The 54729-nt window shown below is 62.4% G+C and carries 45 protein-coding genes and 1 pseudogene (1 of these 46 only partly in view); 28 read left to right on the forward strand and 18 right to left on the reverse strand.

Features of this window, described 5'->3' with window-relative positions:
- From ACOJB8_RS29880 to ACOJB8_RS29895, 4 genes are all read right to left on the reverse strand, one after another.
- Positions 1 to 42, reverse strand: partial view of a type 1 glutamine amidotransferase domain-containing protein gene (locus tag ACOJB8_RS29880; RefSeq protein WP_475015846.1) — the start only. The gene continues 645 nt to the left of window position 1, outside the view; 42 of the gene's 687 nt are visible here — the first part of the coding sequence; its start codon is at positions 40 to 42; the stop codon falls past the left edge of the window.
- A gap of 72 nt (positions 43 to 114) precedes the next feature.
- On the reverse strand, positions 115 to 348 hold the full coding sequence (locus tag ACOJB8_RS29885; protein ID WP_018442101.1) for a tautomerase family protein: 234 nt from the start codon (positions 346 to 348) through the stop codon (positions 115 to 117).
- Positions 349 to 462: 114 nt separating this feature from the next.
- Positions 463 to 1173, reverse strand: a complete 711-nt coding sequence (locus tag ACOJB8_RS29890) for an SDR family NAD(P)-dependent oxidoreductase (protein WP_475015848.1) — start codon at positions 1171 to 1173, stop codon at positions 463 to 465.
- Positions 1174 to 1432: 259 nt separating this feature from the next.
- Positions 1433 to 1855: a VOC family protein gene (locus ACOJB8_RS29895; protein ID WP_368700562.1), complete on the reverse strand. Its 423-nt coding sequence runs from the start codon at positions 1853 to 1855 to the stop codon at positions 1433 to 1435.
- 268 nt (positions 1856 to 2123) lie between these two features.
- Here ACOJB8_RS29895 and ACOJB8_RS29900 point away from each other — a divergent pair, with 268 nt between their 5' ends.
- The 5 genes from ACOJB8_RS29900 to ACOJB8_RS29920 all read left to right on the forward strand — a co-directional run bounded on the left by ACOJB8_RS29900 (position 2124) and on the right by ACOJB8_RS29920 (position 7665).
- Positions 2124 to 2561 carry a MarR family winged helix-turn-helix transcriptional regulator gene (locus ACOJB8_RS29900; protein ID WP_342922052.1) on the forward strand — a complete coding sequence of 146 codons (438 nt, stop codon included), beginning with the start codon at positions 2124 to 2126 and terminating at the stop codon, positions 2559 to 2561.
- 87 nt (positions 2562 to 2648) lie between these two features.
- Positions 2649 to 4211, forward strand: coding sequence for a DHA2 family efflux MFS transporter permease subunit (locus ACOJB8_RS29905; protein ID WP_475015850.1), 1563 nt, complete (start codon positions 2649 to 2651; stop codon positions 4209 to 4211).
- Between the two features lie 106 nt (positions 4212 to 4317).
- A complete protein-coding gene (locus tag ACOJB8_RS29910) occupies positions 4318 to 4755 on the forward strand; it encodes a MarR family winged helix-turn-helix transcriptional regulator (protein ID WP_321923892.1) in 438 nt (145 codons plus the stop codon).
- Between the two features lie 56 nt (positions 4756 to 4811).
- Positions 4812 to 6335, forward strand: a complete 1524-nt coding sequence (locus tag ACOJB8_RS29915; protein ID WP_321923894.1) for an efflux transporter outer membrane subunit — start codon at positions 4812 to 4814, stop codon at positions 6333 to 6335.
- A 34-nt stretch (positions 6336 to 6369) separates the two neighbouring features.
- Positions 6370 to 7665 (forward strand): EmrA/EmrK family multidrug efflux transporter periplasmic adaptor subunit, encoded by a 1296-nt coding sequence (locus tag ACOJB8_RS29920; protein WP_475015852.1) that lies wholly within the window; start codon positions 6370 to 6372, stop codon positions 7663 to 7665.
- On the opposite strand, the gene ACOJB8_RS29925 is transcribed toward ACOJB8_RS29920, so the two are convergent.
- The 4 genes from ACOJB8_RS29925 to ACOJB8_RS29940 form a co-directional block, all read right to left on the reverse strand.
- Positions 7662 to 8606: a LysR family transcriptional regulator gene (locus ACOJB8_RS29925; RefSeq protein WP_475015854.1), complete on the reverse strand. Its 945-nt coding sequence runs from the start codon at positions 8604 to 8606 to the stop codon at positions 7662 to 7664. The two genes, ACOJB8_RS29920 and ACOJB8_RS29925, sit on opposite strands and share 4 nt — an antisense overlap.
- A gap of 70 nt (positions 8607 to 8676) precedes the next feature.
- Positions 8677 to 8976, reverse strand: a complete 300-nt coding sequence (locus ACOJB8_RS29930) for an ArsR/SmtB family transcription factor (RefSeq protein ID WP_342922047.1) — start codon at positions 8974 to 8976, stop codon at positions 8677 to 8679.
- A 28-nt stretch (positions 8977 to 9004) separates the two neighbouring features.
- On the reverse strand, positions 9005 to 9583 hold the full coding sequence (locus tag ACOJB8_RS29935) for a DJ-1/PfpI family protein (RefSeq protein ID WP_475015856.1): 579 nt from the start codon (positions 9581 to 9583) through the stop codon (positions 9005 to 9007).
- A 6-nt stretch (positions 9584 to 9589) separates the two neighbouring features.
- A complete protein-coding gene (locus tag ACOJB8_RS29940) occupies positions 9590 to 12415 on the reverse strand; it encodes a 2-oxoglutarate dehydrogenase E1 component (RefSeq protein WP_475015857.1) in 2826 nt (941 codons plus the stop codon).
- Positions 12416 to 12725: 310 nt separating this feature from the next.
- Here ACOJB8_RS29940 and ACOJB8_RS29945 point away from each other — a divergent pair, with 310 nt between their 5' ends.
- Both ACOJB8_RS29945 and mug read left to right on the forward strand, forming a co-directional pair.
- The gene (locus ACOJB8_RS29945; protein WP_368707352.1) at positions 12726 to 13691 is read left to right on the forward strand and encodes a GlxA family transcriptional regulator; all 966 of its coding nucleotides are present in this window, start codon (positions 12726 to 12728) and stop codon (positions 13689 to 13691) included.
- Positions 13684 to 14244, forward strand: a complete 561-nt coding sequence (gene mug / locus ACOJB8_RS29950; RefSeq protein ID WP_475015859.1) for a G/U mismatch-specific DNA glycosylase — start codon at positions 13684 to 13686, stop codon at positions 14242 to 14244. Before ACOJB8_RS29945 ends, mug begins: the two co-directional genes overlap by 8 nt.
- Here the strand turns inward: mug and ACOJB8_RS29955 are convergent.
- Positions 14202 to 14975 (reverse strand): LysR substrate-binding domain-containing protein, encoded by a 774-nt coding sequence (locus tag ACOJB8_RS29955; RefSeq protein ID WP_475015895.1) that lies wholly within the window; start codon positions 14973 to 14975, stop codon positions 14202 to 14204. The genes mug and ACOJB8_RS29955 overlap by 43 nt on opposite strands.
- A gap of 96 nt (positions 14976 to 15071) precedes the next feature.
- Positions 15072 to 15245: pseudogene (locus ACOJB8_RS29960) on the reverse strand (helix-turn-helix domain-containing protein); the annotation flags it as partial.
- Between the two features lie 504 nt (positions 15246 to 15749).
- Here ACOJB8_RS29960 and ACOJB8_RS29965 point away from each other — a divergent pair.
- The 5 genes from ACOJB8_RS29965 to ACOJB8_RS29985 all read left to right on the forward strand — a co-directional run bounded on the left by ACOJB8_RS29965 (position 15750) and on the right by ACOJB8_RS29985 (position 27613).
- Positions 15750 to 17375, forward strand: coding sequence for an MFS transporter (locus ACOJB8_RS29965; RefSeq protein ID WP_342922042.1), 1626 nt, complete (start codon positions 15750 to 15752; stop codon positions 17373 to 17375).
- Between the two features lie 12 nt (positions 17376 to 17387).
- Positions 17388 to 18476 carry an HlyD family secretion protein gene (locus ACOJB8_RS29970; protein ID WP_342922041.1) on the forward strand — a complete coding sequence of 363 codons (1089 nt, stop codon included), beginning with the start codon at positions 17388 to 17390 and terminating at the stop codon, positions 18474 to 18476.
- Positions 18473 to 19996, forward strand: a complete 1524-nt coding sequence (locus tag ACOJB8_RS29975) for an efflux transporter outer membrane subunit (RefSeq protein WP_342922040.1) — start codon at positions 18473 to 18475, stop codon at positions 19994 to 19996. The genes ACOJB8_RS29970 and ACOJB8_RS29975 overlap by 4 nt, the downstream gene beginning before the upstream one ends.
- A gap of 321 nt (positions 19997 to 20317) precedes the next feature.
- Positions 20318 to 25828, forward strand: coding sequence for a trifunctional serine/threonine-protein kinase/ATP-binding protein/sensor histidine kinase (locus ACOJB8_RS29980; RefSeq protein WP_475015861.1), 5511 nt, complete (start codon positions 20318 to 20320; stop codon positions 25826 to 25828).
- 267 nt (positions 25829 to 26095) lie between these two features.
- Positions 26096 to 27613 carry a CoA-acylating methylmalonate-semialdehyde dehydrogenase gene (locus ACOJB8_RS29985; RefSeq protein ID WP_475015862.1) on the forward strand — a complete coding sequence of 506 codons (1518 nt, stop codon included), beginning with the start codon at positions 26096 to 26098 and terminating at the stop codon, positions 27611 to 27613.
- Positions 27614 to 27671: 58 nt separating this feature from the next.
- Here ACOJB8_RS29985 and ACOJB8_RS29990 read toward each other — a convergent pair whose 3' ends face one another.
- The 5 genes from ACOJB8_RS29990 to ACOJB8_RS30010 form a co-directional block, all read right to left on the reverse strand.
- Complete coding sequence (locus ACOJB8_RS29990) at positions 27672 to 29033, reverse strand: hypothetical protein (RefSeq protein WP_475015864.1); 1362 nt, start codon at positions 29031 to 29033, stop codon at positions 27672 to 27674.
- A 133-nt stretch (positions 29034 to 29166) separates the two neighbouring features.
- A complete protein-coding gene (locus ACOJB8_RS29995) occupies positions 29167 to 29556 on the reverse strand; it encodes a nuclear transport factor 2 family protein (RefSeq protein WP_475015866.1) in 390 nt (129 codons plus the stop codon).
- On the reverse strand, positions 29534 to 30568 hold the full coding sequence (locus ACOJB8_RS30000; protein ID WP_425469709.1) for an LLM class oxidoreductase: 1035 nt from the start codon (positions 30566 to 30568) through the stop codon (positions 29534 to 29536). Before ACOJB8_RS30000 ends, ACOJB8_RS29995 begins: the two co-directional genes overlap by 23 nt.
- Before the next feature lie 114 nt (positions 30569 to 30682).
- Complete coding sequence (locus ACOJB8_RS30005; RefSeq protein WP_475015868.1) at positions 30683 to 31582, reverse strand: LysR family transcriptional regulator; 900 nt, start codon at positions 31580 to 31582, stop codon at positions 30683 to 30685.
- A gap of 93 nt (positions 31583 to 31675) precedes the next feature.
- Positions 31676 to 32596 (reverse strand): LysR family transcriptional regulator, encoded by a 921-nt coding sequence (locus tag ACOJB8_RS30010; protein WP_342922032.1) that lies wholly within the window; start codon positions 32594 to 32596, stop codon positions 31676 to 31678.
- 142 nt (positions 32597 to 32738) lie between these two features.
- On the opposite strand from ACOJB8_RS30010, the gene ACOJB8_RS30015 reads away from it, so the two are divergent.
- From ACOJB8_RS30015 to ACOJB8_RS30055, 9 genes are all read left to right on the forward strand, one after another.
- Positions 32739 to 33968: an MFS transporter gene (locus ACOJB8_RS30015; RefSeq protein ID WP_475015870.1), complete on the forward strand. Its 1230-nt coding sequence runs from the start codon at positions 32739 to 32741 to the stop codon at positions 33966 to 33968.
- Positions 33969 to 34043: 75 nt separating this feature from the next.
- Positions 34044 to 37232, forward strand: coding sequence for an efflux RND transporter permease subunit (locus ACOJB8_RS30020; protein ID WP_475015872.1), 3189 nt, complete (start codon positions 34044 to 34046; stop codon positions 37230 to 37232).
- On the forward strand, positions 37222 to 38400 hold the full coding sequence (locus ACOJB8_RS30025) for an efflux RND transporter periplasmic adaptor subunit (RefSeq protein ID WP_475015874.1): 1179 nt from the start codon (positions 37222 to 37224) through the stop codon (positions 38398 to 38400). The genes ACOJB8_RS30020 and ACOJB8_RS30025 overlap by 11 nt, the downstream gene beginning before the upstream one ends.
- Complete coding sequence (locus ACOJB8_RS30030; RefSeq protein ID WP_475015875.1) at positions 38393 to 39817, forward strand: efflux transporter outer membrane subunit; 1425 nt, start codon at positions 38393 to 38395, stop codon at positions 39815 to 39817. The genes ACOJB8_RS30025 and ACOJB8_RS30030 overlap by 8 nt, the downstream gene beginning before the upstream one ends.
- A 27-nt stretch (positions 39818 to 39844) precedes the next feature.
- Complete coding sequence (dxs, locus tag ACOJB8_RS30035; RefSeq protein ID WP_475015877.1) at positions 39845 to 41638, forward strand: 1-deoxy-D-xylulose-5-phosphate synthase; 1794 nt, start codon at positions 39845 to 39847, stop codon at positions 41636 to 41638.
- Positions 41639 to 41761: 123 nt separating this feature from the next.
- Complete coding sequence (locus ACOJB8_RS30040) at positions 41762 to 41962, forward strand: copper chaperone (RefSeq protein WP_342922026.1); 201 nt, start codon at positions 41762 to 41764, stop codon at positions 41960 to 41962.
- Positions 41963 to 42255: 293 nt separating this feature from the next.
- Positions 42256 to 44121, forward strand: coding sequence for a biosynthetic-type acetolactate synthase large subunit (gene ilvB / locus ACOJB8_RS30045; protein ID WP_475015879.1), 1866 nt, complete (start codon positions 42256 to 42258; stop codon positions 44119 to 44121).
- 185 nt (positions 44122 to 44306) lie between these two features.
- A complete protein-coding gene (locus tag ACOJB8_RS30050; RefSeq protein WP_475015880.1) occupies positions 44307 to 44948 on the forward strand; it encodes a DsbA family protein in 642 nt (213 codons plus the stop codon).
- A gap of 101 nt (positions 44949 to 45049) precedes the next feature.
- The gene (locus ACOJB8_RS30055; RefSeq protein ID WP_475015882.1) at positions 45050 to 45412 is read left to right on the forward strand and encodes a nuclear transport factor 2 family protein; all 363 of its coding nucleotides are present in this window, start codon (positions 45050 to 45052) and stop codon (positions 45410 to 45412) included.
- Positions 45413 to 45470: 58 nt separating this feature from the next.
- Here ACOJB8_RS30055 and ACOJB8_RS30060 read toward each other — a convergent pair whose 3' ends face one another.
- Together ACOJB8_RS30060 and ACOJB8_RS30065 are read right to left on the reverse strand one after the other, a co-directional pair.
- The gene (locus tag ACOJB8_RS30060) at positions 45471 to 46178 is read right to left on the reverse strand and encodes an SDR family NAD(P)-dependent oxidoreductase (RefSeq protein ID WP_342922022.1); all 708 of its coding nucleotides are present in this window, start codon (positions 46176 to 46178) and stop codon (positions 45471 to 45473) included.
- A gap of 174 nt (positions 46179 to 46352) precedes the next feature.
- Positions 46353 to 47315, reverse strand: a complete 963-nt coding sequence (locus ACOJB8_RS30065; protein WP_475015884.1) for a GlxA family transcriptional regulator — start codon at positions 47313 to 47315, stop codon at positions 46353 to 46355.
- Positions 47316 to 47642: 327 nt separating this feature from the next.
- Between ACOJB8_RS30065 and ACOJB8_RS30070 the strand changes: the two genes are divergently transcribed.
- The 3 genes from ACOJB8_RS30070 (at position 47643) to ACOJB8_RS30080 (ending at position 50029) form a co-directional block, all read left to right on the forward strand.
- Complete coding sequence (locus tag ACOJB8_RS30070) at positions 47643 to 48302, forward strand: response regulator transcription factor (protein ID WP_475015886.1); 660 nt, start codon at positions 47643 to 47645, stop codon at positions 48300 to 48302.
- Positions 48303 to 48509: 207 nt separating this feature from the next.
- Complete coding sequence (locus ACOJB8_RS30075) at positions 48510 to 48854, forward strand: response regulator (RefSeq protein ID WP_342922019.1); 345 nt, start codon at positions 48510 to 48512, stop codon at positions 48852 to 48854.
- Between the two features lie 200 nt (positions 48855 to 49054).
- Positions 49055 to 50029: a LysR family transcriptional regulator gene (locus ACOJB8_RS30080; RefSeq protein WP_475015888.1), complete on the forward strand. Its 975-nt coding sequence runs from the start codon at positions 49055 to 49057 to the stop codon at positions 50027 to 50029.
- Between the two features lie 572 nt (positions 50030 to 50601).
- Here the strand turns inward: ACOJB8_RS30080 and ACOJB8_RS30085 are convergent.
- On the reverse strand, positions 50602 to 52053 hold the full coding sequence (locus tag ACOJB8_RS30085) for an aminotransferase-like domain-containing protein (RefSeq protein WP_475015890.1): 1452 nt from the start codon (positions 52051 to 52053) through the stop codon (positions 50602 to 50604).
- A 432-nt stretch (positions 52054 to 52485) separates the two neighbouring features.
- On the opposite strand from ACOJB8_RS30085, the gene ACOJB8_RS30090 reads away from it, so the two are divergent.
- From ACOJB8_RS30090 to ACOJB8_RS30105, 4 genes are all read left to right on the forward strand, one after another.
- Complete coding sequence (locus tag ACOJB8_RS30090) at positions 52486 to 52689, forward strand: DUF2970 domain-containing protein (RefSeq protein WP_475015892.1); 204 nt, start codon at positions 52486 to 52488, stop codon at positions 52687 to 52689.
- 194 nt (positions 52690 to 52883) lie between these two features.
- A complete protein-coding gene (locus ACOJB8_RS30095) occupies positions 52884 to 53048 on the forward strand; it encodes a hypothetical protein (protein ID WP_368700553.1) in 165 nt (54 codons plus the stop codon).
- A 184-nt stretch (positions 53049 to 53232) separates the two neighbouring features.
- A complete protein-coding gene (locus tag ACOJB8_RS30100) occupies positions 53233 to 53544 on the forward strand; it encodes a DUF485 domain-containing protein (RefSeq protein ID WP_368691037.1) in 312 nt (103 codons plus the stop codon).
- On the forward strand, positions 53541 to 54729 hold a 1189-nt coding region (locus tag ACOJB8_RS30105), incomplete at its 3' end, for a sodium:solute symporter family transporter (RefSeq protein ID WP_475015894.1). The genes ACOJB8_RS30100 and ACOJB8_RS30105, both read left to right, overlap by 4 nt.

Here is a 54729-nt window from a genome sequence, read left to right on the forward strand (position 1 = left end):
GCCCAGCTCGTCGTGCGAAGTCAAAACCATCAGAAGCTTCATGACGCTCTCCTTGAATACGTACGTTTTCACAACGAATTGCGCGCGGCCCGCTCTCGAGCGGGCCGCGCGCGCTTACTTGATGAGTCCCTTCTGTCGTCGATAGACGTCGGTAGGCAGGCCGCCCCATCCCCAGTTTTCCGTTGGCACTTCCTCGATGACGACGAAGGTCGCCTCCAGCGGTTTGTTCAGCACGTCGAGCAGGAGCTGACTCACGCCCTTGATGAGCTGGGCCTTTTCTTCCGCCGTGACGGAGTCCGTGCCGGGCCGTGTGCCCTCGCGTGTAACCTGAATTGTGACGATCGGCATTTCGCTTTCCTCGATGGTGATCGTTGCAGGGAGCGCCGGCGAGCGGCGCTCCCTCGTCGGCCCGGTGGGGCCCCGTGGAGCGCAGTGCGCCCGCAGTGCGCCCGCAGTGCGCCTTTAGTGGCCGGCGACCTGGCCGCCGTCGACGTGGAGGATTTCGCCCGTCACGAAGGGCGCCGAGTCGAGATAGAGGATGGCGTCGACGATGTCGCTCATCTCGCCCATATGTCCCATCGGGTGCAGCGCGCCGAGTGCGGCGTGGGTTTCGGGCGCGTGCATCGGCGACTTGATGATGCCGGGCGATACCGCGTTGGCGCGAATGCCGCGCTTCGCATATTCGATCGCCAGCGAGCGCGTGGCGGCGGCGAGACCGCCCTTGCTCAGCGAGGCCAGCACTGACGGCACGCCGTCGATCGCGTGATCGACGAGCGTCGTCGTGATGGTGAGGACGTGGCCGCTCTCGTGCTTTTCCATCTCGGCAATCGCGAGTTGCGTGATATGGAAGAAACCGTCGAGGTTGGTGCCCTTGATTGCCGCGTAGTCTTCCGCCGTGTATTGCGTGAACGGCTTCGCGATGAAAATGCCCGCGTTGTTGATGAGCGTGTCGACGCGGCCAAAGCGTGAGACGGCGGTTTCGATGACACGGCGCGCCGTGGCGGGGTCGGCGATATCGCCGGCCACTGCGACGAGATCGCTATCGTCAGTCTGTTTGATGTTGCGCGAGGTCGCGACCACCTTGTGGCCGAGTGCGCGGAATGCCCTGGCCGCTTCGGCGCCGATGCCTTGCGATGCGCCAGTGATCACGATGACTTTGGGGGATTGACTCATATGAACCTCGAAGTAAGTTGGACTCTCTTTCTGATCGGGCTTGCTGCTCCGATGACGATCAATTTACGCATCTGCGCTCACGGTTTGAATACAGGGTGCGGACAAACAGTTGTGAGTCGCAGGAACAAATGAGAGCAGGTTGGGCGCGACGGCGTGCGGCGGAAAATGACACGCGAAAGACGTCTATTTAACTTTGGATAACTGACTAAAAAGGGCGGACCCAGTTGCGTGGCTGCTCACACGCGGCTTGCTGCGTGGTTCAGGAGGTCTGCGCGCGCGGATCGTGGTCGAATTCGAGCCTGATCCCGCCCGGTTCGTACACCATGGTATGGCGTTTCGGCCCCGGACCGAGTTTTTCGGGCGCAAATTCAACTTGCACGCCCGGCCAGGCGGACACGCGCGAGAAGATATCGTTGAGCGCTTCTTCGCTGCCTACGCGCAAGGCAAGATGGTGCAGGCCCACATGGGTCTTGCGGTCGAACTCGACGAGGCGGCCCGGATCGGTCACTTGCCAGAGGGTCAACATGACGTGCCCGTCCGAAACGAACGCCGCAGGGTAACTGGGTCTCTCTCCGACCTGCTTCCAACCGAGGCAGTTCACGAAGAAGTCACGGGTGAGGTTCAGATCGCGCACGGTGAGTCCGACGTGATCAATGCCCAACGTAAGCGGTTTGTCAGTCATGCTTCGATTCTCCTGAATAAAGTGCGCGTCGATCCGGAGTTCCTCGCCTCACGGCTCAAACCTTCGCCGAAACAATATAGCTGCCAGCAACGACGCCGATCATTGCTTGCCGTTCACATCACTTTTTACATGGTGTATCGCGTTGGGCGCAGACGGCGGTTCGGCGGCGTATCTGGGCGCTGCTGCGTCTCTCGCGGCTTCGGAAACTCGCTTGCACACATCTGCAATGTCAGATATATTCCGCATCAGATATCGAGGAGGGAAATCGATGAACGATCCCGTGAATGAAGATTTCGAGCGCACGCAGAAGCTAGTGTTCGCGCTGGGTCAGGCGCATCACCTGATGGCCACCGAACTCAGGGCAGGCCTCAAGGACGCAGGGCTGAACCTGCAGGAGCGCGGCATTGTGCTGACGCTGGCCAGCGGTAGCGCGAAAACGCCGGCAGCACTGGCGAAGCTGCTTGGCGTCCACCCGGCCCGGATGACCCGCGTGCTGGACAAGCTCGAAGCCAGCGGGCTCGTGGAGCGTGCTCGCAATGGCACGGACCGGCGGCTCGTGGACGTTTCGTTGACGCGGGAGGGCCACCTGGTCGCGGCGCGAAATACAGATGTCGCGCCTGGCGCCTGGAGCGAGCGGCTCTCGCACCTCTCGAAGTCCGACTTCGACGCCTTGAGCACGCTGCTGTTCAGATTGCTTCATGGCTAGGACGGCATTTTTTTGCCCAATTATCAGACATGTCAGATAACTGCCCGTGGTTGACGGGACATTCGCATCCAGACGAGAGAACCTAAGATGAATTCATCGACTAACCCAGGCGGGCCGCCCCAGTTGACTGGCGCGAAATTCGCACTTGGCACCTTCGCCGTGGCGCTCGCCACCTTCATGAACGTGCTGGATTCGTCGATCGCAAACGTTGCGATTCCCACGCTCTCCGGCAACCTCGGCGTGTCGATCGACGAAGGCACGTGGGTCATCACGCTCTTCGCCGCGGCCAATGCGGTGTCGATTCCGTTGACCGGATGGCTTACGCAGCGCGTGGGCCAGGTCAAGCTGTTCGTCTGGGCGATCCTGCTGTTCGTGCTTTCATCGGCAGCGTGCGGCATGGCCCCGAACCTGCTGACACTGCTGGTCGCCCGTGTCATTCAGGGCGCCGTGGCGGGGCCGCTGGTGCCGTTGTCGCAAGCCTTGCTGCTCGCTTCCTTCCCCAAGGAAAAGAGTTCGAACGCGCTGGCGCTGTGGGCGATGACCGCAACCGTCGGACCGATCGCGGGCCCGGCGCTCGGCGGCTGGATCACCGACAGCTACAGCTGGTCGTGGATCTTCTATATCAACGTGCCGGTCGGCCTCTTTGCAGCCGGCGTGGTATGGGCGATCTACCGCGACCGCGAGACGCCGGCACGCAAACTGCCGATCGACAAGGTCGGGCTGATCTCGCTCATCGCCTGGGTCGCGCCGCTGCAGATCATGCTCGACAAGGGCAGGGATCTCGACTGGTTCAGCTCGCCCGTCATCTGGGCGCTCACCATCGTCGCTGCGGTCAGCTTCGTGTTTTTCCTGATCTGGGAATTGACTGAGGAAAAACCGATCGTCAATTTGCGGCTGTTCACCAGGCGTAACTTCCTCGGCGGCACGATTGCGATTTCCGTCGCGTATGCGATCTTCTTTGCAAACCTCGTGATCCTGCCGCAGTGGATCCAGGGCTTTCTCGGCTACCGCGCGGTGGATGCGGGGCTCGTTACCGCGCCTCTGGGGATTTTCGCGGTGATCCTGGCCCCCATGATGGGCAAGGTCATGCCGCGCTCCGATCTGCGGGTGCTCGCCACCCTGGCGTTCGTTGGCTTCGCCGCCGTGTTCTTCATGCGCTCGAACTACACGACTGGCGTGGATGCCTGGACGCTGATTCTGCCGACGCTGCTGCAAGGCATTCCCACGGCGCTGTTCTTCACGCCGCTCACCGGCATCATCCTCTCGGGTCTGCGGCCCGACGAGATTCCGGCGGCTGCGGGTCTGTCCAACTTCGCGCGCATTTTTGCCGGCGCCGTAGGCACGTCGCTCATGAGCAACGCATGGAACGACCGCACGATCCTCCATCACGCCCGGCTCGCCGAGCAGACGAGCGTGGAGAATCCAGCTTTCACCGGCGCCATTGCGCACCTGCAGGCGGCGCTGGGTGGCGGCATTCCAAAGGCCACGGCCTTTTACGAGGCCTCGCTCAACGCGCAGGCCACCATGCTGGGGTTGAACGACATCTTCTGGATTTCGGCGGTGATCTTCATCGTCATCATCCCGCTGATCTGGGTGACGAGGCCGGTCAAGGGTGGTGGCGCGGGCGCGGCAGCCGCTGGCGGTCACTGAATTCTGCAGTTGAACCCGGTTCAGAGCGCAAAAAAGTCTCACGTGTTTTTTCTTGACAGTATCTGATAATGCAGATATTGTGTTGTTTAACACGGAGGATGTCGCGATGGACCACTACACGACGAGAAATTTCATGCTTACGGAAAGTGTCGGTTTCAGGATCGTCAAGGCGCGCAATCTGGTCGTTGCGGAGATGGACGCAGCGCTCAAGGACCTCGATATCACGGGTCAGCAAATGGGCATTCTGCTTTCGCTGAAGCAGGGAGTGGCGACCACGCCGTTCGAACTGTCGAAGCTGCTCGGCATCGATACGGGTCTCATGACGCGAATGCTGGACAAGCTGGAAACCAAGGGTCTGCTGGAGCGTTCGCGCGACGCAGACGACCGTCGTGTGGTCAATCTGAACCTCACCGCAAAGGGGCTGGAAACGGCGGCCCAGATTCCGGAAGTTGCGCCGCACGTGTTGAATGCACGCCTGCGCAAATTCACCAAGGCGGAGTTTGCCGAATTGAACCGCCTGCTTCGCAAGTTCACAGACGACTGAACGGTGCGGCCGTGGTGCCGCGCTTTTTTTCGACCATTAATCTGATCTGTCAGAAAATGAAATCGCAGACTTCTAAGGCAAGTATCGGTGCCCGTACGCTGAAGCTGGGTGTATCGGCGATCGCAATGGCCACGCTGGCGGCTTGCGCCAACTACGCGGGCATCCACAGCGACAAGCAGATGGCCCAGCCGCAACAGTTCGAGACGGCGCAGAGCCTGCCGCAGGAACAGGGGCACTGGCCGTCCGCCGATTGGGTCGACCAGTTCGGCGACGCGCAGCTGAAGGCACTGATTGCCGAAGCGCTGCAGGGCAGCCCGAGCGTCGAGCAGGCCAAGGCGCGGGTGGCCCAGGCGCAGGCCTATAGCGAAACCGCGAAGGCGGGCACGCTGCCGCGCGTGGACGCCAGCTACACGCTGACACGCCAGCAGTTCAGCAGCACGGCGCTGATTCCGCCGCCGTATGCCGGCTCGTGGCAGACCGAGAACAAGGGGCTGCTCACCGCTTCCTACGATCTCGACCTCTGGGGCAAGAATCGCGAGGCGCTGCGGGCAGCCGTTTCGGAGACGGCCGCGAGCGAGGCAGACGAGGAAGTGGTCAAGCTCACACTGGATACTTCGATCGCACGCACCTACAACCAGCTGGCACGGCTCTATGCGCTGCGCGACATCGCGCAGGAAGAAGTCACGCGTCGCGAGCAGATCGACCGCATCACAGCCGGCCGCATTGCCACGGGCCTCGACACGCAGGTGGAACGCAAGACCGCGCAGGCGAACCTGGCGACGAGCCGCTCGCGGGTGAGCGCGCTCGACGGCAGCATTCTCACGACGCGCTACCAGTTGGCCGCGCTGATGGGCAAGGGCCCCGACCGCGGACTCGCGATCACGCGGCCGACGCTCGGCGTGGGCGACGAGGTGCGTTTGCCGGACAACTTGCCCGCCGACCTCGTGAGCCGGCGCCCGGACATCGTCGCGGCGCGCTGGCGCGTGGACGCGATCACGCACGAGGTCAAGGAAGCCAAGGCCGAGTTCTATCCGGACATCAACCTGAGCGCCGCGCTCGGTCTCGACGCGTTCGGCTTCGGCCGCTTCCTGACCGCCGCGAGCCGCACGGCGTCGGTGGGCCCCGCGGTTCACCTGCCGATCTTCGACGGCGGCGAACTGCGTGCGCAGTTGAAGGGCCGCTACGCAGAGTTCGACTACGCCGTGGCCGCCTACGACCAGACGCTCATTGGTGCGCTCAGCGGCGTGGCCACGCAGCTCGCGCAGATCCATTCGAGCGATGCGCAGCTCGTCGATGCCGAAACCGCGCAGCAGGCAGCGCGCGACGCCGACCAGCTCGCGATCACGCAATACAAGGGTGGCTTGACCAATCAGCTCACGGTGCTCAACGCCGACGTCACGGCACTGAACGCCGACGAAGCCATCGCCAACCTGAAGATGGATCGCCGCGACGAGCAGATCGCGCTGGCTTCGGATCTCGGTGGCGGCTATGTCGATACTTCAGCCGATACCGGCCACCACGCCGACGTTGCCGCGCAATCCAACCCTCAAACCCATTCCGTTATTGCTGCCGCGCGTTGAACGGCACGTTTGCAAACCCGTCAGGAGAACTGAAATGAGCGAAACGATCACGACCGACCGCGAGCAGGTAGATCAACCCGGCGAGAAGAAAGGCGGCGCGCAAGCGGCCCCGGCCAACAACGACCAGCAGGGCACGCCCCCGGGCCGCCGCAAACGCCTGATCGCGCTGCTCGGCGCCGTGACGTTGATTGCGGGCGCGGCGTATGGCGCGTACTACTTCACGGAAGGCCGTTTTCACGAATCGACCGACGACGCCTATGTGAGCGGCAATCTCGTACAGCTCACGCCGCAGGTCACGGGCACGGTGGTGGCCGTCAACACCGACGACACGCAGATCGTGAAGCAGGGCGACCCGGTCGTGACGCTCGATCCGGCCGACGCAAGAATCGCGCTGGCCGATGCCGAAGCGTCGCTCGGCCAGACCGTGCGCCGCGTGAGCGGTCTCTATGTCAACAACGACTTCTATGCGGCGAACGTGGCGCAACGCGAATCGGACCTGGCCCGCGCCAACGACGATCTGCGCCGTCGCACGGCCGTCGCGGACTCGGGCGCCGTTTCCGCCGAAGACATCGCCCACGCGCGCGACGCCGTACAGGCCGCCCAGGCCGCGCTCGACGCCGCACGCCAGCAAGGGGCGGCGAATCACGCGCTGACCGATCGCACGTCGGTCGAACAGCATCCGGATGTGCAGGCGGCCGCCTCGAAAGTGCGTGCAGCGTGGCTTGCGTATGCACGCGATACCTTGCCCGCGCCCGTGACGGGTTATGTGGCGCAGCGCCAGGTGCAGGTGGGCGAGCGCGTGTCGCCCGGCACGCCGCTCCTGGCGATCGTGCCGCTCAACGGGGTGTGGGTCGACGCGAACTTCAAGGAAGTGCAGCTCAAGCACATGCGCATTGGTCAGCCGGTCACGCTCACTGCCGATGTGTACGGCTCGAGCGTGAAGTATCACGGTCGTATCGAAGGCTTTTCGGCGGGTACGGGCAGCGCCTTCGCGACGCTGCCGGCGCAGAACGCCACGGGCAACTGGATCAAGATCGTGCAGCGCCTGCCGGTGCGTATCGCGCTCGATCCACGCGAACTCGCGGCGCGTCCGTTGCGCATCGGCCTTTCGATGACGGTGGATGCCGATACGCGCGACGAGTCGGGCTCGCAGCTCGGTGCGGCGCAAAACACGCGCTATCGCACCGACGTCTTCGCACAGTACGACGCGCAAGGCGACGGCGAGATCGAAAAGATCATCAAGCAAAACGAAATGACTGCGGCTGCAACTGCATCACAACCGTCGCCGCAACGCGTGGCGGCGCGCGACCACAAGGCAATCGCGGGCTAAGGTTGTTTGGCAGCCCGACTCAACGCTTGCGCATCGGCGGCAAGCGCTTTGGGCACCGCCTCGCGCAGGTAATCCATGAACGTCCTGATCTTGGCGTCGAGGTACTTTCGCGAGGCGTGCACCGCATAGGCGGTCAGCCTCTGCAGACGATATTCCGGCAATACCCGCACCAGCGCGCCGCTATCGAGCATGGCGAGTGCCGTCGACATCGGCAGCGCCCCGATGCCTACGCCTTCGCGCAGGGCGACACTGAGCGCATCGGGAAGATTGATTTCGACGGGCGCATTCGGGAACGCCACGGCTTCCCGGCCGTTGGGCCCATGCAGATGCCAGCGATCGCGTGGAAAAAACGACGTGACGAACTGCAGGCATGTGTGAGCTTCGAGGTCCTGTACCGTACGCGGCACGCCGTGCGTATTCAGATAAGCGGGTGCCGCACACAGCACGTTGTGGACATCGCCTAGCCGGTGCGACACGAGCCGCGAGTCCGGCAGCTCCGTCGTACTCAGCTGGAGCATCACGTCGTAGCCGGCCTCGATGATATCGGGCGCGTGCTGCGACAACGTCAATTCGATCGACACCGCGGGATACCGTTCGCGATAGCGCACGAGCGCCGGCACCACATAGGCTTGCCCGAAGCTCGGCGACGCATGAATGCGCAGCCGCCCCGAAGGGTCCACCTGTGCGTTGGCAGCCTCTGCCTCTGCCTCGTCGACATACGCGAGGATCCGCTCGCAGCGCTCCAGATAGCGTTGGCCCGCCTCGGTTAGCGAGAGCCGCCGTGTACTCCGATGCAGCAGGCGCGTACGCAATTGCGACTCGAGTTGCGAGACCGCCCGCGATGCATTGGCGGTTTGAATGTCCAGGCGCGAGGCCGCGCCCGTAAAGCTTCCTTCTTCCGCTATGCGGACGAAAATCCGCATCATGTCCAGCTTGTCCATTACGCGTTTTCCACGGATAGATCTGCCTCGCACGCTACTACGACGCAAACTCGCGCCATGTCAGATTCTCCTATAAATGCAGGCGAATCTGTTCGGCAAAGGTCCGTATCACTTCTTCGTTACGTGAAAGAAACATCCATTGTCCGATTCGCGTCGAAACGAGCAGTCCTGCTTCGACCAGTACGGCAAGATGCGCGGATACGGTCGACTGCGAGAGCCCGCTGCGCGCCTGGATGGCGTGTGCGGGCACGCCGTGGCCCAGATCGACGTGGCCCTCTGGAAAGGCGTCGGTGGGGACCTTCAGCCACGCGAGGATCTCGCGCCGGTGTGGATTGGCGAGTGCCTTGTGAATCAGATTCGCGTCTATCATGGTGTTCCTTGCGCTCGCTCGCCGTGCTTCAACGCGGCTGCGTCAACAACGTTCCGGCGATGGTTCCCGCCACGCTTTCCCCAAGGTCTTCCCGCACGATCGAGAGCGCCAGATGAATGCCGGCGCTTGCGCCGCCCGATGAATAGAGGTTGCCGTCCTTCAGGCAGCCGGGATTGGACATGACGTGCACGCGTGGATGTTCGGCCGCGAGGCGGCGAGCGTCGCGCCAATGCGTGGTCAGCCAGCGACGGTCGGCAACGCCGGCGCGCGCCAGCAGGAACGCGCCATTGGAAATGCAGGCCAGCCTGCGCGTGGCAGGCCCGGCGTCGCCGAGCCACGTCACGAGTTCGCGATGCTCACTCGACGAACTCACCACGGGAGACCCGGGCACCACGACGACGTCGAATGGCGTGCGCGTTTCGAGCAGGCATTCTGTGGTGCCCACCGCCGTGCCGTTGGAAGACGGCACGGGCCCACGCGAGGTCCCGACGAGGTGTGGTTCATAAAACGCGCTGCCATACAGGCGATTCGCTGCATGAAACACATCCATCGGGCCGCTTACCTCGAGCATTTGAAACCCCGCATAGAGCATCATCGCGACACGCATGCGCCGTTACCCCGTGAACGCCTGCTCGACCAGCGCGGATTGCCGCGCGACGTGCGCCGAATGGTAGCCCGGCGCAGTCGATGCACCGGCATCAGGACCGGCGTAGACGAGTTTCGCACCCGTTGACAGGAGCTCGCGCAACTGTGGCTCGACGAAACTCCATGCGCCCTGGTTACGCGACTCCTCCTGACACCAGACGACCTTCTTCAGGTTGGGATAGCGCGCGAGTTCAGCGGCCAACTGTTGCGCGGGAAAAGGATACAGCTGTTCGACGCGGATGATCGGCGTGTCGCTCGCATCCGCGCGGCGACGCTCGAGCAACTCGAAGTACACCTTGCCCGTCGCCACGATGACGCGCTCGACGCTGGAGGTCTGCCAGGTCTCGATCTGGTTGTCCGGCAGAACTTCGTGGAACCGGCCCGCGCTCAACTCCTCGAACGTGCTGACGGCTTCCGGGTGCCGCAACAGCGACTTGGGCGTCAAGACGACAAGCGGGCGGCGATCGGAGGCGAGTGCCTGCCTGCGCAGCAAATGGAACAGCTGCGCAGGCGTAGTCGGCTGGACGACGCGCATATTGTCCTGTGCGCTCAGCTGCAGATAGCGTTCGAGCCTCGCCGATGCATGCTCGGGTCCCGCGCCTTCCTGCCCGTGAGGCAGGAAAAGCGTCAGGCCGCTGCGTTGCCCCCACTTGACGGCGGCCGCCGCGATGAACTGATCGATCACCACCTGCGCGCCGTTTGCGAAGTCCCCGAATTGCGCTTCCCAGATGACCAGCGCATCGCGGTTCACCGTCGTATAGCCGTACTCGAACGCGAGGACCGCCGCTTCGGAGAGGATGGAGTTCGTCACGCTGAAGCGGCCCGGCGCATTGCCACTCGCATCACCGAGATGATCGAGTGGAATATAAACACCATCCGGCCGGTTCATGCGCGTTTGATCGTGCAACACGGCGTGCCGATGATTGAACGTCCCGCGCGCGCTATCCTGCCCGCTCAGTCGAACGCTGACCCCATCGCCAAGCAGCGAAGCAAATGCCAGATGCTCGCCCATGCCCCAGTCGAGCGGCCGTTTTCCCGAGGCCATTTCCTGGCGCCCGGTGATCATCTTCTTGACGAGCGGATGAAGCGCCAAGCCTTCGGGAACGGTCGAAATCTGCTGCGCGAGACTGCGCAGCGTTTCCGTCGACGGGGCGGACCACGGGACCGGGCTGGGTGCTTCTTCCCGTGAAGAGGCGGCCTCTGAGCTGTCGGATTCGTTCGCCCGCTTGAGCAGTTCACGCCGTTCGCTGACATAGCCCTCTGCTTCTTCGGCTGTCAACACGCCTTGTTGAATCAGCTTCTGCGCATAGCGCGTTCTTACGCCGGGATGACTGGCAATCGCGCGATACATCAGCGGCTGCGTGATGCCCGGCGTGTCCTGTTCCTGGTGCCCGTGTTTGCGGAAGCACACGAGATCGATGACCACGCTCCGCTTGAACGCGGTGCGATAGTCGAGGGCAAGGCGTACCGCCATAGCGACGGCTTCGGGGTCGTCGCCATTCACGTGCAGAATGGGCGCCTCGATCATCTTCGCGACGTCCGTGGTGTAGAACGACGAACGTGTGTCGCGCGGATCGGAGGTCGTAAAGCCGATCTGATTGTTGACGACGATATGAACCGTGCCGCCCGTGCCGTGGCCGCGCGTATAAGAGAGGCTCAAGGTTTCCATCACGACACCCTGGCCGGACATCGCCGCGTCGCCGTGAATCTCGACAGGCAGAACCTCGACGCCGTCCGCGCTGCCGAGGAGCTCGCCCTTGGCGCGCGCCATGCCTTGCACGACCGGGTTGACGATTTCCAGATGTGACGGGTTGAACGCGAGCATCACTTCGACCGGCCCATCTGGGGTATCGACCGAACTCGCAAAGCCCTTGTGGTACTTCACGTCGCCTGCGGTAAGTCGTTCGGGATCCTTGCCATCGAACTCGTCGAACAGCGCACGCAACGGCTTGCCGACGATATTCACCAGAACATTCAGGCGTCCACGGTGCGCCATGCCCATCACCACTGCGCGCAGCCTTTTCGAAGCCCCGTAGCGCACGACTTCGTCGAGCATCGGAATCAGCGATTCCGCGCCCTCGAGCGAGAAGCGCTTTTGCCCGACATAGCGCGCGTGAAGGTACTTCTCGAGGCCTTCCGCTGCGCTCAGTCGTTCCAGCAGTCGACGCTTTTCCGTTGCCTGCAGCGACGGCCTCGCCCGGGTGGATTCGAGCTGCATCTGCCACCAGCGCCGCTGCTCCGCGTCGGTCAGATGCATGAACTCGGCGCCGAGCGTGCCCGTGTAGGTTTGCTTCAGCGCCGCGACGAGTTCCTCCAACGTGGCGTCGTCGTCGAACAGGAAAGTGTCGGCGGTGCTGAATGTCGTCGCCATGTCTGCGGCCGTCAGCCCGTAGTAAGCCGGGGTCAACTCGGCGTAGGCGCGTGGCGGCGTCCACGACAGCGGATCGAGATTGGCCGCGCGCGTGCCGATCATGCGGAACGCGGCGATCAGCGACTGCACCGCGACCTGCTTGCGCGCAAGGCCGAGACCGGCATCATTCGCGAGGGCAGTGTCGGCATGAACGATCGCGCGCGGCGGCCGCTTCGCAAGCTCGACAAAGCTGGAAATGACGGGGGCGTGCGGCTCGTCGTCGCGATCACTGCCGTCGATAGCGGGCGTTTCGCGCAGTGCATCGAACCACGCCCGCCATTCACTGGTGACCGCATCCGGGTCAGCCAGGTAAGTTTCATATTGCTCTTCGACGTAAGGGGCGTTGCCCCCGAAGAGGAAAGAGCTCTGACGTTCTTTCAACATGATGAATCTGCCTTTGGTCGGTGTGCGGTCCGATGTCGGGGGCAACACGTGGAGTGACGGCGATGGCGCCTTCCGGTCCGCCCGGGTTGTTACCCAGCCGCAGTCGTGAACACAGTCTAGTGATGCGGGGCAGCGGGCGAAATGCGCGCGTGGTGCCGCAGCATGCCAAGTAGTGGGCGTTTTGGGCCACGCTGCCGATTTGTTACACCGACGCAAAATACTTTTTCCGGGGACAGACTGCACCCGCTAACGGCGATGCGTTAAGCTGCGCCACGGTCCTGGTTGGGACACCACCTCTGAAGGTCACGGTATGAAAGTCGCCATTGTTGTATTCGATGGTGTGCAGGCGCTAGATGTTGCAGGCCCCCTCGATGTGTTCGCCGAGGCGAACACGTTCCTCTCCGAGCATCAGCGCTACGAAGTGACGCTCGTCGGGCGTGAGGCGGGCGCCGTGACCTGCTCGAACGGCATGCAACTGGCGGTCTCGCGCGGCTATGCCGACAGCGATGTGCAATGGGACCTGCTCCTCGTGGCCGGCGGGCCGCAGTTGCCCGACGTGCATCCGTCGAATGAGTTTCTGGCCTGGCTGCAGAATCAGGCGCGCAGTGCAAGCCGCTTTGGTTCGGTGTGCAACGGCGCATTCGTGCTCGCACATGCGGGGTTGCTCGACGGCAAGGAGGTGACGACGCACTGGTCGGATGCCGGGCGCCTGTCCAATGAATTCCCGCACGCCAATGTGCAGCCGGACCGGATTTTCGTTCGTGACGGGCGGCTCTTCACCTCGGCGGGCGTGACCGCGGGGATCGATCTGTGCCTCGCGCTCGTGGCGGAAGACTGGGGACATGAACTGGCGGTGCGAGTGGCGAAGCGGCTGGTGGTGTATATCCAGCGCGAAGGCGGGCAGTCTCAGTACAGTCCGTATATCGGTGCCGGCAAGGACGAGGATCCCATACTCAGCAAGGTGTATCGCTACGTGAGCGAACATATCACCGATACGCTTTCTATCGAGGCGCTGGCGAGCGCGGCTGCCGTGAGCCGGCGCACCTTGTCGCGCATCTTCGCCAAAAACGCCAAGGTCACGCCCTCCGTATTCGTCGAGCAGGTTCGCGTCGACACGGCGAGGAAACTGCTGGAGGACACGGATGCGCCGCTCAAGACGGTCGCATTCAAGTGCGGCTTTCATAGCGCCACGCATATGCGCACGACGTTCTCACGGCGCCTGAACGTCACGCCAAAACAATATCGCCTGCGATTCCGCGGGGAGGCGAGTGCATAGCGGCAATTCTCTGGCAGAGTTGGCGAACGCCGATTCCGCGCCATTCCTTCCCGATATCATCGAGCCCGGTTTGTCGGTATTGTTCTGCGGGATCAATCCGGGCATGCGTGCGGTGGCTAGTGGGCGCCACTTCGATGGCAGAGGGAATCGCTTCTGGCGAGTGCTCCATCGCGCCGGCTTTACGCCCGAGGAATTTCGCCCCGAAAACGACCGTGAGCTGCTGCAGCATGGCTTTGGTCTGACTACGGCGGTCTCGCGCGCGACGACACGCGCGGACGAGCTGTCGGGAGCGGAGATTCAGGACGCTGCGGCGCAATTCGAGCTCAAGGTGCAGCACTACGCGCCGCGGTTTATCGCCTTTCTTGGCAAGATGGCGCTTGCCGAAATGTCGGGCAAGCGAGATATCGAGTGGGGGTCGCAATCCGGCAGGTTCGGCGGCGCGCGCGCATGGGTTCTGCCGAACCCAAGCGGCTTGAATCGCGCATTCAGCCTCGACGCACTCGTGAGTGCCTACCGCGAACTGCGCATTGCGGCTGAGTTATCGAGTGAATGAATCAGTGGTTGCAGATACTGCATATGCGCTTCGGAGTGACTTGCGAGTTCGTGACTGCCTTGACGCCGCGTACATTCGCCTTCGGTTGTTACGCCGCTCTCACATTGAAGGTGCGGGTTGTTTCGCAGCGTTTCGGTAACGAACTCCACGAAGGACCGAATTTTTCCGCTCGTTCCGCGCCGTTCGACATGAAGCAGGTTGACTGGCGTTGATTCGGGTTCGTAAGCCCGCAAAATGGGCACGAGGTTTCCGGAAGAGACTTCAGTTGCGGCCTGATAGGACAGCAACTGCGTGATACCCACGCCGTCTTCCGCCGCCGAAATGGCGGCGGGCGCCAGATTGACGATCAAGCGCGGCTGCAGCCGCACAGGAATTTTTGAATTATTTTCGTAAAACATCCACTCGAGCGGTTGGGAAACGCCGGTAAAGGAAACGCAATTGTGGCCGGCCAGGTCGCGCGGATGCTTGGGTTCTCCGTGCTCGGCGAGATACGCTGGCGACGCAAAGGTTTGACGGCGTACCGATCCCAGGCGCACCGCGTATGTCGACGAATCTTCGAGATGACCAATGCGTATGGCGATATCCACGCCTTCCTCGAGCAGGCGCGTGGGCCGATCGAGATAAACAGCGTTCACGCTGACGTCGGGATAGCGCAGCGTGTACGCGTTGATGAGCGGAGCGATGACGCGCTGGCCGAGTTGAACCGGTGCCGTAATCGTGAGCGTGCCCACAGGGTTCGCGAGATCCGTAGCGATATGCGACTCCGCGTCGGTGATGCCATCCAGCAACTTGCGGCAGGCTTCGACGTAAGCGACGCCTGCGTCCGTGGGCCGGACCGAGCGGGTCGTGCGCGCAAGCAGTTGGGTGCCCAGGCGCGCTTCGAGTGAGTTGACCGCCCGCGAAACTGCCGCTCGCGACAAGCCGAATTTTTCGGATGCGGCGCTAAAGCTGCCGCGTTCGACGATGGCTACAAAAACCTCCATCTCGCGTAATCTGTCCATCTTGACTTCCCAATCTGAATCTCTTGCAAACGGATGACAAAAGTAAAAGCCGTTTGGGGGTTTACCGCTGCCGGTTCGTTTTCAAACCTTCATTAATCGTATCTACCGCGACGAATCTGCGGCCTGAATGCCTATGCCGCGATTCTAGGCATCGTGTGCCGTCTGGTATCGCCACGCAAGCTGGATTGGCCCAAAAGCGTGCAGAAATGACCCCTGCGCAATCAGTGACGTTCGCGTTGAAAGAGCGCGCACGAGCCCCGCGGATCGTGACCGGCCGCCCTGGCAAAATTCTCGTACTAGATGGCCCAAAATCAGACCAGGCGAGACTTTAAGAAATTGGGTTCATCTCTGACAATAAAGCCGTCAGTGAATAGCAACAATGCGCGGCGAAACCGATGGTGTGGTCATCGTATCGCGTGAGGATGCAGGGCGCTGAATTGCCTCACAGTGCAATAGCCACATCAAACAGTACAGCTAACGAAACCCGGGAAGTTTCTGATCGCCATGACAACTGCGAACCCTTTGACGACTGGAACGGAAGCGGCAACGGCCCCACAGGCGCTGGAGCCACGCTCCGTGCGCGAAGCCGCGGCGCCGGCGCAGCCTGCCCCCGCGCAAGTGGCGTTCACGGGACGCATTGTGGTGGGCCTGCTCGGCATGTTGTTCGCTTCGTTGCTGGCCATCCTCAACGAACAGGTGACTGCGGCGGCGATGGCCGATATCCAGGGCGCTTTCCTGATCGGGCATGACGACGGAACGTGGCTCACCTCGCTCTTCGAAGCCACCAACGTCGCGACGATGGTCTTCGCCCCCTGGTTCGGCATCACTTTTACGCTCAAACGCTTCACGATCGGCGCCGTGCTCGCCACGATGTTCTTCGGATTATTGTGTCCATTTGCACCGAATCTGGCGACGCTTTACGTCTTGCGTATCTTCCAGGGAATCGCGGGCGGATGTCTGCCCCCCATGCTGATCATCGTGGCGCTGCGTTATCTGCCGCCCAAATTCAAGCTGTACGGGCTCGCCGGCTATGCGCTCACGGCGACCTTCGGGCCGGCGCTCGGCACACCGCTCGCCGCGTTGTGGACGGAGTTCGTGAGCTGGCGCATGGCGTTCTGGCAAATCATTCCGCTCGGCGTGCTGTGCTGTATCGCGATTCAACAGGGGCTACCCGCCGATCCGGTCAAGCTCGAACGTTTTCGTTCATTCAACTGGATCGGGCTGATTACGGGCTTCCCTGCGTTTGCCATGCTCGTGACCGGGCTTTTGCAAGGCGACCGGCTCGACTGGTTCGAATCGGACTTCATCTGTGTGATGTTTGGCGGCGGCGCTCTGCTGCTCGTGGTCTTCCTCGTCAACGAGTGGTTTCAGCCCGTGCCATTTTTCAAGCTCCAGTTACTCGAGCGCAGAAATTTTACGCATGGACTCTCGACCTTGGTCGGCACCGTGATTCTGCTGGTGGGCGTCGCCGCAATACCCGGGCAGTTTCTCGCCAAAGTTCACGCGTACCGGCCGCTGCAGACGGCGCCGCTTTCGCTGCTGCTTGCCATTCCGCTGCTGATTACGCTCCCTTTGACGGCGGCTTTGTTGAATACGCGGCGCGCCGATCATCGGTGGGTGATCGCAACCGGTCTGTCGCTCATGTTCACGACATGCGCACTCGGCAGCTTCATGACGTCCGAGTGGATTCGCGACAACTTCTATGTGCTCCAGGCGCTGCAGATCATCGCGCAGCCCCTGGTGATCATGTCGATCCTCATGGGCGTCACGACGGGGCTGCCGCCAACGGAAGGCCCGTTCGCTTCAGCGATGTTTAATACGGTCAAGACGTTCTCCGCCGCCATCGCGACGGGTCTGATCGAGGGGGTAGGCACCGCGCGCGAACATTTCCATTCGAGCATGCTCGTCGACCAGCTGGGCAACCGCGCGCTGGTGGCAGGCCCCGGTCTCGACACCCCCTACGCGCTGGGGCAACTCGCGCACCGTATTCACGAGCAGGCCGTCGTGCTGACTTCCGCCGATCTCTATCGAGTGATGGCGTGCGTTGCGCTCGCGCTGCTTCTTCTTGTTCCCGTGCTGCCAGTGCGTATTTATCCGCCGTGGAGCACTACGCCGCCCGCTTCGAAATGAGGTCCATTTTCCATGTCATCGACTAAACCCACCCCCGCACCGTCCAGGTTGAAATGGCTTCCTGTCGCGGCAGTCGTCGCCGTTGTCGGCGTCGCTGCATGGGCCGGCACGAAGCTCCTGTCTCACTCGAGTTCGGAATCTACGAACGACGCCTACGTCACCGCAGACTTCACGCTCGTCGCGCCGCGAGTCCCGGGGCAGATCACGGACGTACTGGTGAACGACAACGAGGACGTGAAGGCGGGTCAGCTGCTGGTGCGCATCGACGACCGCGACTATCGCGCCGCGTTGATGAGCGCCGAGGCGGAGGTGGTGGCCGCAAAGGCGTCGGTGGCGAACTTTGACGCGCAGATCGCGCGCCAGCCCTCGCTCGTCGATCAGGCGCGCGCTACGCTGCGCTCCGACGATGCATCGATTGGCTTCGCGCGGGCCAACGCGGCGCGCTACCAGAATCTTTCGACGGCTGGTGCGGGGACCGCGCAGGAGCAGCAACAGGCTTCGAGCACGCTCGCCGAGCAGCTTGCGCAGCAGTCACACGATCAGGCGGTGCTGTCGGCCACCCAGCAGAACCTGGAAGTCCTGCGCACGGAGCGCGACAAGGCCGCTGGCGCGCTTCAACACGCGCAAGCGGTGCTCGAACAGGCGAAGCTCAACCTCTCCTATACGGAAATCCGGGCGCCCGTCGACGGCAAGGTGGGTCGCCGCTCGGCGCGGGTCGGCGCCTTCGTGACGCCCGGCGCCCCTGTGCTGGCAATCGTCCCGCTTTCGGATGCATATATCGTCGCCAACTTCCAGGAGAGCCAGATCACCAACATGCGGCCCGGCGAAAGCGTGCGCGTGACCGTCGACAGCCTTCCCGGCGTCGTGATCCATGGCCGCATCGACAGCCTTGCGCCGGCGACCGGCGTGAGCTTCGCGCCGATCGCACCCGACAACGCAACGGGCAATTTCACGAAGGTGGTGCAGCGCGTGCCCGTCAAGATCACGATCGATCGCGGGCAGCCTGCTGCGGCGGAATTGAGCGTCGGGCTCTCGGTGGAAGCCGAAGTGGCCGTTGGCCGGGGCGCTGAAGCGATGGCTGAAGGAGCGGAAAGGAAATGAACACGAGCCAATCTTCTATCCGCGCGATCCTCCTCACGGTTCTCGCATGTCTCGCAATGGCTGCCTGCACGGTCGGTCCGAACTTCGAACCGCCAAAGTCGCCGACGCCTGAGGTCTTCAACCGCACGCAAACGGCACAGGCGCCGAGTAAAGCCGTCGAAGGCCAGTTCGGTCCGGAATGGTGGACGCTGTTCAACGACCCGGTATTGAACGGCCTGGAGAAGCAACTCGCCGACGCGAACCTGGACGTTGCAGCCGCTTCTGCGCGGCTGCTGCAAAGCCGGGCCGAGCGCCGCGTGGCCGGCGCAGCCGAATATCCGACGCTGGATGGCGCAGCATCGTATAACCGCGAACGCGGCAGTGAAAACGGCATTCTCTCGCTGCTTGGCGTGACGCCGACGCAAAGTCAGCCGCAGTCGGCCTCCGGCAGCGCGCCGCTCGGCGTGGCGGCCATGCCGGGCTCGAAGGGTTCGCCCGCCTATAACCTGTATCAGGTTGGTTTCGACGCCTCATGGGAGATCGATATCTGGGGCCGCGTGCGGCGCAGTGTGGAAGCGGCGACGGCGCTTTCGGAAGCTTCGTATGAGGACCGGAACGCAGTCTTGCTCAGCGCGCGAGCGGAGCTTGCGCGAGACTATATCGAGCTGCGCGACACACAGGAACTGCTGCAGATCGCGCATCAAAACCTGGACATCGCCAACGACGCGCTGAAGCTTACCCAGGTGCGTGCGCATGAAGGCGTTACGACGGATCTCGATGTTTCGAACGCTTCGGCGCAGGTGGAGAACATCGAAAGTCTGATTCCCACCCTCGAATCGCACTCCGAAACGACGATCAATGCAATCGGCCTGCTGCTCGGCGAGGAACCGGGCGCACTGCGCCAGACGCTCGCTGCAACGCAGGAGGTGCCCGTCCTGCCGGCGCAGGTGCCGATCGGCTTTCCTTCCGAACTCGTGCAGCGCCGGCCGGATATCCGCAAGGCGGAAGCCGAACTGCACGCGGCGACGGCGTCGATTGGCGTGGCGAAGGCCGATTTTTATCCGCGCATCATGCTCAATGGCAGTGCAGGCTTTCAGAGTCTTCAGCTCTCGAGTCTGGCCAGTTGGGCGTCCGGGCAGTTCGTCGTCGGCCCTTCCATTACGTTTCCTATCTTCGAAGGCGGTCGGCTGAAAGGCACGCTCCAGCTGCGCGAGGCGCAACAGCAGGAAGCCGCGATTGCGTACAAGGAGACGGTGCTGCGCGCATGGCAGGAGGTGGACGACGCGCTGGTGACCTACGACGCCGAACAGCGCCGCCGCGACCGGCTGGCCCAGGCCGTGACCATGAACCAGCGCGCGCTCTCGGTCGCGCGGGAGCGGTACAAGGCCGGGGCGCTCGATTATCTCGACGTATTGAACGTGCAGAAGCAGCTGCTGGAAGCGCAAAGCAATCTCGAGCAAAGCAGAGCCACGGCGGCCACGAATCTCATTACGCTTTGTAAAGCGCTGGGCGGGGGATGGGAGTCGACGTATGGGGGGTAATCCATAGCCGGAATGCGCGCTTGTCATTCTGAAAGCGCGCCGTTTCCAACTAGTCGGCGCTCTTGTTCTGCGCCTCGCCGGCCTGTCTCGCACAACACGGCGCGCCGCTTGCCATCGACGATCTGCTGCCGCACAGGCTGATCCTGCAGAGAGACGCAGTGACGCCCAGGTTGCCTTGCGTCGAGGCTTCGCAGGCTCCTTGTATCCGCTCATCATTGTTCAGGACAATCGGTGATGCTGCGGCGCTCGCATGGCGTAAAGACAGGCGCGCGTGCAAAATCATAACCGGATGAAGATAGCATCATGACAGGAGCGTCCGTCGTGGATCTCGCTGGATATGAGCTGGAGCCGCTGCGCGACGACGGCGATTTTTCACTGTATCGCGCCCGCAAACGCAGCCATCCCGTCTCGGTGCTCGCGCTGGTCGCCACGCGGGCGGACCCGGTGGGCGTGAAGCGGCTCGAGCGCGAATACGGGCTCGCCGCGCTGCTCGAATCCAGCTGGGCGGCGCGGCCGCTTGCGCTCTACCGGCACAGAGAGCCGCCCATGCTCGTGCTCGACGACGACGGCGGCGAACCCCTCGATCGAACGCTTGCCGTCCCGTTCGAACTCACGCGCCTGTTGCGCATTGCCGTCAATCTGGCGAAGGTGATCGGTCACGTGCATCGATGCGGTCTCGTTCACAAGGACATCAAGCCAGCGAACGTGCTCGTCGACAGCAGCGGCAACGTGCGGCTTACGGGCTTCGGCATCGCTTCGCAACTGCCACACGAACATCAGCCGCCCGCGCCGCCCGAGATCGTTGCGGGCAGCTTTGCGTACATGGCGCCCGAGCAGACCGGCCGCATGAACCGTTCGATTGATACGCGCAGCGATCTCTATTCGTTCGGTGTGACGCTGTACGAGATGCTCACAGGGGCGCTGCCGTTCCATGCCTCGGACGCGATGGAGTGGATTCATTGCCATATCGCGCGCAAGCCCACGCCGCCCCGGGCGCGCCGCGAAGCGATTCCGCCGGCGCTCGAGGGCATCGTGCTGAAGCTGCTCGCGAAGGCCGCCGAGGACCGCTATCAGACCGCGGCGGGACTCGAGGCCGATCTGCGCTCATGTCTCGCGGCGTGGGAAGCGCAGCATCGCATCGATCCATTCCCGCTGGGGGAGCACGACGCGTCCGACCAGTTGCTGATTCCCGAAAAGCTGTACGGGCGCGAGGCGCAAATCGACGCACTGACGAGCGCGTTCGACCGCGTGGTGGGTAGCGGCTCGGTCGAACTGGTACTGATCTCGGGCTATCCGGGCATCGGCAAGTCGTCGGTCGTGAACGAGTTGCACAGGGTGCTGGTTCCGCCGCGCGGTCTCTTCGCATCCGGCAAGTTCGACCAGTACCGCCGCGGCATTCCTTACGTGCCGTTCGCGCAAGCCTTCCAGACCCTCGTGCGCAATCTGCTGAGCAAGCGGGAAGCCGAGGTCGAGCCGTGGCGTCGCGTACTGATGGAAGCACTCGGGCCCAACGGCCAGCTGATCGTGAATCTGATTCCCGAGCTTGCGCTCATCATCGGCGAGCAGCCGGCTGCGCCGACGCTGCCGCCGCAAGACGCGCAAAACCGCTTCCAGATCGTATTTCGACGCTTTCTCGGTGTATTTGCGCGGCCGGAGCATCCGCTCGCCTTGTTTATCGACGATCTGCAATGGGTGGATACGGCGACGCTCGATCTGCTCGCGCATCTCGCCACGCATCCTGACGTGCGGCACGTGCTGCTGGTGGGCGCCTATCGCGACAACGAGGTCGACGCTACCCATCCGTTCGCGCGCACGCTGGAGTCAATTGCCCGCGCCGAAGGCAAAGTGCAGCAAATCGAGCTTGCGCCACTCACGAGGGACAGCGTGACGCAACTCGTGGCGGATGCGCTGCACTGTGACCGCGCGAGCGCCGCCCCGCTGGCGGAACTGGCACATGAAAAGAGCGGCGGCAATCCGTTCTTCACGATCCAGTTTCTGACCGCGCTCGCCGATGAAAACCTGCTCGCATTCGACCCGCGCGCCGCGAAATGGGGCTGGGAACTGCCGCGCATTCGCGCGAAGGGCTACACCGAGAATGTCGCCGATCTGATGGCGGCGAGGTTGAGCCGGTTGCCGCCCGCGGTGCGCGACGCATTGGGCCAACTGGCGTGCCTTGGCAACGTTGCCGAAGTCGCCGCGCTGACCTGGGTCCAGGGCGGCTCCGAAGAGAAGCTGCACGCGGACCTGTGGGAAGCCGTGCGAACGGGCCTGGTCTTTCGTGAGGCCAATGTCTATGAATTCGCGCACGATCGCGTGCAGGAGGCAGCGTACGCGCTGATTCCCGCTGACGAGCGAGCTGCCGCGCACCTGCGCATCGGGCGGGCACTGGTGTCGCGCACGCCGCCAGATGCGCTCGAAGCTGCGATTTTCGACATCGTGAACCATCTCAATCGCGGCGCGGCGCTGATCGCGGACGCAACGGAGCGTGAGCAGGCCGTTGCCCTGAACCTCGTCGCGGGAAGGCGGGCCATGCGTTCGACGGCCTACGTGGCCGCGCGCGGCTATCTGGCGCAAGGCGTGGCGTTGCTGTCGCCCGATGCGTGGACGCTGCGCTACGAGAGCACGTTCGAACTCTATCTCGCGCTTTCGGAGTGCGAATATCTGGTGGGCGATTTTGCAAAAGCGGATGCCCTGGCGGACATGATGCTCGCGCGAGCCCGCTCCAGTCTCGATCGCGCCACGGTCTACAGCTTGCGCATCGAGTTGTATCAGCTTGCCGGAAGATATGACGAAAGCTTCGCGGTCGCGCTCGTTGCCCTGCGCGGCTTCGATATCCGTTTTCCCTCGACCGATGAGGACATCCGCGCGGCGTTCGATGCCGCCCTGCGCGACGTCCACGTCAATCAAGCGGGCCGCCCCATCGGCGAACTTGTCGAGGCGCCGGTGGCGACGGACCCCGCGATCCACGCGATCGTCAATCTGCTCCTTCAGGCGATGAACTGCGCGTTTGCCGCGCGGCCCGCGTTTTATCCGCTCATCACGCTCGAGGCGGTCAATCTCTCCTTGCAGCACGGCATGACCGAAAACTCGAGTTTTGCGTTCGGCAATTACGCGCTCATGCTGGTTTCGCTGATCGGCGATATTCCCACGGCGGTTGAAGTGTCGGAGATGTCACTGAAGCTCAACGAGAAATTCGGTAATCGGCACCTGAATGGCAAGCTGCTTCATCTGTATGGCGCCCACGTCAACTTTTGGCGACGCCATATCGCCGCAAACCTCCCGGTGCTGGAGCGGGCGACAGCCGAGTGCATGGAGGTGGGCGATTTTGTTTTTGCGGGCAACGTGGCGTTCAATGCCGTCTGGCAGTCGCTCGAGAGCGGGGCCGCGCTCGAAGACGTGCAGGCGATCGCCGAAAAGTACGCGGGGCTCATGCGCCAAAGCCACAACGACGCGGTCTACGAGCTGATTCGGGTCGAACGGCAATGCGTCATCAGTCTGCGGGGCAGGACCACCAAACCGTTCGATCTGAATGACGAGACGTTCGACGAAGCCGCCTGTTTCGAGGCGATCGTCAGGTCGAATTTTGGTTGCGCCATTGGGGTCTATCGAATCATCAAGGTCATGCTCGCGTTTCTCGATGGCCGCTACGTCGACGCGCTGGCGGCAGTGCAGCAGGCGCAGGCTGTGCTGAGTTCGGTGATGGCGCTGGCGATCGAACCGACCTTTCACTTTTTTCATATGCTCACCTTGACGGCGCTTTATCCCGAGTCCTCTCCCGAGCAGCAGGAAATGAACAAACGCATGCTCGCAGAGACACTCGAGAAGTTTGACATGTGGGCTGGACAGTGTCCCGAGAACTATCAGAACCGCCACGCATTGCTCAGCGCGGAATTCGCGCGTCTGGAGGGGCGCGAACTCGACGCCATGCGTCTGTACGAGGAGGCCATTCGCTCCGCCCGCGAGAATGGCTTTGCGCATCACGAAGGCATGGCAAGCGAACTGGCTGGCCGTTTCTATTTGCGCATCGGCCTCGCGACGAGCGCCGAAGGCCATTTGCGCAATGCGCGCCGGTGCTTCGACGCCTGGGGCGCGCAAAGCAAGGTCATGCAGCTCGACAGCGAATTTCCGCGCCTGGCCGATCTGGAAGGGGGCGCGCTGACGTCGACGCACAGCTTCGACTGGCGCGAATTCGACGCGGCAACGCTGCTCAAGGCCTCTCACGCGCTCTCCAGCGAGATCGAACTGAAGCGCCTGGTCGAGCGCCTGATGACGATCGCGCTGGAAACCGCAGGCGCCGACCGTGGTCTGCTGATCGTACCCGAGCAGCCGGACGGCTACCGCATCGAGGCGGAGGCGCGTATCAACGGCAACGGGATCGAGGTGAGGCGCTTGCCGGATACCGGCGCGGCCACGCCCGCCGCGCTGCTGCGTTACGTCATGCATACGGGCAAGCGCGTCATCATCGACGATGCCGTGACATCGAGTCTCTTTCCCGAAGACGGGTATCTGGCGAGCGGCGCCACGCGGTCCGTGTTCTGCCTGCCGCTCGTCAGGCAGGGAAAACTCAGTGGGCTGCTGTATCTGGAGAACACCGAGACTTCGCATGTGTTCACCGCACGCCGCTCCGCGCTGCTCGATCTGCTCGCGTCGCAGGCAGCCATTTCTCTGGAGAATACCCGCCTTTACGCCGATCTTCAGGAACGCGAAGCAAAGGTGCGACGCCTCGTGGACTCCAATATCATCGGCATCCACATCTGGGACTTCGAAGGCAATGTCGTCGAGGCCAACGATGCGTTTCTGCGCATTGTGGGCTACACCGCCGCTGATCTCCGATCGGGGCAGATTCGCTGGGCCGATCTGACTCCGCCGGAATGGCATGAGCGCGACGAACAGGTGAAGGCCGAATTGCACGCCACGGGTAGCGCCAAACCGTTCGAGAAGGAATATGTTCGCAAGGACGGCAGCCGCGTGTCCGTCATGGTCGGCGCCGCGGCGTTTGGCGACCGCGAGGGGCAGGGCGTCGCGTTCATACTCGACCTGACCGACCAGAAGCGCGCGCAACAGGATGTGCAAGACAGCGAACGACGCTACCGCGAACTCCAGACGGTGCTGGCGCATTCGAACCGCGTGGCGACGATGGGGCAGCTGTCGGCATCGATCGCGCATGAAGTGAAGCAGCCGATCACCGCCATCGCGGCGTACGCGAGTGCGGCCCTGCGCTGGCTCGCGGCGCGGCCGCCGAATTTCGACGAGGCCCGTCTCGCGCTCACCCGCATCGTCGCGGACAGCGAGCGCGCCAACGGCATTGTCGACAGGACCCGTGCCTACTTCAAGAAAGAGCCGCTGCGCACTGATGGTCTCGACGTCAACGACATGATTCGGGAACTGATCGCGCTCGTGCGCGGCGAAGCCAGCAAGTTCGGCGTCGAACTCACGGTGCAACTCGCCGAGGGCTTGCCGCGCGTCCAGGGCGACCGGGTGCAATTGCAGCAGGTCATGCTCAATCTGACGATGAACGCTCTCGAAGCGATGAGCGAAATGAAAGGCGGCGAGCGGACGCTTCTGTTCCGAACTGGCAGGACCGACGAGAACGAACTTTGCATTACCGTGCAGGATTCCGGGCCGGGACTCGCCGCCGGCAACCTCGAGGGCGTATTCGACGCATTTTTCACGACCAAACCTGATGGCCTGGGGATGGGGCTGGCAATCTGTCGCTCAATCGTGCAAGGTCACGGTGGGCGGTTATGGGTGACGCCGAACGCTCCGGTTGGCGCCAGCTTTCACTTCGCGCTTCCTGCACAAGGTAACGCCTCGCTGCCAGCGCGTATTTAGCGCCGCCGCGAAACCATTCGACCCTTCCGATCGCCGCGATTTCCGTCTTGTCGCGATGGCCGGAAACGAGCCGGGAATGTCCCCAAACCGTCGCAGCTAGTCCCTCGGCCGGGAGCCGCAAAACGTAGACTGTTCTCGTCGGCGGTCAATGACTGCCGGTCCTGGCGGGGAGTCATGGAGATGCCCGGCCACTCGACTTGACGCGCGCTGCGATGCGGACTCTCTTCGATCCGCGCGAAGTGCGCACATCCCCTAAAGGAAGGACGTATGAGCGAAGCAAACCAGGGCGCGGTGCGCCAACTGAAACATTTCATCGATGGTCAATATACGGCAGGCGCGAGCGGCCGATTCAACGACGTTTACGATCCCGCGCAGGGCCGCATTACGGCGCGCGTTCCGGTTGCGAATACCACCGAAGTAGCCGCTGCCGTCGCGGCCGCGAAAACCGCGTTTGCGGCCTGGAGCGAAACTCCGCCGCTCAAGCGCGCGCGCCTGATGTTCAAGTTCAAGGAACTGCTCGAGGCGCACCTGGACGAAATCGCCGAACTCATTACCCGCGACCACGGCAAGCTTTTTTCGGACGCCAAGGGCGAGGTCATGCGCGGCATCGAAATCGTCGAATTTGCGTGCGGCATTCCGAACCTGCTCAAGACCGGTTTCACCGATCAAAGCAGCAGCGGCGTCGACAGCTGGAATTTGCGTCAGCCCGTGGGCGTGATTGCGGGCGTCACACCGTTCAATTTCCCGGTGGTGGTGCCGTGCTGGATGTTCGTCATGGCCGCCGCGACCGGCAACACGTTCATCCTCAAGCCCTCGGAGCGCACGCCGTCTTCGTCGATCCGGCTGGCGGAACTCTTCATCGAAGCGGGCTTTCCCAAGGGCGTCTTCAACGTGGTGAACGGCGACAAGGGCACCGTCGACGCGCTGATTCAGCATCCCGATGTGGCCGCGATGTCCGTCGTCGCCTCCACGCCGGTGGCCGAATATATTTACGCAGAGGGCGCCAAACGCGGCAAGCGCGTGCAGGCGCTGGGCAGTGCGAAGAATCATCTCGTTGTCATGCCCGACGCGAATCTCGATCAGGCCGTCGATGCGCTGATCAATTCCGCGTACGGCTCGGCGGGCGAACGCTGCATGGCGACGTCGGTCGCGGTGGCGGTAGGCAGCATTGGCGACGAACTGATCGAGCGTCTCGCGCCGCGCGTGCGCGCACTGCGCATCGGTGCGGGCATGGAGCCCGATCTGGACATGGGGCCGCTCATCAGCGCCGTGCATCGCACCAAGGTGCTGGGTTATATCGACGCGGGCGTCGAGGCTGGCGCAAAGCTCGTGGTGGACGGGCGTGGCCATACCGTCGCGGGGCACGAGGAGGGCTTCTTCCTCGGCGGCTCGCTCTTCGACGACGTGAAGCCGGATATGAAGATCTATCGCGAAGAGATTTTCGGGCCGGTGCTTTCGGTGGTTCGTGTGCCGGATCTCGCCAGTGCTATTGAGCTTGTCAACGCGCATGAACTCGGCAATTGCGTCACCCTGTTCACGGCCGATGGTGCCGCGGCACGCACGTTCACGCGGCAGATCCAGATCGGCATGGTGGGCATCAACGTGCCGAGTCCGGTGCCGTCGGCGTGGCATTCGTTCGGGGGCTGGAAGCGCTCGCTGTTCGGCGATCATCACGCCTACGGCGAGGAAGCCGTCCGCTTCTACACGCGCTACAAGAGCGTGACGCAGCGCTGGCCCGACAGCATTGACAAGGGTGCGGAATTCGCGATGCCCGCGTCGAAGTGAGTCAAGCGTGGCGTGAAAGCGCCGCGCGCTCGGAGATAGCCGGCGCGGGTATGGGCGGCTATTTCTCGCTTTGCAGTTTGCGTAGCAGATCTGTCGAAGCGGACGTAGTCGATGGCGTCGTGACATCGGACACGAGCTTGCCATCGACATATTCCGAATTGCGCGTGGATTGGGTGGATGACTGCGTGAGCGATGCGTGTATGAGCACGCCCTTTTCCATCGCGAGTTTGACCGTACTGCTTGCGTCGTCGTCGACGACGACGTCGTCATACGCCGACGACGAAAGCACCTCGCGATAACTCGCCTTCAGATGCGACTGCTGTACCTGCGAGACTGCGTCGCCATCGGTGCTGGTGCCCTGGGAAACCTGATAAGAGAAGGTGTTCGCTTGAGTGCCGACCGTATCGCCGGTATCGGAAATCGAAGCAGTGAAATCACCGAGTCCGGTCAGCATGGCCTGCTCGGGCTGCGCGAGCCACGGCGTTGCGCCCTGCGGGGCGATCCCAACGTTGCTGTTCAACTGCGTGAATGCGTCCTTGAAAAGCGCCATGAACGCGGCGTTTCCGTGACCTTGCGTGTTGGCGTTATCGAACTGTTCCAGATAGCTGGCAATAGCTGCACTGCGCTGCGCGCCCGATCCCCAGAGTGCGGACTGACTCGTATCGACCTTGAGGTTCATCGAGCCTGCCCAATCCGACAGGCTCAAGCTCCTCGTCGAATTGTTCTCGAAAAAATTGCCTGAAACGCCGAACAACGTGTTGCCGGCCAGCTTGAATTGCATATTCACCGACGACAACACCGAAGGATCGTATTGCGTCAAGCCGTTCAGATCGAGCGTGGGCGGCTGAACGCTCAGACCATCGATCGCCTTCTGAAAGCCGTCCGCGAGACCGGCAAGCGCATTGCGTTCTGCGCCCGTGAGCGTTCCGCTGCTGTGAATGGTGACGCCGAGCGTGCCGTCGCCGCTCTGGATCTCAATGTCGACTTGCACGCCGCTCGCGGTCTGCACCGTCAGCTTGATATCGCTTTCAAGGCTCTGCGTTGACGACGCGGTCGATTGCCCGACTGCGCCGACCGAAACCGATTGCGAGTAATCGCTACCGGTGGTCGTGAAGCGATCGAGCAGGGAGCTTCCCAGGTTGTGGAACTGACCGGACACGGAGTCGGCCAGGTAATCGGACGCCATCACCTGAGAGATGGCGTCGCTGTTGTCGCTCGCCCAGATGGTGATCGGCGGCGCACCTGCCATCGCCCCATCAGGCGTGTAGACGACGAGCGATTCGACGCCAGCCGAGGGAATCGTGACAATTGCCGAAGCGGATTCAGCGGCGGCTTCTTCTGACGCCACGCTGCCAGTCGAAGCGCCGGTGGCCGCCGTCTCCGCGAGCGACGTGACGGCGAAAGATGAGATGGAATTCAATGACGGCAACGCGGTCATGGCACAGTGTCCGATGAGTGGGGTCGGCGCACGTGGCCTTCCGGTCGTCGCGAGTATGCGTGCGCCCCAGGACCATGGGAAGGTGTCCAGGGGCTAACGCCATGTTAGCCATTGGCTAACTGGTCGTGATCTTCTGAACCCATTGGCTGCGCCAGGCGGGTGCTTCAAAGGGATCCGAAAAATATTGGGTTTCGTGAACGACCTTGCCGTCACGGAATTCCATGATGCTCACGGTGAAAGCGGATCGCCCCTCGTAAGCGATGATGTATTCGGTCACCCACAGATTGCCTTCGCCCTGCAGGCGTCTGACTTCGAAACCGGACGGCTTGCCGGGATGATGTCCGCGCAGGGCTTGCAGATTCCTGCGCCCGAGAATGCGTTCGCCGGATTGAGGGTAGTCGCAGATGGCGTCGTCGGCGTAGATGTCGTGTTCGGCTTCGAGGTCGCCGCCCGCCGACGCCTGCCAGTGCGCATTGAGCGCTTCACGTAGATTCGCGTGTTGCATGAAACACCTCCGGGATAAAGTACGGCAGCACTTCGCTGTGCAACTCGTCGAGTACGTCGGCGTACGGGCGCGGCGTAACTTTCGGATTCAGCGCGACGTGGCTCACGCCCGCTTCGCGTGCTGCTTCGAGAAAATGTCTGAGCGAACGGCTGCCGATAGCGAAGCCGCCCTTGATGGCGCGATACGGGTAGTCGGGCCGCGGATGCAGATAGAGGTACCCGCCAAAGGCAACCGGCTTGAAGGCATCGCGGCCCATCGACTGGGCGACCTGATCCTTCCAGCTGCGCACGAATGCGTCGAGCGCGGCGGGGCCGGGCACAAAGCCGAGGTAGCCGTCCATATGTGCCGCGATCCATTCGAGGCTCTGCTGTGCCCGGCCGACGGCAATTGCCGGGGTGCGTCCGTAAGGCGGCTTGGGCAGCATGTCGAGCGTGCCGCCCGATTTGCCGAATCGGCGCGAGGAAAACACCGGAAAGGGCTGCTCACTCACTGTTCGATAGGTCTCGAACGCGTCGCGAAACCGCTCGCCACGCGTATCGAAGTCGATGCCGAAGACGGGATACTCGGAAGGTCTATCGCCGGAAGACATCCCTAACAGGAGCCTTCCATTTGTCAACTGGTCGAGTGAATTCACCTGCTTGGCCAGCAAAAGCGGTTCGCGCATCGGCAAGACGATGCCTGTCGTGCCGAGCGCGATTTCCTTCGTCACTGCCGCGAGGCTGGCGATATACACCAGCGGTTCGAAGATCTGGCCGGCGTCGCCATACGCAGGATCGTAGAACGGGATGTCGCGCATCCACAGCGCGGCCACGCCCATCGACTCGGCGCGCTGCGCCATGGCGATGTGATCGCGCATGGTTGGGACGGGCGAGTCCGGATGCGTTTCGAGCGGCAGGATCAGTCCGACCGTGAGCGCGTCCTCGCGAAACACGCGGCGCCACGCGGGCTGCTGCGAAAGCGTATGTTCGATGGGCGCGGAAGCCTTCATTGCGGTGATTGCTGACATATCCATGGCGTTTTGCCTTGCGTATTCCCACTTGCCAGCCAAGGTTACGCACGAACGACGCTGACAAAAACCACCTGCGATGAACAACAGTTGATACTCGCGCTCAATAACGCGGGGAATTCAAACGGCGGACAGGCGCGCCTTGAGGCGCGGCGACATGAAGTCGAGAAACGCGCGCAGCTTGAGCGGCAGCGGCGTTTGGCCGGCATGGACGAGATGGATCGGCATGGGCGCCAGCCCGAAGGTTTCCAGAACGAGCTGCAAGCGGCCTTCCTGCACGGCGTTCGCGACCTGATAAGACAAAACCCGCGTCAAACCGGTCCCGAGCGCCGCGGCGTCGATGGCCGATTCCGCCGTGTTCGTCACGAGCCGCGCGCGGATCGGCACGTTCTGCTCCGACTTTCCGCCGGCAAACGCCCATGTGCGCGACGAATTGATTCCCTCGAAACCGATGCACGCATGATTCGCGAGATCGGCCGGGTCACGCGGCGTGCCGCGCTCTGCGAGATACGCGGGGCTTGCGCACACCACGGGGCGCGTTTCGCCAAGGCGTATCGCCACGAAGCTGCTGTCCGGCAACTGGCCGATGCGCACCGCAACGTCCACGTGGTCTTCGAGAAAATTGACGTTGCGATCGGTCAGCACGAGGCGGGCGTCGATCTCCGGATAGTGCGCGAGAAAGGCCGCCATCACAGGGACCACATGCAGCCGCCCGAAGACCACAGGCGCCGTGGCCACGAGCGAGCCTTTCGGCGCCGCGTATTCGCCGGTCACGGCGCGTTCGATTTCGCCGATGTCCTCGAGAATGCGCCGGCACGATGCGACGTAAGCCTCGCCGGCCTCGGTGAGCGAGAGGTGCCGTGTGGTGCGATGGAGCAGGCGGGTCTTCAGGTGCGCTTCGAGATCGCCGACCTTGCGGCTGACTGTCGCCAGCGGCTGGCCGAGTTGCCGGGCCGCAGCTGACAAACTGCCTGCATCGACGACTGCGACCAGGATGGACATCCCTTCGAGACGGTCCATGGTCTTCTCGATTACTGGAAGGGAGATTCCCGATGTTAATGGATTCTCTTCCGGCGCGAGCGCGCAGCGCCTTCGTGCGGGCGGCTCAGGCGCTCACGTGGTGACGGCGTTGACGAGTTCGCCCGCGGTGCGCTCGCGCAGGCGCGGCGATGCGAAGTCGAGGAACGCGCGCAGCTTCAGCGGCAGGGGTGCTTGCCCCGCATGGACGAGATTGACGGGCAGCGGCGCCGCTTCAAACGCGTCGAGCACGACGCGCAGCTCGTTGGCGCGAACGGCGCGTGCAACCTGGTAGGACAGCACGCGGATCAGCCCCACGCCGAGGATCGCGGCTTCGATAGCGGCGTCCGCCGTATTCACGGCAAGCCGCGAATGAACGGGCACGGACTGCTCCGACTTGCCGGAGCCGAAAGCCCACGCGCGCAGCGACGCGAGCGCCTCGAAGGTAATGCATTGATGGCCGGCCAGGTCCGCGGGTTCCGCTGGCACGCCGTGCTTCGCGAGATAGGCGGGGCTGGCGCAAATGACCCGGCGCACCGTGCCCACTCGCGTCGCGATCAACGTGCTGTCGGGCAGCTCGCCAATGCGGACCGCGACGTCCGCGTGTTCATCCATCAGATGAACGACGCGATCGGTCAGCAGGAGATTGATGTCGATTTCCGGATAGTGCGCGAGGAATTCCGCCACCACCGGCACCACGTGCAAGCGGCCAAACGCAACCGGCGCGGTGACCACGAGTTCGCCTTTGGGCGCGGCGTATTCCCCCGTTGCGGCGCGCTCGGCTTCACCGATGTCTTCGAGAATGCGCCGGCAGGCGGCCACGTATGCGGCGCCGGCTTCCGTCAATGAAAGCTTTCGCGTCGTGCGGTGGAAGAGGCGCGTCTTCAGGTGCGCTTCCAGTTCCCCAACCTTGCGGCTGACCGTGGCGAGCGGCATGTCGAGATGTCTCGCGGCAGCCGAGAGACTGCCCGCATCGGCGACCGAAACGAGGATGGCCATGGCTTCGAGGCGATTCATGGACCCTATCAAATAGTGGAAGGATGAATCTTGATCGTGAGGGATTCTCTTCGTAAATGCAAGCGCGTAACGTTCGACCTCAATCTGGATCGCGGCAAATCGCTGCAACGACCGGAGAAATTCAACGAACAAGGAGGTTGTCGTGAGCGGCTTACCCAGCACCCGAGAAAGTGCAGCTACGCCCGCCGTCGCATCGCGCGGCAAGATCGTCATGATGGCGATCATCGCAGGAGCAGTGATCACAAACATCTATTGCACGCAGCCGATTCTGCCGCTGATCGCAGCGGGCCTGCGGGTCAATATCACGGCCGTCGATTTCGTCGCCGGCGCCGCGTTGCTCGGCTTCTCGACCGGTCTCGCGCTGCTGCTGCCGCTTGGCGACCGCTTCGACCGGCGCAAGCTCGTGCTCACGCAAATCGCGCTCGCGCTCGTTTTTGCTGCGACCTCGGCGGTCGCGCCCGGCATCTGGGCGCTGATCGCGGCCTCGTTTGCGCTTGGCATTGTGAGTTGCGTGCCACAGCAGCTCGTTCCGTTTGCCGCCGTCATGTCGCTGCCGAGCGAGCGCGGGCGTAACGTCGGCACCGTCGTGAGCGGCATCATGGTCGGCATCCTGGTCGGCCGCACGATCGCTGGTGTGATCGGCGCGGCGTGGGGGTGGCGCGCGGTGTACGGCGCGGAAGCCGCGTTCATGGTGCCGGTCTTCATCGCCGCCGCTGCGCTGCTGCCGAAGGGCGTGCCGTCGACGAATCTTTCGTATGGGCGTCTGCTTGCTTCGCTGTGGCCGCTCGTTCGCGACAATCGTCCGATTCGCGAATCGATGATCATCCAGGCGTTGCTGTGGGCCTGTTTCAACGCCTTCTGGGTCAATCTCGCGGCGCTGCTCAAGAGCGGGCCGTGGCACCTCGGCAGCGCGTGGGCAGGCGGCTTCGGCATCATCGGCGCAGCCGGCGCGTTTGCCGCCTCGCTGGGCGGCAATGCCACCGACCGCGTGGGCTTTCGCAAGGTCATCGGCGCGAGCATCGGCATCGCGACGCTTGCCTACGTGCTTCTCTCCGGCGCGGCCACGTCGCTCACGCTGCTGATCGTGGGCGTGATCGTGCTCGATATAGGCGTGCAGTCGGGTCTCGTGTCCAACCAGACCCGCGCTTTCTCGGTCGATCCGAAAGCGCAAGGCCGAATCAACAGCCTTTATATGACGGCCACCTTTTTCGGCGGCGCGGTTGGCGCGACGGTCAGCGGCTGGCTCATGAGCCGCTTCGGCTGGTCGGGCATCGTCGCCTTCGGTGTCGCCCTCGGCATCGTGGCTTCCGCCATCCACTGGATCGGTGCGCCTCGCGAGTCCGCGGGCCGGGTCCCATCAAACGCAGATTAATTCAAGGCATCGAGCATCTGCTTGCTGGAGTCCGCCGCGGTTAGGGGTGATGCCAGCTTCAATACTGGAATTATCATGATTGGCATCGTGCGCGTTGCGCTGAAGCGGCCTTATACATTTGTCGTTCTGGCCGTGTTTATCCTGATCGTCGGCGTTTTGTCGGCGTTTCGTACCCCTACGGATATTTTTCCTCCGATCAATATCCCTGTGATTAGCGTGGTATGGCAGTACACGGGGCTTTCGCCCGACCAGATGGAAGGTCGCGTGATGGCTCCGTACGAGCGGGTGTTGACGACCACCGTGAACGGCGTTCAACACATCGAAGGCACGTCGCTGACCGGCTACGGCATCGTCAAGATCTTCTTTCAGCCTGGCACCAACATTGGTACCGCGAATGCGCAGGTGACCGCCATTTCGCAGGAGATTTTGAAGCAGCTGCCGCCCTCGGCGACGCCGCCGTTCATCATCAATTACAACGCGTCGACCGTTCCGATTATCCAGCTCGCGCTTTCGGGCAAGGGCCTTTCCGAACAGAATCTGGCTGACCTCGGCAAGAACCAGTTGCGGCCGATTCTCGCGACGGTGAATGGCGCCGCGATTCCGTTTCCGTTCGGCGGCAAGGACCGTCAGGTTCAGATCAACATCAAGCCGTCCGAACTCGAGGCGCGCTCCTTGTCGGCCGAAGATGTGCTTAATGCGTTGACGGCGCAGAACCTCGTGACACCGGTCGGCACTGAAAAGATCGGCAACTACGAGTACACGCTGCAACTGAACGATGCGCCGGAGACGATCGCAGCCATTGCGAACCTGCCGATCAAGTCCGCCAATGGCACTGTTGTGCATATGCATGATGTCGCCGACGTGACCGACGGCAGCCCGCCGCAGCCCAACATCGTGCACGTGGAAGGCAAGCGTTCGGTGCTGCTCACCGTGTTCAAGAACGGTTCGGCATCCACCTTGTCGATTATCGGTGGCATTCGTCAGAAGGTTGCCGATGCGAAGGCCTCCTTGCCTGACGCGCTTCAGATCGACGCGATCGGCGACCAGTCGATCTTCGTGCGGTCTGCGATCAAGGGCGTGGCGCGCGAGGGCTTGATTGCCGCCTTGCTCACGAGCGTGATGATCCTGCTGTTTCTGGGCAGCTGGCGCTCGACGATCATCATTGCGACTTCCATTCCGCTCGCGATTCTCGGCTCGATTTTCGTGCTCTCGGTGCTCGGCGAAACGCTCAATATCATGACGCTCGGCGGGCTCGCATTAGCGGTGGGCATTCTCGTGGACGACGCCACCGTGACCATCGAGAACATCAACTGGCACCTGGAGCAAGGCAAGGACGTCGAAAGCGCGATTCTCGATGGCGCGGCGCAAATCGTGACGCCCGCGTTCGTCTCGCTGTTGTGCATCTGCATCGTGTTCGTGCCGATGTTCTTCCTGAATGGCGTGGCGAGGTTCCTGTTCGTGCCGATGGCCGAGTCGGTGATCTTCGCGATGGTTTCCTCGTTCATTCTGTCGCGCACCCTTGTGCCGACGATGGCAAAGTACCTGCTGAAGTCCCATGCGCAGGAGCAGGGACATCACGGGTCTGCCGGCGTGTGGGCGCGCTTTCACCGCGGGTTCGAGCAGCGCTTCGAGCGTGTGCGCGGGAACTACGCCGCGATGCTCGAACGGGTGCTGGAGCGTCGCCGCACGTTCGTGATCGGCTTCTTTGCATTCGTCGTGGTGTCGTTTGCGTTGATGCCGCTGCTTGGGCGCAACTTCTTCCCGGACGTCGATGCAGGCCAGATCCTGCTGCACGTGCGTGCGCCCGTGGGCACGCGTGTGGAGCGAACCGCGGAGATTTTCGCCGAAGTGGAAGCCCAGGTTCGCGCGACGATTCCGCCGTCCGAACTCGGCACCGTGGTGGACAACATTGGTCTTTCCACCAGCTCCATCAATACGGCCTACAACAACACGGGCACGATCGGCCCGCAGGACGGTGACATTCAGATCTCGCTGAAGGAAGGCCACGGGCCGACGGCTGCTTACGTGCGCAAGTTGCGTGAATCGCTGCCGCGCGCGTTCCCCGGCGTGACGTTCTCGTTCCCGCCCGCGGACATCGTGAGCCAGATCCTGAACTTCGGTTCGCCCGCACCAATTGACCTGCAGATTCGCGGCAACAATCTGCCGGCCGACTTCGCCTACGCGAACTCGCTGCTGCGTCAGATCCGCCACGTGCCCGGCGTTGTCGATGCGCGCATCGAGCAATCGCAAGCCAATCCGCAATTCAATATCGATGTCGATCGCGACCGCGCATCGCTTCAGGGCCTCACCGAACGCGATGTGACCAATAGCCTGGTGGTGCACATGGCAGGGTCGAGCCAGATCGACCCGACCTACTGGCTCAACGCGGCCAATGGCGTGGAGTATTCGATCGTGCTTCAGACGCCGCAATACAGCGTGGATTCGCTCTCGTCGCTCGTGAATCTGCCCGTGAGCGGCGGGGCCGAGGCCAACGATGGGCAAATTCTCGGCGGGGTGGCGAGCATTCACCGTACGGCCAGCAACGAAGTGGTGAGCAACTACAACGTGCAGCCGATGGTCGAGGTGTTCGCCACGACCCAGGGCCGCGATCTCGGCGCCGTCGCCGCCGACATTCGCCACATCGTCTCGGCCAACGCCAAGGAAGCGCCCAAGGGGGCGAAGGTCGTGCTGCTGGGCCAGGCGCAGACGATGAACAACGCCTTCGGCGGGTTGTCGTTCGGGATTCTGGGCGCTGTGGTGCTGATTTACCTGCTCATCGTAGTCAATTTCCAGTCGTGGTCCGATCCGCTCGTGATCGTGGCGGCCTTGCCCGGCGCGTTGGCCGGCATCCTCTGGATGCTGTTCGCGACGGACACCACGCTCTCGGTGCCCGCACTGACTGGCGCAATCATGTGCATGGGTGTGGCCACGGCCAATTCCATTCTGGTGGTGAGTTTCAGCCGCGAACGTCTGGCCGAGCACGGCGATGCGTTCAAGGCGGCATTGGAAGCCGGTACGACCCGGTTCCGGCCAGTCCTCATGACGGCACTCTCGATGATCATCGGCATGGCGCCGATGGCGTTGAGTCTTGGCGAGGGTGGAGAGCAAAACGCGCCGTTGGGCCGAGCGGTGATTGGTGGGCTGCTGTTCGCCACTGCCGCAACGCTTTTTCTCGTGCCCGCTATTTTTTGCATGTTCCACTCGCGTCGGGGTCGCACATCGACGGCCGCGCAGCTTACCGGAGATTCGATCCATGTCCTCTGAACCCACAACGCGCGCCGCGCTCGCGCAGCGTCAGCTTTCTTTAACAGGCATTGTCGGCGGTGCGCTCGCCGTTCTCATCGTGGTGGGTGGCGTCTCGCTTCGCATGAAGCATGAGCATCAAGTCAAAGACTGGACCGAGGCGCAAGCCGTGCCGTCCGTGAATGTCGTCGTGCCCGCGCCGGAGGCGCCGGGTGGCGCGCTGGATCTGCCTGGCAGACTGGAGGCTTTCGAAAGCGCGCCCATCTATGCGCGTGTGAGCGGATACCTGAAATCGTGGAGCGTCGACATCGGTACGCCGGTGAAGGCCGGCCAGACGCTGGCAGAGATCGAAACGCCTGAACTCGATCAACAGTTGATTCAGGCGAAGGCCGACCTCACGAGCGCGCAAGCCGATGCCGCGCTCGCGAAAACGACCGCCGCACGCTGGCAAAGTCTTCTGGACTCCGATTCAGTGTCGCGCCAGGAGGTCGATGACCGCACGCAGGACTATGTGGCGAAGCAGGCGCGCGTCGCTGCGGCGCAGGCCAACCTGGACCGGCTGGTTGCGACCAAGAGCTTCGCACGGATCGTCGCGCCGTTCGACGGCGTGATCACCGCGCGCAACACGGACGTCGGAGCGTTGATCAATGCGGGCGGCGGTACGGGGTCGCAGCTCTTCTCCGTATCGAGCGTGGACAAGCTGCGCGTGTACGTACGCGTGCCGCAGGAATACGTGCCGGCGGTCAAGCCGGGGGGAACGGGCACCTTCACCGTGCCGGAGTATCCCGGCAAGGCGTTCACCGCCACGGTGGTAGGTCTGGCCGACTCGGTGAACGCCGCATCGGGCACGTCGCTCGTCCAGCTGATGGTCGATAACCCCGGTCATCTGCTCTTGCCGGGCGACTTCGTGAATCTGCACTTTGCGCTGCCGGCACGCGCCGATGCATTGCGGGTGCCGGCCAGTGCGCTGATATTCGACAACCGCGGGTTGCGGCTCGCCACCGTCGATCGCAGCGAAACAGTTCACTTCAAACCCGTTTCGATCGTGCAGGACCTCGGTAACGCAGTGGATATCGGCTCGGGGCTGGCGCAAAGCGACCGCGTGATCGATGCCCCGCCCGATGGTCTCGTCGAAGGCGACCATGTTCAGGTGATCGCGCCAACGGCAAAAGGTGGCAAGCATGACTAAGTATCTGAAACTGGCTACGCTGGTGAGTGCCGTGGCGCTTGCTGCGTGCTCGCTCGCGCCGCACTACGAGGTCCCGGAAACGCCGGTTGCGGCGCAGTACCAGACCCAGGGGCCATGGACCGTGGCGAGCCCCTCCGATCAGCTCGACCGCGCGGGATGGTGGAAGCTGTACAAGGAGCCGGAACTCGACGACCTCGAGCAACGGCTGATCGCGAATAACCCCGACCTGAGCGCGGCGCTCTTTCACTATGAGCAGTCACAGGCGTACATCAGGCAGGTCAAGTCGCAGATGTACCCGCAGGTTTCCGCTGTGGGCAATGTCCAGCGTGACCGCGAGTCGGACACGAGGCCGTTGCGCAGCCCGACTGGGCCGACCGATTACAACTCCGCCACGCTGGGTGTCGAAGTCGACTACGAAGTGGACCTTTGGGGACGCGTGCGCGATTCCGTCGCCGCAAGCAAGGACGAAGGGCAGGCGTCGAAAGCGGATCTCGCCTCGACGCAGTTGAGCCTGGAAATCGAGCTGGCCCGAAGCTATATCGACCTGCGCGGTCTCGATCAGCAGATTCAGCTGATCGAGGGGACCCAGGAGGCGTACCAGAAGGCGCTCGACCTGACCCGCAACCGCCATGGCGCGGGCATCGTCTCGGGTCTCGACGTGGCGCGCGCCAGCAACCAGCTGTCATCGATTCAGTCCGAACTCACCCAGATCAGGGCGAGGCGCGCATTGCTCGAGCACGTGGTGGCGGTGCTGGTCGGCGCTTCGCCCTCGGAGTTCCAACTCGCGCCGAGCACTGATTCCATCGCGTTGCCCGTCATTCCGGTCGGGGTGCCTTCGACGTTGCTGCAAAGGCGGCCTGACGTTGCTGCAGCCGAGCGGCGCATCGCGGCGGCCAATTCGAAAATTGGCGTTGCGCGCGCGGCGTACTTCCCGACGCTCACGCTTAGCGCGCAAGGCGGCGTGCAAAGTTCGGTGCTCGGCAATCTGCTCAGTCTGTCCAGTTCGTACTGGGCGATCGGTCCGTCGCTGGCGGTGTATCTGCTGGACGGCGGCAAGCGCCACGCGCAGCTGGATTCGGCGAAAGAGGCCACGGCGGAGGCAGGCGCGCGCTATCGCAGCGTGGTGCTGACGTCGTTCCGGCAGGTGGAAGACAACCTCACGTTGCTCGACGATCTGGGCACCGCGACGAATCAGCAGCAGGACGCCGCCAACGCGGCCCAAACCGCGCTCAATCTGGCGCTTGCGCGCTATCAGCGCGGCGCGGTGAGCTACCTGGACGTGGTCGAGGCGCAATCGGCCGAGCTGGAAGCGCAACGCAGCGTCATCGCGCTGCGCACGCGGCAACTCGATGCGAATGTCGATCTCATTCACGCGCTCGGCGGCGGCTGGACCACGGATGACCTGAAGGCCGGTTGAACCCAATACATCAAGGACAGCAACGTCATGAACCTGCTTGACATGATCGATTTCCCGAACAATCTGCGCGATCTGGATGAGAGCGAGCTTCAGCGCCTCGTGGACGAGGTGCGGGAGTTCGTGATTGAAAGTGTGTCGAATACCGGCGGCCACCTGGCATCGAACCTCGGTGTCGTGGAGTTGTCGGTTGCCCTGCACTATGTATTCGACACACCGCACGATCGACTTGTGTGGGACGTGGGGCATCAATGCTATGCGCACAAGATCCTGACGGGCCGAAAGGCGGCCATGGCAAGTGTGCGGAAAGTAGGCGGTATGGCCGGTTTTCCCACTCGCGAAGAGTCGCCTTACGACGCGTTCGGCGTCGGGCACGCCGGCACGTCCATTTCAGCGGCAGTCGGCATGGCGTTGGGGCTGCGCGGTCGGGACGCCCGCGTCGTTGCGGTGATCGGCGATGGCTCATTGTCCGCGGGGATGGCGTATGAAGCGCTGAATCACGCGGGGTCCTGCGAAGCGCTGCCGCTGACGATCATTCTGAATGACAACCGCATGTCGATCTCACCCGCGGTAGGTGGACTGAATGATCACCTCGAGGCGCTGGTGACGTGTTGGCGCGACGAAGCGAATGTCCCTTTATCCACGCTATTCGAAACACTGGGTCTGGAGTATGTCGGTCCTGTTGATGGCCACGATATGGCGAAGCTGCTTGCCGCGCTGCGGGACGCGAAGACACGCAACCGGCCTCACGTCATTCACGTGGTGACGAAGAAAGGAAAAGGTTATCGACCTGCGGAACTGGAGCCCGTTGCCTACCACGGGCCCAGTCCGTTCAAACCCGATACCGGGTTGGTGCGCAAGAAAGGCGGCAAGCTGACCTATAGCCAGGTATTCGGTCAATGGCTGTGCGACGCGGCGGCGTCCGATGAACGCATCTTCGGCATCACGCCCGCAATGAGCGAAGGGTCCTGCTTGACCGGATTCGAACGTCGTTATCCCGATCGCTACATCGACGTGGGCATTGCAGAACAGCACGCCGTCACGCTGGCGGCCGGCCTCGCCGTCGAGGGAATGAGGCCCGTCGTCGCCATCTACTCGACGTTTCTTCAGCGCGGCTACGACCAGCTGATTCACGACGTCGCGCTGCAGAATCTGCCAGTGTTGTTCGCGCTCGATCGCGCCGGAATTGCCGGGGGCGATGGTGCCACGCATCTCGGTGCGTTCGACATCGCGGCCCTGCGTTGCGTGCCGAATATGGTGGTGATGACCCCGTCCGACGAAAGGGAATGCTATCGCATGCTGAACACCGGCCTTGCGTGGCCTGGACCGTGCGCCGTGCGATACCCGCGGGCAACCACCGAATCTGAAGTCATTGAGCAGACGAAAGAGACGCTGCCGATCGGGAGAGGCGTGATTTGCCGGGTATCCGGCAAGCGGGATGGCGCGCGCGTGGCTTTTCTGGCGTTCGGGCCCTTGCTCTCGATAGCGATGGAAGTCGCAAAGGAAATCGATGCAACCGTGGTCGATATGCGCTTCGTCAAGCCGCTCGATGAAGACTTGTTGCTGACGGTTGCCAACGAGCACGAGGTGATCGTGACACTCGAAGAAGGCACCGTGCTCGGCGGAGCGGGGGCCGCATGCGCCGAACGGATCGCGGCGGAAGGGTGGGCCGTACGCATGCTGCGGCTCGGACTTCCCGACTCATTCGTCCCCCACGGCGACCGTGAAGAACTGCTCCGGTTGAATGGTCTGGGAGTCGCTGGTGTCCGGGAATCGGTCCTGGCGTTTACCGAAGCGGTAGACCTGCTCGACCCGGTTGAATGACCGCCTCGCGCCGCAGGTATGGGTTACGCGATGTAAAGAGTGAATTGAGGCGCACCTGGTTGGTGGCATCGGACGTTGATCCTATAGTTATCGAGACTGGTTATCCAGACAGAGAGGTGGAAAATGAAGTTCGCCATGAAAACTCAAATCCGCACGGAGGACCTCGCGACGATCGTGCATGCTATGAAGTCCGTGGACGCCGACGCGAAAGTCGATGTCGATGTTGGCGCGCAAACCGTGAGCGTCGATTCGTGGTTGATGCCCGAGGAGTTTCTCGTTGCGTTCTACGACGAGGACATGGACGTGGGCATTGCCGAATGGTAGGAGCGGTCAGCCGTCAGCCGCGGTGTCCTGGATGTGACACATCCTGGCCCACAAACAACCAAATTGCTGACGCGCGCCGGTTCAATCGTTGTCAGAATCCTTGGAACCCTTTCTCACGGTTTTTCCAGGCGCACGTCAAAAGAGTGCCGGGTGGACTGTGCTTCATGCGGAGAACCCGCTGAAGCACAGTCCACGAGCTGGTAGGGGACATACGCTGTTCTTGAGTCGGAAGGGAAATGAACTGTTGTGTTGGCCGCTGATCGCATCAGCGCCCGTTTCCGTGCGAGTCAGGTATGACCCAGAACCCAAAAATTGCTCCAGAAAGCTCCCAGAAGGCGCCGCCTCCCGGCGAACCGATGTCGGGTGCCGACATCATCTTGCGCGTACTCAGCGAACAGGGTGTCGATACCGTGTTCGGCTATAGCGGCGGCGCGATCCTGCCGACCTACGACGCGGTGTTTCGTTTCAACGAACTGCACGCCGACGAGCCCGAGCGTCAGATCAACCTCGTCGTACCCGCCAACGAACAGACCGCCGGCTTCATGGCCGCTGGTTACGCACGCGCGAGCGGAAAGGTCGGTGTGTTCATGGTGACGTCGGGTCCCGGCGCGACCAACGCGGTGACGCCGATTGCCGACTGCAATGGCGATTCGGTCCCGGTGGTGCTCATCTGCGGGCAGGTGCCGCGTGCCGCGATTGGCAGCGACGCTTTCCAGGAAGCGCCGGTGTTCAACATCATGTCGGCGTGCGCCAAGCAGGTGTTTCTCGTTACCGACCCGGACAAGCTCGAACAGACGCTGCGCACGGCGTTCGAAGTCGCGCGCACCGGCCGTCCCGGACCGGTCGTGGTGGATGTGCCCAAAGACATCCAGAACTGGTCCGGCACCTGGCAGGGGCACGGCACGCTGGCGTTTCGCGGCTACTCCGACCGCCTTCGCAAGGTGGCGAAGGGAGCACGTCTCGAAGCGGGCAAGCGCGACGAATTCTTCGATCTGCTGGCGCAAAGCAAGCGCCCGCTGCTGTATGTGGGCGGGGGCGTCATCACAGCCGGCGCCACGGCCGAATTACGTCAGTTCGCCGAGCGCTACCGGATTCCCGTGGTCAACACGTTGATGGGGCTCGGCACCCTATCCGTGAAGCACGAGCTGGGGCTCGGCATGCTGGGCATGCACGGCGCGGCTTGCGCGAACTACGCGGTGGAAGATTGCGACTTTCTGATTGCCGTGGGCGCGCGATTCGACGATCGCGTCGCCGGCGGCCGCCCCCACGCATTCGCGCCGCGAGCGCGCCATGTCGCGCATATCGATATCGACGAAGCGGAGATCAACAAGGTGAAGCGCGCGCACTGGACTCACGTGGGCGACGCGAAGGACGCGTTGCTCTCGCTGATGCAGCACGAAGCGCACATACAGGCACCCTTGGCGTGGCTCGACCACATCAGGGAGTTGAAGCAGCGCTACGGCATGAATTATGACCGTGCCAGCCCGCTCATTCAGCCACAGTTCGTGGTGGAAAAGCTGAGCGAGATTACCGGCGGCCGGGCCATTGTCACCACGGGCGTGGGTCAGCACCAGATGTGGGCCGCGCAGTTCTTCGACTTCGTGGAGCCGCGCAGCTTTCTCACATCGGGCAGCATGGGGACGATGGGTTTTGGCCTGCCCGCTGCGATCGGCGCCCAGATGGGACGCCCGGATGCCCTCGTGATCGACATCGACGGTGACGGCAGCATGCGCATGAATATCGGCGATCTGGAGACCGCGACCACGTATGGCGTGCCGGTCAAAGTGCTGCTGTTCAACAATGTCGGTGACGGGATGATCCGGCAGTGGCAGCGTCTCTTCTACGACGGGCGCCTGTGCGTGAGCGACAAGTCGCTGCATCGAAAGGACTTTGTCATGGCTGCGCGTGCCGACGGGTTCGAGTTCGCGCAGCGCGTCGAGGTCCTGAGCGAAGTCGAGGAAGCACTACGGGCTTTCGTGGCGTTCAACGGTCCGGCTTTCCTTGAAGTCATGATCGATCAGGATGCCGACGTGTTTCCGATGGTCGGCCCCGGCATGAGCTATTCGGAGATGATCACCGGCCCGTTCATCCCATCGAGGGACGGCGAGGAATCGGGGAACACGCGTGCAGGTCATCAAGCGGCTTCGGACATGTTCTAGGCCAGCATGGCAGCGCCGCTCTGCTTGTGAAGAGCATGCGTTTTTCCGCCGTGTAACAAAAGAAGTTCTGGCTACGGCGTTTATCGAGTCAGGCCAGAAACCTATAGTCACTCTGATGGCTGGGAGCGATGCGGGGCATGGGGTCCTGCGGGCCCCGCGTTGTCTCTTCATGTGAGCGAGCAGGAATGAAACTGATCTATGTTGGCGACCCGATGTGTTCGTGGTGCTATGGCTTTGGCAAGGAGCTTTCGGCGCTCGTCGCGCGCGTGCCGGACCTGAAGCTGGAAATCGTGGTCGGCGGGATTCGCGCGGGCGCGACCGATGTGCTCGACGCAACCGGCAAGCGCTTCCGGCTGCAGCACTGGCAACGCGTCGAAGCGCTGAGCGGCTTGCCGTTCAACCGCGAAGCGTTCATGGCGCGCGAGGGGTTCGTCTACGATACCGAACCGATTTGCCGTGCTGTTGTGGCGGCGCGTCGCTTCGCCAGTGGCGACGCCTTGCTTTCGGTGTTCCGTGCGCTGCAGAACGGCTTCTATGTGGAAGGGCTGGATACGACCGACGGTCGCGTGTTGAGCGAAATCGCCACAACGGCGCTGAATACCGTGGGCGTTCAGGTGAGCGCCGATGCGTTCTACCAGGCATGGGAAGCAGCGGAAACGAAGGGAGAAACGCAGCGCGATTTCGCCCGCGCTCGAGCGCTTGGCGTTGCGTCGTTTCCGACCTTGCTGCTTGAAGAACAGGGCCGGACGTACGCCGTGCATTCGGGCTATGCGAGCGTCAACGCGCTCGAAGAAAGGCTCAACGAGATCGAGGGGCCGCTTGCCTGATCGTGTTTGATCCGGGCTGTTCGAAGCGGGCTGCGCGAGCGATTGCGCAGCCCGCTTCGACTTCCTGCACCGAGGCTTGAATCAAGAAGGAGTGTGATGCAATGAACGATAGCAACGAAATCGTCGAACTCGTCCAGCGCTATTTCGACGCCACCTGGCGCGGCGATGTGGAGCAGTTGAGAACGGTGTTCGATGCGCGCGCGATCGTGGCGGGGGAGGTGAATGGCGAGCCCTACTACAAGACGATCGATGAGTATCTTGCGGGTGTGGCAATCAGGAAATCGCCGGCCGAACTGGGCGAGCCGGTCGATACGGAACTGCTGATGCTCGATGTTCAAGAAAACGTCGCGACGGTAAAACTGCGCGTGCGGATGCTGGGTTTCAATTACTACAATTATTTCTCGATGGTGCGCCAGTGCGACACATGGCTAGTTATCACGAAGACGCTGACCAACGTGTCATAAGCGGGTACCCCGCGCCCCGGCGAGCCATCGAGGCCGGGGGCGCGGGCTGCCCGTGCGCTTAGTGACCGGCGCTCTGGCCGCCGTCCACGTGCAGGATCTCGCCCGTCACGAACGGTGCCGAGTCGAGATAGAGAATCGCATTGACGATGTCGCTCATTTCGCCCATGTGACCGACCGGATGCATCGCGCCGAGCGCGGCGTGCGTTTCAGGAGCATGCATCGGCGACTTGATGATCCCAGGCGAAACCGCGTTGGCGCGAATCCCCGCGCGTGCATACTCGATTGCGAGCGAGCGTGTCGCAGCGTTCAGGCCGCCCTTGGTGAGCGATGCAAGAACGGACGGAACTTTGCTGTTCGCCTTGTCGGCAAGCGTGGTGGTGACGTTCACCACGTGGCCGCTGCCGTGCTTCTGCATCGCTTCGATTGCATACTGCGTGATGTGGAAGAAGCCGTTCAGGTTGACGTTCAGGATCGCCGTATAGTCGTCGGCGGTGTACTGCGTGAAGGGCTTCGCAATGAAGATTCCCGCGTTGTTGACGAGCGTATCGACACGGCCGAAGTGCTCGATGGCGGCGTTCACCACGCGGCGAGCCGTAGCGGCATCGCCGATGTCTCCGGCCACCGCGACATAGTCGGCCTCGGCGGCCGGCGTGATGGAGCGGGCCGTGGCGACCACGCGATGACCCTGTGCGCGGAAGGCCTTGACGGTTTCGGCGCCGATGCCTTGCGATGCTCCGGTGACGATGACGACCTTGGAAGTGCTCATTGTGTGTCTCATAGTATGGGTAGGTCGGCCGGGTGGCCGTTCGAATCGACGGATCCGATGGAGAAGTACTCTAGGCGCATCCGTTGCGAGTGCGAACACACACCATGGACAAAGAGTCTTGCGTCGCGAGAACAAATCGCGGCGGGATGGCGAGGCTGCGCCCGCGGCGATCACTCAGGCAGCGGCCTCGGTCGTGTGGGACTGTTGGCGGTATTGCCGGGGAGTGAGCTTGAGGCGCCGCTGAAACACCATGCGCATGTGCGCGGCGTTATGAAATCCACAGTCGAACGCGACGGTTTTCATCGGAACGTTGCGCTCCTCCAATAGCCGCTTTGCAGCACCGACACGAACCTGGTCCACGAATGCGGAAGGCGTCGTGTGGAGATACTTCGCGAAGACTCTCGATAGCGTGCGCCGGCTGACGTAGACCGCCTCGGCGAGCTGCTCTATCGAAAGCACATCGGAAAGATGGTCGTCGATATGGCGTTGTACTTTTCCGATAATCGAACTTTCGTCGCTTGACGTCGTTATGTAAGGATGACGTTGGCAGGGCTCGCAGTGCAGATTGGCGCCGAGACGTCTTGTCACCTGTTCGACGAGCTTCTGGCCCCAGTCTTGCGCGATGATAGAGAGGCCAATATCGAGCCCGGCAGTCGCGCCGGCAGAGGAAATCAGGCGTCCATCGCGGATCAGGTTTTTGTCGGGACGTACGCGGGCACGGGGAAATTCGCTGGCTATCCGGCTCGCGTCGGTCCAGCGCGCGGCAATCTCCTTGCCATCGAGCAGACCGGCGTGCCCGAGCAGCCATGCGCCCTCGCAAACGCAGCCGTATCGCTTCGACTCGAGTGTGCGTCGCCGCAGCCAGTCCAGAAAATCCTGTTTCGGCCGAACGTGCATTACGTGGGAAGCGCCTGTCACCAGCAGCACATCGATGCTGGCGCGAAAGTCCCCATAGACCCAAGGCACGCAAAGCTGCATCGCATTCGAGCAGGCGACCACACCCGCGTGCTCTCCAATGAGGGGCACCTGATACTGGCGCGTCTCGCCGAGCAAACAGTTCGCTTCGGAGAACACGTCGAGCAGGCCTGCGATATCCATGGCCTGTACACCGTCAAGCACCACGATAGCGACTTTCATCTTGCACACCCAACCTGAGCAGTGATTCCGATACCGCGATGACCCACTGGAAAAAGGTTAGGCGCGCAGCGCGAGGCTGACCATTCTCCGAATGGCTGAGGCTGCATCTTGCCGGCATGTGGTCCCTCATACGCAGGGATGACCTGCGTAGTTCCCTGGCGTGGTGCGCGAAAGGGGCGGGGCTAAAAGCATGATTTATGGGGGCGCCTGCTTCAAAGGAAGGCAGCGCTCACGGTGTGCAAGCGGTGGCGATAAGTCTTGCTATTGCTTACCATATGGTGAGCATCGGCACTTTTTCGCCATCACGAACTTTTCGAAGATCGAGCGATGAAACACGATAGCGTTGGGACGCGAAGTGGACAGCTACCGGACTCGCTCGTGTACGTGATCGACGACGACGAGTCCATTCGTGGTGCGCTGACCAGTCTGCTCATGTCAGTAGGCATCGAGGTGCGGGCGTTCGAATCGGCTGACGAATTTCTCGCCGTGAAAATGCCGGACGTGCCGAGCTGTCTCATTCTCGACATTCGATTACGCGGCGAGAGCGGACTCACGCTTCAACAGGAAGCCTTTAAAGAGAGCATTCGATTTCCCATCGTCTTCCTGACGGGACATGGCGATATCGGCATGACCGTCAAGGCGATGAAAGCAGGCGCTTTCGATTTCATGACGAAGCCGTTCAAGGATCAGGATCTGCTCGACACGATCGCCGCGGCGCTCAAACGCGATGGCGAATTGCGGCGCCAGGCGCGGCTCGTCGCGAGCATTCGTCAAGCATACGACTCGCTCACGGCACGCGAGCGCGAAGTGATCGGTCTGGTGTCGGAAGGTCTGTTGAACAAGCAGATTGCCGACCTCCTGTGCCTGAGCGAAGTCACGGTCAAAATCCATCGGGCGCAGGCCATGCACAAACTCAATGCACGCTCCGTGGCCGAGCTCATCAAGAAGTTGCAGCAGGTGCAACCGGCTCCTCAGAGCGCCAGATAGGCATTTGTCCATTCGCTACACCTAGGCTGCCTGCATCAGCGCGCGGATCTCGCCCCGCTAATACGCACTGCCACAAGAATCATCCGAAGGTGTGATTGCTGGCCCCTCGGCGGGCTTGTATTTTGCAGAAAGATTCAACCTCTCTGCATCATTTCGATGGCCACCGGACCCCAGATTAAACCAGCGCGCCCGTCTGCGACGATTGCCATGGTGGACGACGATGAATCCGTCCGGATGGCGCTGTCCAGTTCGCTGCGTTCGGCAAGCTGGAACGTCATCGACTATGCGTCCGCCGGCGAGCTTCTGGGCGATACGCGCCGCCCGAAACTGAAACTCGTCGTCGCCGATATCCAGATGCAGGGCATGGACGGCTTTGCGCTGCTCGAGTCGATCAAGCGATGGAAGCGTCCGATTCCCGTCATTTTCGTGACGGCGTATGTGACCGAGGACGTGCGCGAGCGGGCAAAAAATAGCGGCGCCGCCGGTTTCTTTTCGAAGCCCGTGGATGACGCAGGACTTCTCGCACTGGTTAGTGAATTGCTGAAACAGTGACGCGGCCGAACGTTTGAAATCCGGGCGCTGCCAGGCCGCGCGAAATTGCGGGTATGCCGGCCGCCCGTGCAGGCCATCCGGATGTATGAGACGCGCACGCCGCTGCATAGGGCATCACACCATATCGGACGATACCGTCGCGCGGCCAGCGCGCCTACGATTTGAATCGTCGGACAGGGCAAACACTTGTGAGGTGCGAGATGGATCAGCTTTACATGTTGCGTGCATTCGTCGCCGCTGCGCGGTATCAGAGTTTCAGCAAGGCCGCCGAATCGTTGAATGTGACGACGGGGTCCGTGTCGAAAGCGATCGCGAGACTCGAAGAATGCGTCCAGACGCGCGTCTTGCTCAGGACCACGCGGTCCGTTTCCTTGACGGACGCCGCGCAATCGTACTACCTGATTTGCTGCCGTTTGCTCGAAGAGCTGGACGAGGCGAACCGGCGCATTGCGATGGAGCATGAGGCCAATGGCGGAAAGTTGCGGCTCGTCGTGCACCCCATGCTGGTAAACGGCGCGTTTTCGCGGTTGGTGCGACGCTATCGCGCCATCGCGCCACATGTGAGTCTGGTGGTTTCCGTTCAGGATCACGCCACGAACCTGTTCGACGGCCGTTTCGATATCGCCATTCTTCCGCCTCAGTTCGTCGAGCAGTCCACCGTGATTCGCCGGACGCTATTGCGCTCGCCTCGCATTCTCGTGGCCTCTCCCGCGTATCTCGAGCAATACGGTGTACCGGAGTCCACTGCGAAACTCGCCAATCATTTTCTGCTGATCGATCCGGAAACGAGAAAGAAGAGTGCGGACTTCATCGAACTGCATGATGGCGGCCGGAAAGTGAGCATTTCGCCCATGTCGTCGATGGAAGGCAACGAAGTGCTGTTGCGCGCGGCAGCTCTCGACGGCACCGGCATTGCCACACTGCCTGAAACCCTGGTTCGCGAAGATATCGATATGGGACATCTCGTGCACGTCCTGCCGGAATGCACGGCATCGGATAGCGGCGTCGAGCTATGCCTTTTCTATGCTCATCGGGAACTGATTCCGGCACGGCTCAGGATGTTCGTCGACTTCTGCACCGAGTTCTTTCGGGCGCCGGCGAAGGCGGGTGCCGATAACGTGATACGGATACCGCAACGGATGAAGCGGAGCGAAGCTCTCGCGATGATGTCGTGACGGCTTGCCGCGAGAGGCGAGCGAATTCGTTCAATGCCGAAGAGGTAGCGATGTCTTACGTATTGCACAACTGGATATTCGTTGGCAGTACTGCTTATGACGAATATACCTTCGTTCCCTGGCTCAACAGAAACATCTATCGCCGCACGGTGGATTTTGGCCGTGTTTGTCTGCTGTGAGCGTCCGCGCGGACTGCGCAACCAGGCTTCTCGATACTCCCATGGAATGGAAGGATCATTCCCGCGGTTACGGGATTCTCTTGGTTGGTGAAAGTGGTTAATCTGGCCACGCTGTCTCCCCGGAGGCGTCGCCTCCATCACCTTGCTAGAGAGATTGAAATGAAATTGCTTACTGCTGTCCTTTTTGCCTGTTCGCTGTCGGCCAGCTTCGCTGTCCACGCCGAGTCCCTCGCTCCCGCGCATACGGATGCTCAACAAACGGCCCAGGCGAATACGTCGCGGGCGAATACAGATCAGGCGCCGCGGCGGCCGGTTACGACGCCGGCACGGGACGCCAATACCTGTGTGGGCCCGGCGAGTTTCTGCAACCTGTTCTTTGGTAGTTAAGGGCTGCTATGGGTTGGCGCCGCGCGCATCGGTCGATGGCGATTGGGCGCACACATCGGGATGAACGAGCAGTTCACCGAGCGTGCGGATCGCTTCATCGATGCGCGCCGACCATGGATGCCCGTAATTGAGCCGTATACAGTTTTCGAATGCGCGTGACGCGGAAAAGATTGGGCCGGGCGCGACACTGATACCGCGTTCGATCGCGAGACGATGGAGCGCCATGGCGTCGATGCGCTCGCGGAACGTGAGCCACAGAAAATAGCCACCCTCGGGCCGCGTGTATTGCGTGCCTTCAGGCAGCCAGCGGCGGATCGCGTCGATCATCGCATCGCGCTGCGTCTGCATGGCCAGCCGGATCTTCTTCACATGGCGCTCGTAGCCGCCATGCTCCAGGTAGTCGGCAATGCCGGCCTGGGCGGGAATGCTGGCCGAGATCGTCGTCATGAGCTTCAGGCGCTGCACGCGTTCTGCGAAGCGCCCAGCGCTCGCCCAGCCTACGCGATAACCCGGCGCCAGGTTCTTCGAAAACGAGCCGCAGTGCATGACGAGGCCGCGCCGGTCGAACGCGATGGCCGGCGGCGGATAGTTCGGCGCGTAGTGCAGCTCGCCGTACACATCGTCTTCGATGAGCGGGACTTCGTGTTTCGCGAGCAGCTCGACGAGCGCTTCCTTCTTCTCAGCCGACAACGTGACGCCCGTGGGGTTCTGGAAATTCGTCATGAACCAGCAGGCGCGGATAGGGTGCTTGTCCAGCGCTTGGGCCAGCGCCTCGAGGTCGAGCCCGGTGGCGGTATCCACGGGAATCTCGACCGCGCGCAGGCCAAGCCGTTCGATCGCCTGAAGCGCTGCGTAAAAGCCCGGCGATTCCACGGCGACGATATCGCCGGGCTGCGTGACCGCCATCAGGCAAAGATTGAGCGCTTCCAGCGCGCCGTTGGTGATGATGATGTCCTCGGCGGGCTGTGAGATGCCGACCCGCATGTAGCGCAGCGCAATCTGCCGGCGCAGGTTCTCGTTGCCGGGCGGCAGATCGACCACCGTACTCCACGGGCTCACGCTGCGCGCGGCCTGGCCGAGCGATTTCGCGAGGCGCGACAGCGGAAACAGCAACGGAGAAGGGAAGGCGGAGCCGAGCGGCACGATACCGGGGCGCTTGGCGGCGTCGAGTACCGAGAACACCAGCTCGCTGATATCGACGGTGGCGGACTCGCCCGTCGTTGCACGCGAATCCGTCTTGCTGGCCTTCGAGAGCGGCGCGACGTAGTAGCCCGAACGCTCTTCGGCGCGCACGAGGCCCCATTGTTCGAGCACGTAGTAAGCACGCGCCGCCGTGGACTGACTCACGCCGTGCTGCGCAATGATCTGCCGCAGCGAGGGCATGCGCGAGCCCGGCTTCAGGTTGCCGGAGCGAATCTCGGCGGCCATGCTCTGCGCGAGGCGTTCATAGCGTGTCATGCGTCCGGTTTCTTCCAGAGAGGTCATGGGTGGACTGGGGCTTCGAGCGATTTTCTCATGGCGCGCGACCGCGAAGCCGATCTGCTACGGTCAATTATGCGTCGACTGCTTCTATACGCGCTTCCTGCGCGGGCGGATCATTGCGGGCAGTGCGCATCGCCGTCCGGGTCTGTTCTCCCGGGATGCGCCGGGATTACTGCGCGAGTGCCTGGATCATCACCTAAACCCGCAGAGCTTGCGGCTCTTTTTGCCTGTAGCGTGGCAAGCCTTTCGCCCCGGTGCGCGAGTACCGGGGCGTTTCTTTTTCGGGTTCTGCCAGTCGTGAACCTGCTGCATCGCTCGAATCGTTCGTAACTGCTGCTTTTTTTACCAGCGCGCAAGGTTGAAGATCTGGCTATCCGATCGACCTGATCGACGTAACCGGAGTCAATGATGGAACTCGTTCGAATGATGCGCATGGTTCTGTGGAGCTTTTTCGGCGTGCGCAAGAGCGCGTCGCACGAAGCTGATCTCGCCAGCGTGAACTTCAAGTGGCTGCCGTTCGTGGCGGTCATGCTGGCCGCGATGATCGGGGCTTGCATACTGGGTGTCGTGCTGCTGGTCGCGCATTCTACGGGCACCGCACAAGGCTTCTAAGCATCCGGTTTTGCCGAAAACCTGGGGCGCCGGCGAAGCATCGTGAGAGCTGAACGTAAGATTGTTCGGCGTTTCATAACGGTGATTTCGTCCGCGCCGCGTTGATCTTTGTGGTGCCGCGCGTAATCTGACTATCAAGAGGCGCTGCATTTCACGCGACGCGATTCACCCAGTTTTCAGGCAAGGAGTATGAGATGGATATCCTCAATCTCGCTCGAGAATCCGGCATGACGGTTGTGCTCGATGCACGCATCGGCCAGCAGGAATACCACTCCGTTCACAGCAGCGTGGCCGCGTTGGAACGGTTCGCCGCGCTGCTCGAGGCGCAACGGCAAGCCGAATCCGGCAAGCGGGTCTGATTGAATCGTGACGACAAGCACCACGCTTCACTCAAACAGATCGAAGCCATCACGAAACATCATTTGAAGAGATTTTTGGTTCGACCTATTGTGAAGTTCACGAGAAGCGGCAGCCCCCGGTGGATCGACGGCGATATCACGGGCGAGGGCATGCCGGACACCTTCCATGGACGGAGACAATCGGATGAACCCCACGACCCTGCATGGGATTCGTAGCAATCCCCTGTTCGCCACGCTGGTCAAACGCCGGCGCAGATACATTGCCTGCCTGACCGCCATCACGCTGATTCCCTATTGCGGCTTCATCGTGCTGGTCGGATTCGCCCCCGCTTTGCTGGCCATCCGGCTTTCCGCAGACAGTATCGTCAATATCGGCTGGCCGATCGGCGTCGCGCTGATCGTCGGCAGCTGGTGCCTCACGGGCTTGTACGTTCGCCGCGCCAATGGCGAATTCGACGCGCTCACCGCCCAGATTCTCGCGGGGGCGAAACCATGAAGCGCGCCGGTTTTGCTCTCGTCTTCCCGCTCGTGCTGGGCGTCGCGACTCACGCGGCGGCCGCGGAGGTCCTGCACGGCGGCGAACAGCGTCCCCTCAATCTCACGGCGATCGCGATGTTCCTCGTCTTCGCCGTGGCGACGCTGGGCATCACGTACTGGGCGGCGTCGCGCACCCGTTCGATGGACGACTTCTACACCGCCGGGGGCGGCATCACCGGATTCCAGAACGGCATGGCGCTGGCCGGCGACTATATGTCGGCGGCGGCGTTGCTGGGCGTGACCAGCATGATCTTTTTCCACGGCTACGATGGTGTGATCTACGCGATCAGCTTTTTCGTCGCGTGGCCGCTGCTGCTGTTCCTGTTCGCGGAGCGCATCCGGAATCTGGGACGCGTGACGATTGCGGACATCGCATCGTACCGGCTCGACCAGAACCGGATCCGGACGATGACAGCATTCGGTTCGTTGACCGTGGTCTGCTTTTACCTGGTTGTCCAGATGGTCGGCGCGGGGCAGTTGATCCAGTTGCTGTTCGGTCTTCCCTATAACGACGCGATCATCGTGGTTGGTCTGCTGATGGTGGTCTATGTGACCTTCGGCGGCATGGTGGCCACCACGTGGGTGCAGATCATCAAGGCCGCGCTGATGCTGTTCGGCGGCACGCTGCTGGCCGTTCTCGCACTGTCCCGGTTCGGTTTTTCGCTGAACGCACTGTTCGAGCAGGCGGTCGCCGCGCACGGGAACGGCGTGCATATTCTCCTGCCGAGCAAGCTGGTGTCCGATCCCATTGCGCTGATTTCGCTCGCGATCGGGCTGGTGTTCGGCACCGCGGGGCTGCCGCATATCCTCATGCGCTTTTTCACCGTGCCGGATGCGAAAGAAGCGCGCAAGTCAGTGTTCGTCGCCACAGGCTTCATCGGCTTCTTCTATCTGGTCATCATGGTGCTCGGCGTGGCGGCGATCGCGATTGTCGGCAGCAACCCGTCGTTCTATGTGGGCGGCCTCACCGGAGGCAAGCTGATCGGCGGCAGCAACATGCCGGTCATGCATCTCGCCCAGGCGCTCGGCGGCAATCTGCTGCTGGGTTTCCTCTCGGCCGTGGCGTTCGCGACCATCCTTGCCGTCGTGTCCGGGCTCACGATGGCGGGTACGTCAGCCATCTCGCACGACCTCTACGTGATGG

This window comes from Paraburkholderia sp. BR10141, from assembly GCF_056155635.1.

Coding starts and splice junctions, on each gene's coding strand:
- ACOJB8_RS29945 (WP_368707352.1), top strand. CDS start 12,726: ATGAAAGTCGCCATTGTTGTATTCGATGGTGTGCAGGCGCTAGATGTT.
- ACOJB8_RS29930 (WP_342922047.1), bottom strand. CDS start 8,976: ATGATAGACGCGAATCTGATTCACAAGGCACTCGCCAATCCACACCGG.
- ACOJB8_RS30080 (WP_475015888.1), top strand. CDS start 49,055: ATGGATCAGCTTTACATGTTGCGTGCATTCGTCGCCGCTGCGCGGTAT.
- ACOJB8_RS29885 (WP_018442101.1), bottom strand. CDS start 348: ATGCCGATCGTCACAATTCAGGTTACACGCGAGGGCACACGGCCCGGC.
- ACOJB8_RS30050 (WP_475015880.1), top strand. CDS start 44,307: ATGAAACTGATCTATGTTGGCGACCCGATGTGTTCGTGGTGCTATGGC.
- ACOJB8_RS29915 (WP_321923894.1), top strand. CDS start 4,812: ATGAAATCGCAGACTTCTAAGGCAAGTATCGGTGCCCGTACGCTGAAG.
- ACOJB8_RS30070 (WP_475015886.1), top strand. CDS start 47,643: ATGAAACACGATAGCGTTGGGACGCGAAGTGGACAGCTACCGGACTCG.
- ACOJB8_RS30090 (WP_475015892.1), top strand. CDS start 52,486: ATGGAACTCGTTCGAATGATGCGCATGGTTCTGTGGAGCTTTTTCGGC.
- ACOJB8_RS29920 (WP_475015852.1), top strand. CDS start 6,370: ATGAGCGAAACGATCACGACCGACCGCGAGCAGGTAGATCAACCCGGC.
- ACOJB8_RS29995 (WP_475015866.1), bottom strand. CDS start 29,556: ATGCAACACGCGAATCTACGTGAAGCGCTCAATGCGCACTGGCAGGCG.
- ACOJB8_RS29940 (WP_475015857.1), bottom strand. CDS start 12,415: ATGTTGAAAGAACGTCAGAGCTCTTTCCTCTTCGGGGGCAACGCCCCT.
- ACOJB8_RS30095 (WP_368700553.1), top strand. CDS start 52,884: ATGGATATCCTCAATCTCGCTCGAGAATCCGGCATGACGGTTGTGCTC.
- dxs (WP_475015877.1), top strand. CDS start 39,845: ATGAACCTGCTTGACATGATCGATTTCCCGAACAATCTGCGCGATCTG.
- ACOJB8_RS29895 (WP_368700562.1), bottom strand. CDS start 1,855: ATGACTGACAAACCGCTTACGTTGGGCATTGATCACGTCGGACTCACC.
- ACOJB8_RS29965 (WP_342922042.1), top strand. CDS start 15,750: ATGACAACTGCGAACCCTTTGACGACTGGAACGGAAGCGGCAACGGCC.
- ACOJB8_RS29970 (WP_342922041.1), top strand. CDS start 17,388: ATGTCATCGACTAAACCCACCCCCGCACCGTCCAGGTTGAAATGGCTT.
- ACOJB8_RS29975 (WP_342922040.1), top strand. CDS start 18,473: ATGAACACGAGCCAATCTTCTATCCGCGCGATCCTCCTCACGGTTCTC.
- ACOJB8_RS30060 (WP_342922022.1), bottom strand. CDS start 46,178: ATGAGCACTTCCAAGGTCGTCATCGTCACCGGAGCATCGCAAGGCATC.
- ACOJB8_RS30005 (WP_475015868.1), bottom strand. CDS start 31,582: ATGGACCGTCTCGAAGGGATGTCCATCCTGGTCGCAGTCGTCGATGCA.
- ACOJB8_RS30075 (WP_342922019.1), top strand. CDS start 48,510: ATGGTGGACGACGATGAATCCGTCCGGATGGCGCTGTCCAGTTCGCTG.
- ACOJB8_RS29935 (WP_475015856.1), bottom strand. CDS start 9,583: ATGCGTGTCGCGATGATGCTCTATGCGGGGTTTCAAATGCTCGAGGTA.
- ilvB (WP_475015879.1), top strand. CDS start 42,256: ATGACCCAGAACCCAAAAATTGCTCCAGAAAGCTCCCAGAAGGCGCCG.
- ACOJB8_RS30030 (WP_475015875.1), top strand. CDS start 38,393: ATGACTAAGTATCTGAAACTGGCTACGCTGGTGAGTGCCGTGGCGCTT.
- ACOJB8_RS29985 (WP_475015862.1), top strand. CDS start 26,096: ATGAGCGAAGCAAACCAGGGCGCGGTGCGCCAACTGAAACATTTCATC.
- ACOJB8_RS30010 (WP_342922032.1), bottom strand. CDS start 32,596: ATGAATCGCCTCGAAGCCATGGCCATCCTCGTTTCGGTCGCCGATGCG.
- ACOJB8_RS29905 (WP_475015850.1), top strand. CDS start 2,649: ATGAATTCATCGACTAACCCAGGCGGGCCGCCCCAGTTGACTGGCGCG.
- ACOJB8_RS29910 (WP_321923892.1), top strand. CDS start 4,318: ATGGACCACTACACGACGAGAAATTTCATGCTTACGGAAAGTGTCGGT.
- ACOJB8_RS30025 (WP_475015874.1), top strand. CDS start 37,222: ATGTCCTCTGAACCCACAACGCGCGCCGCGCTCGCGCAGCGTCAGCTT.
- ACOJB8_RS30040 (WP_342922026.1), top strand. CDS start 41,762: ATGAAGTTCGCCATGAAAACTCAAATCCGCACGGAGGACCTCGCGACG.
- ACOJB8_RS29890 (WP_475015848.1), bottom strand. CDS start 1,173: ATGAGTCAATCCCCCAAAGTCATCGTGATCACTGGCGCATCGCAAGGC.
- ACOJB8_RS29900 (WP_342922052.1), top strand. CDS start 2,124: ATGAACGATCCCGTGAATGAAGATTTCGAGCGCACGCAGAAGCTAGTG.
- ACOJB8_RS30065 (WP_475015884.1), bottom strand. CDS start 47,315: ATGAAAGTCGCTATCGTGGTGCTTGACGGTGTACAGGCCATGGATATC.
- ACOJB8_RS30020 (WP_475015872.1), top strand. CDS start 34,044: ATGATTGGCATCGTGCGCGTTGCGCTGAAGCGGCCTTATACATTTGTC.
- ACOJB8_RS30055 (WP_475015882.1), top strand. CDS start 45,050: ATGAACGATAGCAACGAAATCGTCGAACTCGTCCAGCGCTATTTCGAC.
- ACOJB8_RS30100 (WP_368691037.1), top strand. CDS start 53,233: ATGAACCCCACGACCCTGCATGGGATTCGTAGCAATCCCCTGTTCGCC.
- ACOJB8_RS30085 (WP_475015890.1), bottom strand. CDS start 52,053: ATGACACGCTATGAACGCCTCGCGCAGAGCATGGCCGCCGAGATTCGC.
- ACOJB8_RS29925 (WP_475015854.1), bottom strand. CDS start 8,606: ATGGACAAGCTGGACATGATGCGGATTTTCGTCCGCATAGCGGAAGAA.
- ACOJB8_RS30000 (WP_425469709.1), bottom strand. CDS start 30,568: ATGGATATGTCAGCAATCACCGCAATGAAGGCTTCCGCGCCCATCGAA.